Raw genomic sequence first — 54,169 nt, 5'->3', positions numbered from 1 at the left:
GGTGCACGGCTACGCGGTGGCCGGCGGCAGCGACATCGCGCTGTGCTGCGACCTGCTGACCATGGCCGACGACGCGCGGATCGGCTACATGCCCACGCGCGTGTGGGGCTGCCCGACCACCGCGATGTGGACCTACCGCCTCGGCGCCATGCGTGCCAAGCAGCTCATGTTCACCGGCGACACCATCACCGGCGTCCAGGCGGCCGAATGGGGGCTGGCCAATTTCTCGGTGCCCGCCGAGCGGCTCGAGGAGGCCACGATGCAGCTCGCACAGCGCATCGCCGGCGTGCCGGGCTCGCACCTCATGATGCACAAGCTGGTCGTCAACCAGGTCTGGCATTCGATGGGGCTGGAGCAAAGCCAGATGTTCGCAACCGTGTTCGACGGTATCACCCGCCACAACCCCGAGGGCATGTGGTTCAGGCGGCAGGCGGAGGCCGAGGGCTTCAAGAGCGCTGTGCAGTGGCGCGACAGCGGCCGGCCGATTCCGGAAGGCGACGAGGCGAGGGCGCGCATCGCCGAGCTCGAAGCGAAGCTCGCTGCCGCGCGGGCGGCGGTGCCGCCCGCGGGCTGATGCTGACGGCAGGCCGACGAGCCCGCCGGTCCTCGCCCCGAAGCCTCAAGGGGCGCAGGGGGCGCCTGCCGCCAGCTGCGAGCGCACGGCCATCAGGTCCGTGCTGTCGTCCGGGCTCTGTGCATTGCGGGTGAACTTGCAGCCGTACAGCGAGCTTGCAACCGCGGAGGGCGTGACCACGTCGTCGCCCGCGGGCTTGGCGGTGTTGTCCTGCTCCCAGGCGAGCATGGCCGCGAAGGCTTCTTCCTGTTCCTTGATCGTGAAGTCGCAGTGCGTGATGCCGCGGATGGCGCGCTGCACCAGCCACTGGCTGTTGCCCTTGGCCGCCACGCGCTGGTTGTAGATCTGCTCCATGCTGAAGGGCACGTACAGGTCGCCGAGCGTGTGCAGCGTGACCACAGGGATCTTGAACTCGCCGTTGACCTTGGGAATCCAGCGCAGCCCGTCGGTGCGCAGGCGATTGGCGTCGGGCGCGGCGGTGAGCTTCTGCGCGCTCGCATTGAGCTGGTCGGTGGCGGCGGTGTCGCCGTCGATCTTGTAGGTGAAGCGGTTGGTGTCCAGCGTGCTCTTGTTGAGGATGCCGTTGACCGTGCCGTCGCTGCCGAACACGCCCCAGACCGCCTGGAAGGAGCGGCCTTTGCCCAGCGCGAACTGGAAGAGCGGACGCGGGCCACCGGTCAGGTTCTGCAGCACCGAGGCGTAGGCCAGGCCGGTGGCGCCGTTGGGCACGACGTCCGAGTTCGTGAAGGTCGAGAAGAGCGTGGCGGTGACCTGCGCGCCGATGTCGGCCCACTTCGGCGTCGGATAGCTGGCGTTGCCGGCCAGTGCCTGCGCAGTCACTTGCGCGGCGGCGAAATAGTCGAACAGCTCGGTGTCGCCCACCACGCCGCACATCGGCACCGCGCCGTTGTACTTCACCTTGTGGTTGGCCGTGGCGTAGGCCTCGTCCTCGATGGCGGCCGCCGTGATGTGGCCGCCCATCGAGTGGCCGGTGATGAAGATCTTCGAAGGCGCTGCGAGCTCGCGGCCGTTGGCCTTGGCGATGGCGTTGAACTGCAGGGCGAGGGCGTTGGTGTCCTCCACGCCAGCGCGCACGTCGTAGTAGTTCTTGCTGTAGCTGGAGGCCGCCCAGGCGTAGCCGTTCTGGATCAGGTAGCGGCGGATCGTCGGCGTGCCGGCCTTCAGCAGGTTGCCTTCGCCGGCATAGCCGTGCGCGTACATCACGAGCTTGCCGTTCCAGTTGGCGGGCACCTCGACGTTGTACTGGGCGCCATCCAGCATGCCGGCCCAGCGGCTGGTGGTGCTGTTGTCGACGGTGTCGCTCGGGGCGGCCGCGAGCGCGGCGAATGTGGTGGCCGAGGGGTCTGCCGGCGCGAAGGAGTTGCGGCTGTCCTGCAGGCGGGTCTCTTCCGGCGCGGGGGCCGGTGCGGGGGGCGGAGGCGCCGGCGGGTTGGGGGCCGGAGCGGGAGCCGGGGCGGGGGCCGAGGGCAGGAAGGTGAATCCGTTCGAGCCGCCGCCTCCGCCGCCGCACGAGGCGACGGCGAGGCTGGCTGCCAGGGCGATGAGTGTCAGGCGCGCTGAATGCATGGGGTGTCTCTCTCCGTTTTTTTCAGGTTCTTGGAATAGGACCGGCGCGGCGCTGCACCCGCGATCGCGTAGAACGACCGTGCTATTTCGCTGGCCGGCGGCGCAGCGTAGAGGCGATGCCGAAGCCGCCCGTGGGGGATTTCCCGCAGCGGCTATCACTTGCGCGACAGCCGTGCAGGTCGTGTCGCCGTCAGCCCTCGCGACGCGTGACGAGCACCGTGGCTTCCAGGCCCTCGTAGGCCTCCGGGTCGCCGAACCAGCTGCCCGAGATGGGCGCCGCCAGCGCAGGGTCGCGCGCCACGCCCACGCGGATAAGCTGGCCGCTGCCCATGAGGTTGTTGGTGGGGTCGAAGGCCAGCCAGCCCACGCCCGGCAGGTAGGCCTGCAGCCAGGCGTGCGTGGTGCCGGCGCCGGTCATCGAGTCGGACTCTCCCTGCGTGCGCGCGGCGGTGTCGAGTGCCGCGTCGTAGAGATAGCCGGAGACGAAGCGCGTCGCAATGCCCAGGCGGCGCGTGGCTTCCATCATCAGCAGCGCGTAGTCGCGGCAGCTGCCGCTGCCCAGCGCCAGCGTCTCCAGCGGCGTCTGGGTGCCTTCCTCGTCGCGCGCCTTGTACTCGAAGCTCTGGCCGATGTGCGCGTTCATGCGCGTGAGCACCTCGCGCGTGCTGTTGGGCTTGTCGCTGCGCAGGAACTGGTGGGCCCAGCGGATCAGGGTGCCTTGCCCGTCGTCGTCGTGGTGCGGGCGCAGGTAGTGCTCGAGGTCGAGGCGCTCCTGCACCGAGTAGGCAAAAGGCAGGAACTCGGCCGACGGGTCGAGCGTCAACAGGTCGCGCTGCGAGGGCGGCACGTGCTCGATCGTGAAGGAGCACACGATGCGCAGCTCGGTGGCTTCGCCCAGCGGCTGCACCAGCGCGACGGAGTTGGAGTTGGGGTCCTGGATGAGCCGCGTGTTCGCCTCGGGGCTCACCTGCAGGTCGGTGGCCAGCACGCGCAGGTCGTGGCTGTCGCGCGGGCGGAACATCACGCGGTGCAGCCCGAAGCTGACCGGCTTGCTGTAGCGGTAGACGGTGGTGTGCCTGATGTCGTACTGGATGGCCATGCGCCGCATTCTCGTGCCTTCGCCCTGCAAAAGCGCGGCGCCGGACGCGCCATGCCGCAGAATCGGCACCCTCTCGCCCGCCCACTCCGTTCCATCGAGACATCGAGGAGATACCGCGCCGCCATGTACTCCGCCACCTTCATCTTCGCCAGCAAGCAATTCGACGACGAGTTCCACCGCCTCGACCAGACCATCGCCGCCGCCGCGAAGTCGCTGCCCGGCTACCTGGGCGAGGAAACCTGGGAAAACCCAGGAAACGGCCTGGTGTCGAACGTCTACTACTGGGACTCGCTCGAAAGCCTGCAGGCGCTGATCCGGCATCCCGCGCACCAGCAGGCCAAGGCCGCGCAGGCGAACTGGCTCGACGGCTACAAGGTCGTGATCTCCGAAGTGCTGCGCACGTATGGCGACAGCCGCATCGACCACATGCTGGCGCCGGCGGTGAAGGGCGCCAGCTAGGACGCGATTCAGAGCCTTTGGGTGCCGAGCGCCTTGGCCAGCGTGGCGGGCAGGGGCAGCGGCTCGGCATGCCACTGCGCGGCGAGCAGCTCGGCACACAGGGCCGCGAAGCTCAGGCCGCGCGAGCCCAGCGCCGTGCACGCCCAGAGGCCGGCGTCGACCGGGCCTGCGAGCGGGCGCCGGTCGCCCGAGGCGCATCGGACGCCGACCCATGCGTGACTCTCGGCGTCGGCCAACGCCTGGGCGGCAGACGGGTGCAGGCGTGCGAGGCGCTCTCGGTTCGCGGCGCTGTCTGCCGCGGTGGGTTCGAGGCTGGTGCTGTCACGGTCGAAGGTCGCACCGGCCAGCCACATCGGGGCTTCGTCGCGCTCGCCGGGGACGTGGGCGACCAGATGGCCGTCGCCGTTGATCGGCGTGTGGGGCAGCGGCGTGCTGTCGTCGGGCATCGGGCCGAAGGCGACCTGTCCGCGCACCGGCTGCAATGGCAGGGCGGGTGCGAAGCGGCCCGATTCGAAGCCGGCGCAGATGACCACGCGGTCCGCTTCGGCCAGCAACCCGCCCGAAGCATCGAACAGCCGCCAGCCGTCCGGATGCCGCTCCAGCCGTTCCACCCGGCAGCCGCCGCGGAACTCGACGCCGGGCTGGCGCAGCCAGGCTGCGATCAGCCGCCAAGGCTTCACCCAGGCCGCGCGCGCGTGCCAGATCGCGGGCGTGTCGGTGGTCAGGCCGGCTGCGGCCAGACGATCGGCATCGGCGGGCCAGGATTCGTTCGGCCCATGGCTGCTCCAGCCGGCGGGCACGCGCACATCGCCATCGGGCCGGCGTTCCAGCACGCCGGTGGCGCACCAGTCGCGGCCTTCCTCGAGCAGGCGCTCGAGTTCGATCCACGTCGCGCGGATGCCTGCCCGCGTGAGCCGCGAGAGCAGCGCGTCGTCGGGCGACACATGCGGTGCCAGCATGCCGACAGGCAACGACGACGCACCGGACGCGGGCCAGTCGGCCGCATCGAGCACCGTCACCTGCCAGCCGCGACGCGCAAGGCTGGCAGCCACGGCGGCGCCTGCCAGGCCCGCGCCGACGACGGCGCAGCGGCCCGGCGCATCGACGCGCTCGGGCACGGGCTCGCGGCGGCGCACGGTCCAGGCGGGGGCGAAGGTGCCGCACAGGCAGTCGCGCTTGGGCGGCAGGCCAGGGCGCTTCTCGATGACGAAGCCCTGCTGCGCCAGCGCGTCGCGAATCGCCCGCGCGATGGTCCAGGTGGCGATGCGCGTGCCCTGGCGGGCGAAGCGCGACACCGCCTTGAGCGTGTCCGGCGACCACATTTCAGGGTTCTGCCGGGGACTGAAGCCGTCTAGAAAGATGCTGTCGGCCTCGAAGCGCTGGGCACGCAGCATCGGCTGCACGTCGCCTACGCACAGCGTGAGCAGCACGCGGCCATCGTCGAAGGCCAGCCGATGGAAGCCGGGCAGCAGGCCGTTCCACTGCGCAGCCAGTTCGGCGGCCAGCGGAGCCAGCTCAGGATAGGCGCCCGCCGCGCGCAGCAGATCGGCGGCCGAGACCGGATGGGCCTCCACCGAAACGAAGTGCAGCAGCCGCGGGCGTGCCGGGTCGGCGCGCCACGCCTGCCAGGTCGTCAGGAAATTGAGGCCCAGGCCGAAGCCGGTTTCGAGAATCCGCCACTGGGGCTGTCCGCCCCAGGCCTGCGGCAGGCCACAGCCGCCGAGGAAGACGTGGCGCGACTGAGCCAGTGCGCCGGTTTCTGTGTGATAGATGTCGTCGAAGCGCTCGCTGCGGGGAACGCCGTCTGCGCGCCAGGTAACAGGCTCACCCCCAGGCTTCGCGCACTTCGTGTCGCTTCGCCCACCCCCTTCGAGGGGGCAACACCTGCAGCCCGGCGAAGCCGGTTCTGCGGTGTTTCCCGAGGAAGAGGTGGGCGGCAATCGCGGGGTGACTGTCAGGGGGCCGTGGGGGGGACGTAGCCTTGCGCCACGTCGGCGCCTTCGCCGAAGAAGTGCTTTTCCATCTGCCGAGCCAGGTACTGGCGGGCGCGCAGATCGGCCAGGTTCAGCCGGTTCTCGTTGACCAGCATGGTCTGCTGCTTGAGCCAGGCGGCCCAGGCTTCCTTGCTGACGCTTTCCCAGATCCGCTTGCCCAGTTCGCCGGGGTAGGGCGGGAAGTCGAGACCTTCGGCCTCTTTGCCGAGCTTGATGCACTGAACCATGCGTGCCATTTCTGTTGCCTTCTGAACGGGAAAAAGTGGGGATACGGGAAAAACCGGGGGGAGCCGGCGGCGGGCTGCTTAGTTGATTTGGCTATTTAGAACTGAAAACTTGGTCGTTCCAGTTTCTATATGTCGTATTGAGAATACGCAGCTTCATCGATATGCCTTTTAAGAGCAAGACACCATGAGCCTTCGCCGCGACTTTATCAAGCTTTCCCTGGGTGCCGGCGTGGCCGGTGCCATGGCCCTGTCGGCATTGCCGGCGCTCGCCCAAGGCGCGGCGGCTGCCAAGGGCCCCGTGACGCTGCTGAACGTGTCGTACGACCCGACCCGCGAGCTCTACGTGGACTACAACCAGGCCTTCGCCAAGTACTGGAAGGCCAAGACCGGCCAGGACGTGACGGTCAAGCAGTCGCATGGCGGCTCGGGCAAGCAGGCCCGCTCCATCATCGACGGCATCGACGCCGACGTGGCCACGCTGGCGCTGGGCGGCGACATCGACGCGCTGGTCTCGCACGGCGGCCTGGTCAAGGCCGACTGGCAGAAGCGCCTGCCGCACAACTCCGCTCCCTACACCTCGACCATCGTGTTCCTGGTGAAGAAGGGCAACCCCAAGGGCCTGAAGGACTGGGACGACCTGGTCAAGCCCGGCGTGCAGGTGATCACCCCCAACCCCAAGACCTCGGGCGGCGCCCGCTGGAACTACCTGGCCGCCTGGGAATTCGCCAAGCGCAAGTACGGCGGCGACGCGAAGGCCAAGGAATACATCGGCAACCTGTTCAAGAACGTGCCCGTGCTCGACACCGGCGCGCGCGGCGCGACCATCACCTTCGTGCAGCGCGGCGTGGGCGACGTGCTGCTGGCCTGGGAGAACGAAGCCTTCCTGGCGCTGAAGGAATTCGGCCCCGAGAAGTTCGAGATCGTGGTGCCGTCGATCTCCATCCTGGCCGAGCCCAGCGTGTCGGTGGTCGACAAGGTCGTTGACAAGAAGGGCACGCGCGAGGTGGCCGAGGAGTACCTGAAGTACCTGTACTCCGACGAAGGCCAGGACATCGCAGGGCGCAACTTCTACCGCCCGACCTCCGAGAAGGCCAAGGCCAAGTACGACAAGCAGTTCCCCAAGCTCACGCTGGTGACCATCGACCAGGCCTTCGGCGGCTGGGCGAAGGCCGACAAGGAGCACTTCGCCGACGGCGGCTCCTTCGACCAGATCTACACCACAAAACAGAAGTAACTGGCTCGCCCGCAGGCTGCGCGCACCGCGCGTCGCTTCGCCAACCCCTACCGGGGGTGGGCAGGCCGCTTCGGGCGGCCGTGCGCGGCGGCCCCCACGAATTCGCGCTTGTTTTCATCGAACTAAGGTTTTCCGTGTCCGTTCTCCTGATTGCCGGCAGCCCCACGGCCCCATCCCGCTCAACCGCCTTGCTCGACGCGGTGGGTGAGCGGCTGGCCCAGCGTCACGCGCGGATCGAGCGGCTCGCCGTTCGCGAACTGCCGGCGCAGGCGCTGCTCCTGGCCGAGTGGAACCACCCGGCCATCGAACGGGCGATCGCCCAGGTGGCGGCCGCCCGCGTGATCGTGGTGGCCACGCCGGTCTACAAGGCGGCCTACAGCGGCCTGCTCAAGGTCTTCCTCGATCTGCTCTCGCAGAACGCGCTGAAGGGCAAGACGGTGCTGCCGCTGGCCACCGGCGGCAGCCCGCACCACATGCTCGCGCTCGACTACGCGCTGCGGCCCGTGCTGCAGTCGCTGTCGGCGCGCCACATCCTGCCGGGCGTGTACGCCAGCGAATCGCAGATCGCGCTGACGCCCGAGAACGCCTACCAGGTGCACAACGACCTGGCCGAGCGACTCAACGAGGCCGTCGAGGTGCTTGCCACCGAAGGTCTCAAGCTCCCTGCCACGCACGGCTTCGAGCCGGTGCCGTTTTCCCGCGTGCGATGTAGCGTTTAGCGGGGCTCGCCCCCAGGCTGCGCGGCACTTCGTGCCGCTTCGCCAACCCCCTACCGGGGGCAACACCTGCGGCCCGGCAAAGCCGGTTCCGCGGTGTTCCACGAAAAGGCTTCCGGCACATCGCGTGTCGTGGGCCAGCCTTTGCCCGACGTTTTGCACCAAGGAATCCACGCATGAACCCCGTCGCAACCGAAGACTCCGTGCTCGACGTGCAGCCCCGCTCCTTCTGGCGCGGGCTGCGCGATCTACTGATCAGCGCCATCGTGGTCAGCGCCATCGCGCTGATCGTCAGCTTCATCTCCGCCGCCTCGGCGCATGCCCAAGGCAAGGGCGAGCTGCGCATCGGCTACCAGAAGTCGGCCAGCCTGTTCGTGCTGCAGAAGGCGCAGGGCACGCTCGAGAAGAAGCTCGCGCCGCTGGGCTTCGGCGTGAAGTGGGTCGAGTTCCCGGCCGGCCCGCAGCTGCTCGAAGGCCTGAATGTGGGCGCGGTCGACGTGGGCTACGTCGGCGAGGCGCCGCCCATCTTCGCGCAGGCCGCGGGCGCCAAGTTCGTCTACTTCGGCTACGACCCGGCCGCGCCGCGCGCCGAGGCCATCCTGGTCACGAAGGATTCGCCCATCAAGTCGGTCGCCGACCTGAAGGGCAGGAAGGTTGCGCTCAACAAGGGCAGCAACGTGCACTACCTGCTCGTGAAGCAGCTCGAGAAGAACGGCCTGAAGCTCTCCGACATCCAGCCCGTCTACCTCGCGCCCGCCGACGGCCGCGCCGCCTTCGAGAGCAGGAACGTCGATGCCTGGGTGATCTGGGACCCGTTCCAGGCCGCCGCCGAGAAAGCCACCGGCGCGCGCGTGCTGGCCGACGGCACACCCGAGGTGGTCAACAACTACCAGTACTACCTGGGCGAGCGCGGCTTCGTGAAGAACAACCCGAAGGTCATCGACGCGCTGTTCGCCGACTCGGTGGAGCAGGGCATCTGGCTCAAGAAGAACCTGCGCCAGGCGGCCGAGCTGATCGCTCCGCTGCAGGGCCTGCCGGTCGACGTGGTCGAGCTCGCGCTGCGCCGCTACGAGTTCAACGTGAAGCCGATCACGCCGGCCGTCGCGGCCGACCAGCAAAGGATCGCCGACACCTTCTTCGCGCTGAAGCTCATTCCCAAGCCCATCAAGGTCAGCGAAGCCGTGGTCACGGCGCAGCCCTGAGGCCTTCGACGCATCGATCGTTCCCGCACAACCATGACACGCACCTCCATTCCCCGCCGACGCCTGATCCAGGGCGCGGCCGCGGCCATCGCGCTGCCTTCCTCCTTCGCCGCGCTGGCGCAACAGTCGCCCGCGCGCCAGTTCCGCATCGGAAACCAGAAGGGCTATCTCACACTGCTCAAGGGCCGCGGCACGCTCGAAAAACGCCTCGCGCCCCTGGGCGTGAGCGTGAAGTGGACCGAGTTCACCGCCGGCCCCGTGCAGCTCGAGGCGCTGAACGTCGGCTCCATCGACTTCGGCGACGTGGGCGAGGCTCCGCCCATCTTCGCGCAGGCTGCCGGCGCACCGCTGGCCTACGTGGGTGCGACCGTGCCGCGTCCGCAGTCGGAGGCGGTGCTGGTCCCCAAGGGCTCCACGATCAAGACCGTGGCCGATCTCAAGGGCAGGAAGATCGCGCTCAACAAGGGCTCGAACGTCCACTACTTCATCGTCAAGCTGTTCGAGAAGCACGGCCTCGCGTTCGCCGACCTGAACATGGTCTACCTGCCGCCCGCCGATGCGCGCGCCGCCTTCGAGAAGGGCTCGGTCGACGCGTGGGTGATCTGGGACCCGTTCCTGGCCGCGGCCGAGAAGTCTCTCGACGCGCGCGTGCTGGCCGACGCCACCGGCGTGGTCGGCAACCGCGCCTACTACTTCTCCTCGCTGGACTACGTGGCGAAGAACGCCGACGTGCTGGCCATCGCGATCGAGGAGCTCAACAAGGTCGACGTCTGGGGTACCGCAAACAAGGGCGAACTGGCCGGCGAGCTGGCCACGCTCTGGGGCCTTCCGAAGCCGGTGGCCGAACTGTCGGTGAACCGCTCGGCCTACGGCACCGCGCCGATCACCAAGGCCATCCTGGGCGAGCAGCAGAAGATCGCCGACACCTTCTTCGAACTGAAGCTGATCCCGAAAAAGATCAACGTGCTCGAAGCGGCGGGCGCGGGAGTCGCATGATGCAGATCTTCTGGTTCCTCCCCACGCACGGCGACAGCCGCTATCTCGGCACCAGCGAGGGCGCCCGCCCCATCGACCTGGCCTACCTGCAGCAGATTGCCGGCGCGGCCGACAACCTCGGCTACGAGGGCGTGCTGATCCCGACGGGCCGCTCCTGCGAAGACCCGTGGGTCATCGCCTCCAGCCTGATCGGCGCGACCAGGAAGCTCAAGTTCCTGGTGGCGGTGCGCCCCGGGCTGCACCAGCCCAGCCTCGCGGCGCGCATGGCCGCGACCTTCGACCGGCTCTCGGGCGGGCGGCTGCTGGTGAACCTGGTGACGGGCGGCGACCAGGCGGAGCTCGAAGGCGACGGCGTGTATCTGGACCATGCCTCGCGCTACGAGCAGTCGGCCGAGTTCATCCGCATCTGGCGCGAGATCATCGCGCGCAGCCATGACGGGCAGTCTTTCGACTACGACGGCAAGCACCTGAGCGTGAAGGGCGCGAAGCTGCTCTACCCGCCGGTGCAGAAGCCGTATCCGCCGGTGTGGTTCGGCGGCTCTTCGGCACCTGCGCATGAGCTGGCGGCGGAGCAGGTCGACGCCTACCTCACCTGGGGCGAGCCGCCCGCCGAGGTGGCGAAGAAGATCGCCGACGTCCGGGCGCGCGCCGAGCGCAACGGGCGGAAGGTCGAGTTCGGCATCCGGCTGCACGTGATCGTGCGCGAGACGGAAGATGCCGCCTGGAAGGCCGCCGAGGAACTCATCAGCCGCGTGGACGACGAGACCGTGATCCGCGCCCAGACCGCCTTCGCGCGCATGGATTCCGAAGGGCAGCGCCGCATGGCCGCGCTGCATGCGGGCGGTGCCAAGCGCACCCGCGCCGATCTGGAAATCGCGCCGAACCTGTGGGCCGGCGTGGGCCTGGTGCGTGGCGGTGCCGGCACTGCGCTGGTGGGCGACCCGAAGACGGTCGCTGCGCGCATCGAGGAATACGCGGCCCTGGGCCTCGACAAGTTCATCCTGTCGGGCTACCCGCATCTCGAAGAGGCCTACCGCTTCGCCGAGCTGGTGTTCCCGCTGCTGTCGCGCAAGGCGAAGACGCAGCTGGCCGGCGGCTCGCTGAGCGGGCCCTTCGGCGAGGTCGTCGCCAATCTGGACGCGCCGTCGCGCCTTGTCTCGCAAAGTTGAAGGATCGCCATGACTGAACAGGTTCAGGAACTGCCGGCGGTCGTGCCGGCCGAGGAGGCGGGCGGCAGCGCGTTCAAGTCCTTCGCGGTCAACGTCGCGAAGCGGCTGGTGCCGTGGCTGGTGCCGGTGGGGCTCATCGTCTTCTGGCAGATCGCCTCGTCGCTGGGCTGGCTCAGCACGCGCGTGCTGCCGGCGCCCATCGACGTGGTGAAGGCTGCGTGGAACCTCACGGTGTCCGGCGAGCTGTGGACGCACGTGAAGGTCAGCGCGGGCCGCGCTCTGCTGGGGTTGGCCATCGGCGGCGGTGCAGGGCTGGCTCTGGGCCTGCTCACCGGGTCGGTGAAGTTCTTCGAGACGCTGCTCGACTCCACCATCCAGATGGTGCGCAACATCCCGGCGCTGGCGCTGATCCCGTTGGTGATCCTGTGGTTCGGCATCGACGAGTCGGCCAAGCTGTTCCTGATCTCGGTGTCGGTGTTCTTCCCGATCTACCTGAACACTTTCCACGGCATCCGCAACGTCGATCCGCAGCTCATCGAGATGGGCCGCACCTACGGGCTCTCGCGCTGGCAGCTCTACCGCGAGGTGATCCTGCCGGGCGCGCTGTCGTCGATCCTGGTGGGGCTGCGTTTCTCGCTGGGGCTGATGTGGGTGATCCTGATCGTGGCCGAGACCATCTCGGCGCAGGCCGGCATCGGCTACCTCACGATGAACGCCCGCGAGTTCCTGCAGACCGACATCGTGCTGGTGGGCATCCTGCTGTACGCACTGCTGGGCAAGCTGGCCGACCTGTTCGCGCGCGGCCTGGAGCAATGGTGGCTGCGCTGGCACCCCGGCTACCAGAAGAAGGCGAAGTGAGGGCAGGGACATGACACGGCATCCATCGATCTCCCGCCGCACGGCCATCGCCACGCTCGCCGCACTCGGCTCGGGCGCAGTGTTCGCCCAGGGTGTGGCCAGCCGGCCCGCCACGGTGCGCCTGGGCTACCAGAAGTCGTCGACGCTCATCGCTGTGCTGAAGGCGCAGGGTGTGCTCGAGAAGCAGCTCGCACCGCTGAACGTCACGCTCAGCTGGCACGAGTTCACCAGCGGCCTGCCGCTGCTGGAGGCGCTGAACCTCGACAACCTCGACATCAGCGCCGACGTGGCCGACACCGTGCCCGTGTTCGCCCAGGCGGCCGGCGCCGACCTGACCTTCCTCGCGCAGGAGGCGCCGTCGCCCTCGGCGCAGGCCATTGTCGTGCGCGAGGATTCGCCAATCAGGACCGTGGCCGACCTGAAAGGAAAGAAGGTCGGCTTCGCGAAGGCGGCCGGCGCGCACTACCTGCTGATCGCCGCGCTCGACAAGGCCGGCCTCTCGTTCAGGGACATCGAGCCTGCCTACCTCACGCCCGCCGACGGCCGTGCAGCCTTCGAGAAGGGCGCGATCGACGCCTGGGTGGTGTGGGACCCGTTCCTCGCCGCTGCCCAGCGCCAGTCGAAGGTGCGCGTGCTGGCCGACGGCGCGGGCATCGCCTCGTACCAGCGTTACTACCTCGCGAGCAGCAAGTTCGCGAAGGCGCGGCCGGACGTGCTGCGCGTGGTCTACGCCGAGCTCGAGAAGACCGGCAAGTGGGTCAAGCAGAACCCGAAGGAGGCGGCCGCGCTGCTGTCTCCCGTGTGGGGCCTGGACGCCGCGACCATCGAGCAGGCCAACGCCCGTCGCAGCTACGCGGTGCGGCCGGTGGTGCCCGAGGGGCTGGGCGAGCAGCAGCGCATCGCCGATGCCTTCCTTGCCGAGAAGCTGCTTCCCAGAAAGATCGATGCGCTCAACGTGGCGCTGTTCAAGCCAGGAGCCTGAAGACATCATGAGTGCCGTCCTGAAAGACATCCAGACCCGGCCCCAGCCGCAAGCCATCGCCGGCGGCGTGCGCCTGGAGGCGCGCAACCTGCACAAGCGCTACGGCGCGCGCGAGGTGCTGCGCAACACCCGCCTGACCATCGAGCCGGGCCAGTTCATCGCCATCGTCGGGCGCAGCGGCTGCGGCAAGAGCACGCTGCTGCGGCTCATCGCGGGCCTGGAGGAGCCGAGCTCCGGCGGGCTCTACACCGACGGCAAGGCCGTGAACGGCCTGCACGACGACACGCGGATCATGTTCCAGGAGGCGCGCCTCCTGCCGTGGCGGCGCGTGCTCGACAACGTGACGCTGGGCCTGCCCAACGACGCCAAGGCGCGCGGCAAGGAAGTGCTGGCGCAGGTCGGCCTGGCCGATCGCGAGAACGAATGGCCGGCTCGCCTGTCGGGCGGACAGCGCCAGCGCGTGGCCCTGGCGCGCGCGCTGGTGCACCACCCGCGCCTGCTGTTGCTCGACGAGCCGCTGGGCGCGCTCGATGCGCTCACGCGCATTGAGATGCATCGCCTGATCGAGAACCTCTGGCAGCGCCACCGCTTCACCGCACTGCTGGTGACGCACGACGTGCAGGAAGCCGTCGCGCTGGCCGACCGGGTGATCCTGATCGAGGACGGCCGCATCGCGCTCGACGAGAACATCGCGCTGGCCCGTCCGCGCTCGCAGGGCGACCCGGCATTCGCCGCGATCGAAAAACGAATCCTCGACAGGGTGCTGCAGAAGTCCGAAGAGACCGAAGCCGAGAGCACCGACGCCAGCTGGCTCGCAACTCCCGCGCACGCGTTGCGCTGGGCGATCTGACGAGCCTCTTCATCCATCAGCCCATTTGAAAGGCAGTCGCATGTCGCAGAACTGGAAATTCGAAACCCTGTCGGTCCACGCCGGCTATTCGCCCGACCCGACCACCCGCGCCGTGGCACCGCCCATCTACCAGACGGTGGCCTACGCCTTCGACAGCGCCCAGCACGGTGCCGACCTGTTTGACCTGAAGGTGCCGGGCAACATCTACACCCGCATCAACAACCCGACGCAGGACGTGCTGGAGCAGCGTGTGGCGGCGCTCGAAGGCGGCATCGCCGCGCTCGCGCTGGCCTCGGGGCAGGCGGCGGTGACCTACGCGATCCAGACCATTGCCGAGGCCGGCGACAACATCATCAGCAGCACAGCGCTCTACGGCGGCACCTACAACCTGTTCGCCCACACGCTGCCGCAGTTCGGCATCACCACGCGCTTCGCGGACCATCGCGACCCGTCCAGCTTCGAAAAGCTGTTCGACGAGCGGACCAAGGCGGTGTTCGTCGAGTCGCTGGGCAACCCCGCGGGCAACGTGACCGACATTGCGGCCATCGCCGAGATCGCGCACCGCAACGGCGTGCCGCTGATCGTCGACAACACGGTGCCTTCGCCGTACCTGAGCCGGCCCATCGAGCACGGCGCCGACATCGTGGTGCACTCGCTCACCAAGTACCTGGGCGGCCACGGCACCAGCATCGGCGGCGCGATCGTCGACTCGGGCAAGTTCCCGTGGGCCGAGCACAAGCAGCGCTTCAAGCGCCTGAACGAGCCCGACGTGAGCTACCACGGCGTGGTCTACACCGAGGCGCTGGGCCCGGCCGCCTACATCGGCCGCGCACGCGTGGTGCCGCTGCGCAACACGGGTGCGGCCATCTCGCCGTTCAATGCCTTCCAGATCCTGCAGGGCATCGAGACGCTCGCGCTGCGCGTCGACCGCATCAGCGACAACGCACTGCGCGTTGCGCAGCACCTGAAGACGCACAAGGCGGTGAAGTGGGTCAACTACGCAGCACTCGAAGACCACCCCGACCACGCGCTCGCGAAGAAATACCTGGGCGGCAAGGCCAGCGGCGTGCTGACCTTCGGCATCGGCTCGGGTCGCGAGGGCGGCGCCAGGTTCCTGGATGCGCTGAAGCTCTTCACGCGCCTCGTGAACATCGGCGACGTGCGCTCGCTGGCAACGCATCCGGCATCGACCACGCACAGGCAGCTTTCGCCCGAGGAGCTGGCCCGCGCCGGCGTGACCGAGGACACGGTGCGCCTTTCGGTCGGCATCGAGCACATCGACGACCTGCTGGCCGACCTCGACCAGGCGCTGGCGGCGGCATCGAACTGAATCAAAGCCTTCTCTTGAAGCCATGACCACACTGCAATCAATCCCCGAAGCCGCGCTGGACCAGCTGTTCCGCAAGGCCCGCACCGTGCACGCGTTCAAGCCCGTGCCCGTGACCGACGAAATCATCCACAAGCTCTACGACCTGCTCAAGTGGGGCCCGACCGCCTTCAACGCCCAGCCGGCGCGCTACGTGTTCGTGCGCAGCGAGGAGGCCAAGGCGAAACTGAAGCCGGCCGTGTCGGCGGGCAACACCGCGCAGACGCTGGCCGCAGGCGTCACGGTGATCGTGGCGCAGGACACGCGCTTCTACGAGCACCTGCCCAGCCAGTTTCCGGCCTATGACGCCAAGCCGCTCTTCGAGAAGAGCGCCGAGGCTGCGCAGGCCACGGCGTTCCGCAACAGCAGCCTGCAGGGCGCCTACCTGATCCTGGCCGCACGTGCGCTCGGGCTCGACGCGGGCCCCCAGTCGGGCTTCAACGCCGACCTGGTCGACAAGGCCTTCTTCCCGGACGGCCGCTACCGCGCGAACTTCCTCGTCAACCTGGGCGTGGCCGACCACGCAGGCACCTTCGAGCGCGGCCCCCGGCTTGCGTTCGACGACGTGGCCGAGATCGTCTGAGCGCCGTTCGCCGTGCTTTTCCTCAACGAATTCCCCAATCAACCTGAAAGAGAACCCATCATGTCCATCCAAGCCATCAACGTCCGCAACCAGTTCAAGGGCAAGGTCCGCGAGATCATCCGCGGCGACGTCGTCTCCGAAGTCGACGTCGAAACCGCCTGGGGCATCGTCACCTCGGTCATCACCACGCGTTCGGTCGACGAGCTGCAGCTGAAGGTGGGCTCCGACGTGGTCGCTCTCGTGAAGTCGACCGAGGTCTCGATCGCGAAGCTCTGACCGACGCTCGGGCATCCGCGACGACCCGGCGCTGTAATAGCGCCGGGTTTTTTCTTTTCTGGCGCCGGTGTTTTCAGCGGTTTACAGGGCGCGAATTCATCGACTGTGCTGAATTTTGGAAATCATCCAAATCTTTTAAAGACCTGAATCTCCTTTGAAGTCGTCGCCATAGCATGCGCCGCGAAGTCGTGTTCCGCAAATCGATGCGGCTCACGAATTCGTGAATACATTCAATCAAACACTTCAGGGAGGAACCGCATGCTCGTTGAAATTGACGAACATGGAATGATCAGCCACGCGCGGGTGAGACATGCCCGCAGTCTGCAGATCGAGCGAGGGAAGAGGGCTGGAGCGATTACCGGCATCGTGGTGCACCAGACGGACGCCGATACTTCGGCGTCTTCACTGAACAGCTACAAGCGGCCGAAGGCAAACGGGGCGCACTTTCTCATCGACAAGGACGGGACGATCTACCAGACGGCTGCGATTTATCAGAGGACGAATCACGTGGGGCCGTTGCAGGCAAGATGTCTGGTCATACCGACGTGCACGCTAAGTGACTTTCCAGAAAGGGTTGGGGCAACGGCAATGCATAGGATCGAGATGCGCAAGGCGCCAGCGAACCGCTATCCGAGCAACATGGAAGCCATAGGTATCGAAATGGTGGGGCGGGCGAGATTGCCGGAGGGGTTCAAGCCCGATTCCAGGCAGAAGAGAATGTCGTTGGAGCGGCTGCGGGGAGACGCTGGGGTCTTTCCAACTCCGACAGCTGCTCAGAACCAAGCGCTTTCATGGCTTGTTCACGTACTCCAGGGGTCGATGCACCTCGCAGCGAGCGAAGTGTTTCGTCACCCGGATGTCAGCAGAAAGAACATTACCGAGGCGCAAGGCGCGAACTGGACACTCCCCATACCCACACCATGACAAGAATCGGCATGCTTCTGGCGGCGTTGGTTGCGACTGCAGCAGGCGCCTTGACTCACGCGGCTGACAAGCGATACCCGCTTGATTCAGTAAAGAAGATCGAGGTCGTAGAGCCCTCCAATGGGTCTGTGTGGGAGAACAAGGATTTCCTGGATTGCTCCGATGTTGTCCTGACCGAAGATGATGTGCGATATGCGCTGCGGCACATACGCAGGGTCACGGAGAAGGCGTTTTTCAGCGAGAAGACGGAGAGGACTGGGTGTTCAGGCGGTGCTTCCGTCACATTCAGCAATGGAAAGATCATCGTTATCGGGGTCGAGCCCACGGGGAGGATCAACATCTTTGAAGCGGACGCGAAACTCGAGCCTACCGGTGCTCCTGAAAGCTACTACGAGTGCGGTCCATGCCGGACGCGCAAGATGATCCTTCTGCAGGACGCGTTCGATCGCGCCGATGAGCGCAGGCTGAAGAAACTGGTGGCGCAGGGACGAGTCTCTTCTGCCGAAGCGGAACTCCTGCTGCAGAAGGCGCGCTCAGCGCGCAAGGTGCCTTGATGCGCAAAGTCAACTGTCTCAGGGCCGGTGCCTTGATCGTGACGGCTGGAATATCTTCAACGCAGGCTGCTGATCCGCGTTACCCCATCGCCTACGTGCAGGCGGTGAAGATCACACTTCCTTCGCACCGAAGTGCATGGGAGAACAAAGATTTTCTGGACTGCAACGACGTCTTGCTGACAGAGGAGGATGTCCGCTATGCCTTGCGCCGTATGCGGAGAGTCTTGTGGAGGGGGTACGACCCCGAGAAAGTGGATACCACCGGATGTGAGGGGGAGGCGTTCGTTACGTTCAAGAACGGGCGGATACTTGCCATGGGTATTGAACCCACGGGACGAATCGCCACGGCGGAGTACGACGCCAAGATGAAGGTCGTTTCGGGTTCATCGAGCTTCTACGAATGCCGTCCTTGCCGAGACCGCAAGATGGCCCTTCTGAAAGACGCGCTGAACCGCGCGGATGAGCGAAGGCTAAAGAAGCTGGTCGCAGAAGGCCGACTCTCCGCCAGCGAGGCGGAGTTTCGGCTGAAGAGAGTGCGAGACGAGCGCGACAAGCCCTGACAGGCCAACCTGACCCGAGAACGCGCTACGGCGGGTTTTCTTTTGTCAGTTCTCCATGGGGGCGCTTAGTCGGCCCACGCATTTGAAACTGCAAACACCTTCCTTCCACCCCCGCCAGGCGCCTCGCAGAATCTTCCGGATCCCCCGAAAAAGGACCTCCGATGAGCGCCATTCTTTCTTCCGCAACTCCCGCGCAAGCCGCGCATCCGCACGAACTCGACATCGTCCGACAGGCCGGCCACATCGGCGCCGAGGTGCGCGGCGTGCGTCTCTCGGGCGCGCTGCAGCCCGAGGTGTTCGGTGCCATCAAGGCAGCGCTGCTGAAGCACAAGGTGCTCTTCTTCCGTGGCCAGCAGCATCTCGACGATGCCCAGCAGGAGGCCTTCGGTCGTCTGTGGGGCGAGCTGGTGCCGCACCCGACCGTGCCTTCCAAGGACGGCACCCAGTTGCTGGAGCTCGATTCCCGCCACGGCGGCCGCGCCAATTCGTGGCATACCGATGTGACCTTCGAGGTCGCCTATCCGCAGGTGTCGATCCTGCGGGCGGTGGTGATCCCGGCCTATGGCGGCGATACGGTCTGGGCCAACACGGTGGCGGCCTACGAGAGCCTGCCCGACGACCTGAAGGCCCTGGCTGATCGGCTGCGCGCCATTCACGGCAACGACTACGACTACGCCGCCGCGCGCGCGCCGGCCGATCTGGACGAGGAGGGCACGAAGCGATATCGCGATGTGTTCACCCGCCGCCTGCTCGAAGCCGAGCATCCCGTGGTGCGCGTGCACCCCGAGACCGGCGAACTCAGCCTCGTGCTTGGCCATTTCGTGAAGCGGCTGGCCGGGCACTCCACGCATGATTCCGCCCACCTGCTGAGCGTGCTCCAGAGCCACGTGCACCGCCTGGAGAACACGGTGCGCTGGCGCTGGGCCCAGGGCGACGTCGCCATCTGGGACAACCGGGCGACGCAGCACTACGCGATCAACGACTACGGCGACCAGCACCGCGTGGTGCGTCGCGTGACGATCGCGGGCGATGTGCCGTATGGCGTGGACGGCAGGAAGAGCGTGGACCTGACGGCGCCGGCCGTGCGTGCGGCCGAAGCTGCACGGGCTGCAGCCTGATCGCTCCTGAGCCGATCCTGACTTGACCCCGAATTGAACCTTTACAACGGCTGGTTGTTAGAAATCGACTTTTCAGTTGTTTGAGCTTCGGCGCCCGGCTCCTAAAGTGGTGGTTATCGCCACCAAGGCGTATCCAACGCACAACAGGAGCCTCACAGCATGTCAGTGGAAGTTGAAGAAGAAGTCATCGCCTTGCCCGAAGCACTCGAACAGGCGCGCGCCTCGGCCGCCGAGAGCAATCTGCCTTATGCCGGTGGCGTCAGGCCGCCGGTGGCCTGGGACCTGGTGCAGAAGGGCCAGGCCGTGCTGGTCGACGTGCGTTCCGGCGAAGAGCGCAAGTTCGTCGGCCACGTGCCCGGCAGCCAGCATGTGGCCTGGGCGACCGGCACGGCGCTCACGCGCAATCCGCGCTTCGTGCGCGAACTCGAGGCCAAGGTGGCGAAGGACGGCGGCAAGGACGCCGTCGTGCTGCTGCTGTGCCGCAGCGGCAAGCGTTCCGCGCTGGCGGCAGAGGCAGCAGCGAAGGCCGGCTTCACGAACGTCTTCAACGTGCTCGAAGGCTTCGAGGGCGAGATCGATGCGCAGCAGCATCGCGGCGGCTCCGACGGCTGGCGCTTCCACAGGCTGCCCTGGGTGCAGGACTGATCCTGCGGCCCGCAAGACACTTTTCCGGGAGGAACCACAGATGGCCCATTTCGAGGTGAGCGACATCGTTCGCGCACTGCATGGCGTGCGCAACGAATGGCGCGATTCGCAGCGGCGCTCGCGCGAGCCGGGGGCGCGCGAGTTTCCCTCGCGCGACGCGCTCGCGCAGATCGTCGAGTCGCTCAAGGGCGCGCTCTTTCCGATGCGGCTCGGGCCGCCGGACCTGCGCCACGAGAGCGAGGACTTCTATGTCGGCCACACGCTCGATTCGGCCCTGCAGGCGCTGCTGGTGCAGGCGCGGCTGGAGCTGAACTTCAACGCGCGCCACGAGCCGCGTCCTGCCAACGAGATCGACGATATCGCCACCGAGGCCGTGCGCCGCTTCGCGAATGCGCTGCCGGGCCTGCGCAGCCTGCTCGACAGCGACGTGCTCGCCGCCTACCAGGGGGACCCGGCCGCGCGGAGCGTCGACGAGGTGCTGCTGTGCTATCCGGGCGTGCTCGCGATGATCCACCACCGCCTCGCGCACGAGCTCTACGGGCTCGGGCTGCCGCTGCTGGCGCGCATCGTGGCCGAGCAGGCGCATGCGCAGACCGGCATCGACATCCACCCGGGCGCGAAGATCGACGCGGGCTTCTTCATCGACCACGGCACGGGCGTCGTGATCGGCGAGACGGCCGTCATCGGCAAGCGGGTGCGGCTCTACCAGGCCGTCACGCTGGGCGCCAAGCGCTTCCCGACCGACACCGACGGCAACCTGCAGAAGGGCCTTCCGCGGCACCCTGTGGTGGAGGACGACGTGGTCATCTACGCCGGCGCGACCATCCTCGGGCGCGTCACGCTCGGCAAGGGCGCCGTCATCGGCGGCAACGTGTGGATCACCGACGACGTGCCGCCGGGCGCGAGCGTAACGCAGGCCAGCCTGCAGAACGCGCCGAAGGCAGGTGGCGTATGAAGGCGTTCGTCGAAGACTTCGGCGTGACCATCCGCCAGCTGCGCGAGGACAAGGGCTGGTCGCAGGAGCAGCTGGCCGAGCGCTCCGATCTCAACCGCTCCTACGTAGGCGAGGTCGAGCGCGGCCGCGTCATCCCGTCGATCGTCACCGCGCAGAAGCTGGCCACGGCGCTGGGCATCAACATGGTCGGCCTGCTCATGCGCTGCGAGCAGCTCGAACAATCGCGCCTCGCGCGAAGAATCAACTTGGCGGCTATAGCCTGTTGAGGGAAAACCCGCGGCCGCCCGACACTGGCGGCCACTTTCTTCTCAACTCACGGAGCCCTGATTCATGAGCGCAACAGTTGGTGGTACCACCGCCCTTGGCGACATCGCCGCAAGACAGCTGGCCAATGCCACCAAGACAGTCCCCCAACTCGAGACCATCAGCCCGCGCTGGCTGACGCACCTGCTGCAGTGGGTGCCGGTGGAAGCGGGCATCTACCGCGTCAACAAGGTCAAGAACCCGGAAGCGATCAAGGTCACCTGCACCTCGCGCGAAGAAGAGAACCAGCTGCCGCGCACCTTCGTCGACTACGAGGAGAACCCGCGCGAGCACTACCTCAATGCCGTGAGCACGGTGCTCGACGTGCACACCCGCATCTCCGACCTCTACAGCAGCCCGCACGACCAGATCAAGGAGCAGCTGCGCCTGACGATCGAGACGATCAAGGAGAACCAGGAGAGCGAGCTCATCAACAACCCCGACTACGGCCTGCTTGCGCAGGTGAGCGAGGAGCAGCGCATCTTCCCGCTGACCGGCGCGCCCACGCCCGACGACCTCGACGAGCTGCTGACCAAGGTCTGGAAGGAGCCGGCCTTCTTCCTCACGCATCCGCTGGCCATCGCCGCATTCGGCCGCGAGGCCACGCGCCGCGGCACGCCGCCGCCGACGGTGAGCCTCTTCGGCTCGCAGTTCATCACCTGGCGCGGCATCCCGCTGATCCCGTCGAACAAGGTGCCGGTGGCCGACGGCAAGAGCAAGATCCTGCTGCTGCGCGTGGGCGACAAGCGCCAGGGCGTGGTGGGGCTGTTCCAGCCGGGGCTTTCGGGCGAGCAGGGCCCGGGCCTGTCGGTGCGCTTCATGGGCATCAACAACCACGCGATCGCGTCGTACCTGATCTCGCTTTACTGCTCGCTCGCAGTGCTGACCACCGACGCGCTGGCGGTGCTCGACGATGTCGAGATCGGCAAGTACCACGACTACGCCGACACCTACAAGTAAGCCGCTGTGAGCAGCACTCCATCGATCCCGGGCGAGGCGCCGTTCGACCCGGCGATCCTCGCGCGCATGGCCAGCGCCATGTTCTCCGCACTGCCGGGCACGCCGCCCGAATCGGTGCCCGGCGTGGCGAGCGGGCTGGTGCCGGGCGCGCAGTTCCCGGCCAACGTCGCGCCCGCAGGTTCGCCGCTGGCGAGCCCGGCGGGTTTCGGGCCCAGCGTGCCGGGCACGCCCTTCCCGCAAGGGCAGGTTCCGGGCGCGAACCTCGTGCCGGCATCGCCCACGCAGGTGCCTTCGCTCGCGAACCGTGCGCCGGCCCTGGTGCCGCACGCGGTGGCCGGCAACGGTGTGCCCGACAGCGTGCTCTCTGTGGCGCCGGCCTTCGAGCCGCGCTCGGGTGGCACGGTGCAGGGTGTGCCGCAGCTGAACGGGGCGGCGGCACCGCAAGCCGCGGCCTCGTCGTTCTACTTCCTGGACAACGGCTACGGGCATCCGTCGGCCGGCGCGACCCCCGTGGTCTCGCCCCCCCTCCCGCTTGCGGGAGATGGCTGGGGTGAGGGCCAGCGGACGACGCAAGGTGCGGGGCTGCCCCTCACCCCAACCCTCTCCCCAGAAGGGAGAGGGAGTGAGCCCCGGTTCTACTTCGTCGACGCGGTGCGCCTGCCCAGCGGCTTCGTCACCCCGGCGAAGCCCGACCCTCGAGGCCCCAACGCCGTGCCGCTGGCCGGCAGCGGGCAGCATCCGCCTTTCGACATCCACGCCGTGCGGCGCGACTTCCCGATCCTGCAGGAGCGCGTGAACGGCAAGCAGCTCGTCTGGTTCGACAACGCGGCCACCACGCACAAGCCGCAGTCGGTCATCGACCGCATCTCGTACTTCTACGAGCACGAGAACTCCAACATCCACCGCGCGGCGCACGAACTGGCTGCGCGGGCAACCGACGCCTACGAAGGCGCCCGCGAGCGCGTGCGCAGGTTCATCAATGCGCCCGAGGTGGAGGAGGTGATCTTCGTGCGCGGCACCACCGAGGCCATCAACCTTGTCGCCAAGAGCTGGGGCGGCCAGCACGTGGGCGAGGGCGACGAGATCGTCGTGTCGAACCTCGAGCACCACGCCAACATCGTGCCGTGGCAGCAGCTCGCGGCCGCCAAGGGGGCGAAGCTGCGCGTGATTCCGGTGGACGACTCGGGTCAGGTGCTGCTCGACGAATACCGCAAGCTGCTGAACGACCGCACGAAGATCGTCGCCGTCACGCAAGTCTCGAACGCACTGGGCACGGTGGTGCCGGTGAAGGAGATCGTCGAGCTGGCGCATCGTGCGGGCGCGAAGGCGCTGGTGGACGGCGCGCAGTCGGTCTCGCACATGCGCGTCGACGTGCAGGACATCGGCGCCGACTTCTTCGTCTTCTCCGGCCACAAGGTGTTCGGCCCGACCGGCATCGGCGTGGTGTGGGGCAAGCGCGAGGTGCTCGAAGACATGCCTCCGTGGCAGGGCGGCGGCAACATGATCGCCGACGTGACCTTCGAGAAGACGGTGTTCCAGCCGATCCCGAACAAGTTCGAGGCCGGCACCGGCAACATCGCCGACGCGGTGGGCCTGGGCGCCGCCATCGACTACGTCAACAAGATCGGCATCGAGAACATCGCGCGCTACGAGCACGACCTTCTGGTGTACGGCATGGCGCAGCTCGGCGCGATTCCGGGTGTGCGCCTGATCGGCACGGCGGCCGACAAGGCGAGCGTGATGTCCTTCGTGCTCGACGGCTACACCACCGAGGAGGTGGGGCAGGCGCTGAACGAGGAGGGCATCGCGGTGCGCACGGGCCACCATTGCGCGCAGCCGATCCTGCGCCGCTTCGGCGTGGAGACGACGGTGCGGCCTTCGCTGGCCTTCTACAACACCTTCGACGAGATCGACCGGCTGGTGGCGGTGGTGCGGCGGCTGACATCGCAGCGGCGCGCGGGCTGAACCCGGGTCAGTGCTGCGCGGCGAGGTGGCGGTCGAAGAAGGCCGTCATCACGGCGTTGAATGCCTCGTGGAAGGCGATGCGGTCGAAGCCGGACGCATCGCGGCAGATTTCCGATTTCGCCTGGATCTGCTCGGATGAGCACGGTGCGAGAAAGCCGAAATGCCCGGCTTTCCCGGCCACATGCCATTCGGGGGCCACGGGCAGGTTGCGGCGGACGGCGTCCACGCTCTCGGGCGTGACCCCATCGCCGCCGTAGGCCGACGCCCAGAGCGCGATCGGAATCCTCACATTCCTCAGGCCCTCGGCGTCGAACAGCGTGCTGAGCGGGTCGGCGATCACTGCGGCCTTGATGCGGGCGTCGTGTGCCAGCGGCGTGGCCAGCAGTTGCCGGAACCTCTGCCTCATCGATCCGCATTCCTCGCTTTCCGGCGCCTTTGCACAGGGGGACGAGGGCAGGGGCGGCAGCCTTTCGAAGTCCGGCTTCGCGCCCGCGAGCACCAGCCCGGTGTAGCCGCCGCGCGAGAAGCCGTAGAAGCCGATCCTGTCGGCCGCGATCCTGTCGTGGGAAGGCCAGCGCTGGAGCATGTGGTCGATCAGGCGCTTGATGTCCGTGGTGCGCGTCGCGAGTGCCGATATCTTGTCGTCCTGGCCGCCGCGGATCCGGAAGTTGTCGTCGGAATGACTGATGGCCGCGACGATGAAGCCGGCGTCGGCCAGCGCCTGCGCCGTGTCGTGGTGGCCCAGGAAGGAGCCGCCGTAGCCGTGCGAGATCACGATGAGCGGCAGCGGCGCGTTGCCCGGCGGGAACGGGCAGTCCCGCACGGCCTGGATCGTGGAGGGGCCCAGCCTGATCTCGCCCGCGGGGGCGGCGCAGGGCGTCCATACGCCGCCGCGGATCGCCGGGCCTTCCTGGTCGGCCGGGATTTCGATCGTCGCGAAGCCGGCGGCCTGGGCGAGCGCCGCAGACAGGCATGCGGCGGCGAGGCAGAGGGGGCGGAAAAGCTGTAGAAGGCGCATGCCGGCAGTGTGCGGCGCCCCGGCGCGGGCTGCTTAGCAGACTTTGCGGTCCTTGCAGGCCGCCGCGCTATGCTTGCGATTGTTAACATTGTTGCTTGCCATCGCATGTCCTTGCCTCAAGCTAGTTCTTCCGTGTCCCAGGCGGCCGACGAATCCTGCGACGTGCTGGTCGTCGGCGGCGGTCCCGCAGGTTCGACCATCGCCACGCTGCTGGCCCGCCAGGGCCGCAAGGTGGTGCTGCTGGAGAAGGCGCACCATCCGCGCTTTCACATCGGCGAATCGCTGCTGCCGGCGAACGTGGAGCTGTTCGACAAGCTGGGCGTGCGTGACCAGGTCGAGAAGATCGGCATGCCCAAGTTCGGCATCGAATTCGTCTCGCCCGAGCATGAGCACCGCAGCTACGTCGAGTTCGGCGAAGGCCTGGACAAGTCGCTCGACTCCGCCTGGCAGGTGCGCCGCTCCGAGCTCGACGAGCTCCTGTTCCGCAACGCGGCCGCCTGCGGGGCGCAGGCCATCGAAGGCTGCAAGGTGCGCGACGTGGCCTTCGATGCCGACGGCGCCACGGTCCAGGCCGAGATGGACGACGGTGCGCGCCGCAACTGGCGCGCCCGCTTCGTGGTCGATGCCACCGGCCGCGACACGCTGCTGGCCAACAAATTCCGCTGCAAGCAGAAGAACCCCGACCACAACAGCACCGCGCTGTTCGGCCACTTCACCAACGCAGAGCGGCTGGAGGGCAAGAAGGAAGGCAACATCAGCATCTGCTGGTTTCCGCACGGCTGGTTCTGGTTCATTCCGCTGGCCGACGGCACCACCAGCGTGGGCGCGGTCTGCTGGCCGTACTACCTGAAGTCGCGCGACAAGCCGCTCAAGGAGTTCTTCTACGACACCATCGCCACCTGCCCGGTGCTGGTCGATCGCCTGAAGAACGCCACGCTGGTCGACGACGCGGTGCACGCCACCGGCAACTTCTCGTACTCCAGCACGCACGCCACGGGCGACCGCTACCTGATGCTGGGCGATGCCTTCACCTTCATCGATCCGATGTTCTCCTCGGGCGTGTACCTCGCGATGCACAGCGCCTTCGACGGTGCGGAGCTGGTGGCGACCGCGCTCGACCAGCCGCAGCGCCTGGCCGCGGCGCGCAAGGGCTTCGAGGCGATGATGCGCAAGGGCCCGCGCGAATACTCGTGGTTCATCTACCGCGTGACCAACCCGACCATCCGCGACATGTTCATGCACCCGGGCAACCCCTTCAGGGTGAAGGAAGGCCTGATGACGCTGCTGGCCGGCGACATCTACCGCGGCACGCCGATGCGCGGCCCCGTCGGCATGTTCAAGGTGCTGTACTACCTCATCTCCATCGGCAACATGCGGCGCACCTGGGAAGGCTGGAAGCGCCACCGCTTCAACGTCCGCGACATGGGGATGCTGAAGGGCGAGACGATCCTCAAGGCGGACTGAGCGCCAGGGCCGCCGCGGCCAGCGCCACCGCGTGCGCAGTGCCCGGTGCGGGGCTGCTGAGCACGTCGATGCCCAGGTCGGCGAGCGCGTCGGCCACCGGCGCCATCGAGGCCTGGGCGAGCACGACGACGTCGGCCTCCGCCGATGCCGCGCGGATGGCGCTGGCAAGCGTCTCGATGTAGCGCGCGCTGTCTCCGGCCTCGAAATGCGGCCATGCGTCCTCGACGAACAGCAGGGCCGGCTGGACGGCGATCCCGGCGTCTTGCGCCGCCGAAAGAACAAGCGCCTCGGTCGGCGCCAGCGTGCTTTCGAGTGCCGCGGCGATCAGCACGCGCGGCCCGGTGCGAACGGCCCTGTCGGCCATGGCCCGATCGATGCGAAGGGCCCTGAAGGCATCGCCGGTGGGCGTGCGTTCGGCGATGGCGCCGATGGTCGAGCAGGTGCACACCACGACCTTCGCGCCTTTCGATGCGGCTTCGTGCATGGCCTCGTGAACGCGGTAGACGAGCCCGGCGTCGTCGACGCCCACGACGCGCGCATCGGCCAGCAACTCTTCGCGGACCACGTGGCGCACGCGCAAGCCAGGCTCGATCCGTCGCACCAGCCGCTCGAAGGTCGGCACATGGACCTGTGCCGTGTGCAGGAAGGCCAGTGCGTCCTTCATTGGCTCCTCAGGCTGCAGCCGCGGCAGCCTCGCGGGCGCGTCGAGCCTCGTAGGCCTTGAGGTGCACGTAGGCGGTGCGCAGCACGGTGGGCACCGTGGCATTGCCGGGCGCCGCGCGGCTCAGGAGGTCGCCGACGATGTGATCGGCTTCCACGGCGGCGCCGCGAGCCATGTCCTTGTACATCGATGCCGTCATCGGCGAGCCGGCGGCCGTGATGATGGCGCGCCCGCGCTGTACGGCGGGAGCGCGCGGCGCGAAGCCGTTGTGGGCGGCGATGGCGCAGCACTCGTCGAAGATCGACAGCGCCACGTCCTGGCCGCCGGCGGCCACGATGTCGCCGATGGAGGCGTGCATGAGGCTCGTGAGGCCGGCTGCCGAGGCGATGAAGACCCACTTCTCCCACATGTCCTGCGCGATGCTCTCGCTGGCCGTGGCGTCGAACTTCGCCCCGGCGAACTGCGCGGCGATGGCATCGACCCGCGCCGACCGGCCGCCCGCGCGCTCGCCGAAGCTCAGGCCGTGCATGTCGTTGAGATGGAGCACGCGGCCCTCGTCGTCGAGGGTGGCGGAGATCATGCACAGGCCGCCCAGCACGCGCTCGCTGCCGAAGCGCTCGGCGAGCCGGTCGATGTGGCTCATGCCGTTGAGCAGGGGGAGGATCACGGTGTCGGGGCCGACGGCCGGTGCGAACGAGTCCATCGTCGAGTCGAGGTCGTAGGCCTTGCTGCCGACCACGATCACGTCGTAGGGCCCGTCGATGCCGTCGGCCAGCATGTGCTTCGGCGAGGGCAGCTGCAGGTTGCCGAAGGGGCTCTGTATCACCAGCCCGGTCTTCGCGAGCTGCGCCGCGCGGCGCGGGCGCAGCAGGAAGGTGACGTCGCGTCCCGCCTCCAGCAGACGGCCGCCGAAATAACCACCGAGTGCGCCGGCACCCACCACGAGAAATCTCATCGCGCTTCGCTCCTGTATCCGACAGTGAAAAGATCGGCCGCGATGATGCCCGGGATCGCCCGTGCGTGCTTCAGGCCGCAGCCTTCTCCAGCAGACGGCCGCGGGCAAAGGGCGAGAGGCCGAGCGCGCTGGCGCGGCCCAGCACATGATCCGCGATCGCGTCGCCCAGCCCGGCCGAGTGCTTGAAGCCGTGGCCCGAGCAGGCCGAGACCACGAGCAGGCTGGGTATGCCGTCGAGTGCGTCGATCACGAAACGGCGGTCTGGCGTCACGGTGTACATGCAGGCGCGTGCCTTCACGGCCCGGCCTCCGATCTGCGGAAAGCGGCCGGCCACGCGCTCGCGGTACATGGCGGCGCTTTCTTCCGCGCTCACGCTGCGGTCGATGGTGGCGGGCGTGGTGGCGTCGACATACTGCTCGGTCGCGACCTTGAGCGCGGGCTGCGCCGGGTCGGAGGCCGGAAAGCCGTACATGTAGTCTTCCGGCCCGTCGCCGAACATCCAGATGAAGATGGGAAAGCGCCCCGGCGCGAAGTCGGCGGCGGCGCTGCCGGTGTCGAACCAGTGCATCACCTGCCGGTGCACGGAGAAGTCGGCCTGCCAGTCGGTGCGCGCCTGTGCGCCGAGGAAGGCGGGCAGCCAGGCGCCGGCCGCGACCACGACGCGGTCGGCCGTGAAGCTCGCGGTGGCGGTGCGCACGCGCAGCACGTCGCCGCTGCCTGTCGGCTCGACGACTTCGACTCGCTCGCCGGTGATCGTCCGTGCGCCCGATGCGCGCGCAACGTCGAGCTGCGCGCCGATGGCCTCCTCTGGCCGCACGAAGCCGGCCTCGTGCTCGAAGTAGCCGATCTCGTCGCCCTGCAGCCTGAACTGCGGAAAGCGCGCACGGATGGCGGCGGCGTCGAGCACCTCGTGCGCGATGCCGAATCGCTCGGCGCAGGCGATGGTGCGGCGCACGAAGTCGGACTTGCCGTGGTGCTCGGCCACGCGGTCGCGCGGCGCGAGGATCAGGCCGCCGGTCGTGGTCATGAGCGACTTGCCGGTGCGCGCCTCGAGCTCGCGCCAGATGGCATGCGAGCGCTGCACGAAGGGCACGTATTCGTCGCCTTCGCCCACGGCCAGCCGCGTGATGCGCGAGTCGCCGTGCGAGGAGCCCTGGTCGTGCGGCGGGGAGAACTGGTCGATGCCGAGCACGCGCGCGCCGCGTTGGGCGAGCTGGCAGAGGGTGGCGGCGCCGAGTGCGCCGAGGCCGACGACGATGACGTCGTGGTGGGAAGATGAATGGGTCACTGATGCGTCCTGCGCCTGGATGGAAGCCCGGATGGAAACGTAGCGAAACGGAACGTGTCATCTTGACGTCGTTCGGCCGCAAGCGGATGAACTTTTCCAGAAAAGGTCATGGGCGCTTCGCATAATCGGGCTCGTCATTCCGACCCTCTCAACCAAGGAGCACATTCATGGCCCAGACCCGCATCGCCGTCATCGTCGGCAGCCTGCGCAAGGATTCCTACAACCACAAGCTGGCCCTCGCCCTGGCGCACCTCGCGCCCTCGGACTTCACCTTCGAGAGCCTGCGCATCGACGACCTGCCCCTGTACAACCAGGACGACGACGGCAACCAGGCCGCGTCGGTGAAGCGCCTGAAGACCGAGATCGCGGCCGCCGACGGCCTGCTGTTCGTCACGCCCGAATACAACCGCTCCATTCCCGGCGTGCTGAAGAACGCCATCGACCATGCCTCGCGCCCCTACGGCCAGAGCGCCTGGGCCGGCAAGCCGGCCGGCGTGGTCGGCATCTCGGTCGGCGCCATCGGCACCGCGCTCGCGCAGCAGCACCTGCGCAACATCCTCGCCTACCTCGACGTTCCCACGCTGGGCGCGCCCGAAGTGTTCCTGCAGGCCAAGGACGACCTGTTCGACGACAAGGGCCACATCGGCAACGAAGGCTCGAAGAAGTTCCTGCAGGGCTGGATGGACAAGTACGTGGCCTGGATCAAGAGCCACTCGGCCTGATCGGCGCCTGTACCCTGCGAAAGCGAAAAAGCCGCCCGGCAGGGGCGGCTTTTTTCGTTGCGGGCGGCGGCGCCGGTCAGGCGGCGATCGCTGCGCTGCGCTGGTTGGCCGCTTCGGCCGTGGTCGCCAGGATGTCGGCGCGGGCGGCGGCCAGGGCCTTGTTGCGGGCCTCGTCGCCCATCGCCAGGCCTTCGGCGCGCACGAAGCGCACGTCGGTGATGCCGAAGAAGCCGAAGATCACCTTCAGGTAGCTCTCCTGGTGTTCCATCGCCTGGCCGCCTTCGCTGGCCGAGTACACGCCGCCGCGGCTCAGGGCCACGATGACGGTCTTGCCGCCGGCCAGGCCCACGGGACCCTTCTCGGTGTACTTGAAGGTGCGGCCGGCCTGCGCGAGGCGGTCGATCCAGGCCTTGAGCTGGGTCGGGATCGAGAAGTTGTAGAAGGGCGCGCCGATCACGACCACGTCGGCCGCGAGGAACTGGCTCACCAGCTTTTCGGACAGGTCGTTCTCGCGCTGCTGGGCCGGGGTGGGCTGGGCCTGCACGCCCGTCTTGATGCCCAGCGCGTCGGCGCCGAAGTGCGAGGGGGTGTCCACGGCCAGGTCGAGGTACTCGACGGCGGTGTCGGGATGGGAGGCACGCCATGCGGTCACGATTTCGGCCGAGAGCAGGCGCGAGGTCGAGTTGGTGCCGAGGATGCTGGAGTCGATGTGGAGCAGCTTCATTTCAATCGATCACTTTCTGTATGGCTGTCGGCGCTCAAGATGGCCGGCGGATGGAAGAATTCTATTTTTCGATCGAGTAATCGATAAGTAGCCAAAATATGGCTACATCGTTCCATCTGCAGGACAATGGCGGACATGCAAGACCTCAACGACATGGTTTTCTTCGCCGAAGTGGCCGAGCGCGGCGGCTTTGCGGCCGCCAGCCGGGCGCTGGGTATCCCCAAGTCGCGCCTCTCGCGCCGGGTGGCGGAGCTGGAGGAGCGCCTTGGCGTGCAGCTGATGCAGCGCAGCACGCGGCGGCTGTCGCTCACGCCGGCCGGCGAGATCTACCTGCGGCATGCTTCCGCCATGCGCGACGCGGCCCAGGCGGCGGCCGAGGCGGTGGCCCAGGTGCAGACCGAACCCAGCGGGCTGGTGCGGCTGAGCTGCCCGGTCACGATCGCCCACAGCGGCCTGGCGCAGCTCATGCCTGTGTTCATGGAGCGCTATCCGGCCGTACGCATCGACATGAAGGTGATCAACCGGCCGGTCGACCTGATCGAGGAGGGCATCGACATCGCCTTGCGCGTGCGCCCCGTCATCGAAGACAGCACCGTGCTGGTCGCCAAGACCTTCGGCTACAGCCGCGGCGTGCTGGTGGCGAGCCCGGGGCTGCTGAAGCGATATGGGCCGGTGCAGACGGTGGCCGACCTGGCCAAGCTGCCCACGGCGGCCATGTCGGTCAACGGGGAAGGGCGCGCCGACTGGCGGCTGGAGGGCCCGAACGGCGAGAGCGTCGTCCATTCGCACATGCCGCTGTACGTGGCGGACGACCTGGCCACGCTGCAATACGGCGCGCTGGGCGGTGTCGGCGCGACCATGCTTCCTGACTACATGTGCCGCGCCGACGTGGAGGCCGGCCGGCTGGTGAGGCTTCTGCCGGGTTGGGGCCCGCCGCCGGTGATCGCGCACATGGTGTTTCCGGCGCGGCGGGCGCTGGTGCCGGCGGTGCGGAAGCTGATCGATTTCCTGATGGAGCACCTGCAGAGCGCTGACATGCGGATGTTCTAGCGCGGGGCGGGAGCAGCGCGTTATGCGGAAAACGTCATATCCAAACAAGCAGATATTCGTTTGGCATTGAAGCAAGGGTTCGCACAATCCGGGACTCCCATCCAATCCAGGAGCGACCATGGCTACTCTGCGTCTAGGCGACACCGCCCCCAATTTCACCCAGGATTCGAGCGAAGGCCCCATCGACTTCTACCAATGGGCCGGTGACTCGTGGGTCGTGTTCTTCTCGCACCCCGCCGACTTCACCCCCGTGTGCACCACCGAGCTCGGCAAGACCGCGGCGCTGTCGGGCGAATTCGCCAAGCGCGGCGTGAAGCCCATCGCGCTGAGCGTGGACCCGGCCACCAAGCACAAGGAGTGGATCGGCGACATCAACGACACGCAGAACACCACGGTCAACTTCCCCATCATCGCGGACGCCGACCGCAAGGTGGCCGACCTGTACGACCTGATCCACCCGAACGCCTCGGCCACGGCCACCGTGCGCAGCGTGTTCATCATCGACCCGAAGAAGGTGATCCGCACCACCATCACCTACCCGGCGTCCACCGGCCGCAACTTCGACGAGATCCTGCGCGTCATCGACTCGCTGCAGCTCACCGACAGCCACAAGGTCGCCACGCCCGTGAACTGGAAGGACGGCGACGACGTGGTCATCATCCCGGCCATCCAGGACCCGGCCGAGCTGGCCGAGCGCTTCCCCAAGGGCTTCAAGGCCGTGCGCCCGTACCTGCGCATCACGCCGCAGCCGAACAAGTAAAGCGGGCGAGAAAGGCAACGCCGTCATGCAGACCCGCGTCGTGATCGTGCCTGGTTGGCGCGACTCCGGGCCCGGCCACTGGCAGAGCCTGTGGGAGGAGCGCATCCCGGGCGCTGCGCGCGTGGTGCAGGACGACTGGGCTTCGCCCAAGCGCGAGGCGTGGGTGAGCACGCTGGCCAGGCTGGTGCTGGAGAGCGATGGCCCGGTGGTGATCGCCGCGCACAGCCTCGGCTGCATCGCCACGGCTCACCTGCCGGCAGAGGCCGCGGCCCGCATCCAGGGGGCGCTGCTGGTGGCACCCGCCGACCCCGAGCGCCGCGCCGTGCTCTCCGATTTCGCACCCGTGCCATATGCCGCGCTGCCGTACCGCAGCATCGTGGTGGCCAGCAGCAACGATCCGTACTGTCCGATCCGCCTGGCGGGCGCTTATTCGCGCGCCTGGGGCAGCGAGTTCGTCCGGATGCAGAATGCGGGCCACATCAACATCGATTCGGGGCACGGGGAGTGGCCGCTGGGCCTTGCCTTGCTCCAGTCGCTGACCGACGAGCCCGCCGCATGGTCGGCGGGGCGTGAATTTTCAGAAAACCTGGCAACTACATGACTTCCAGAATCAAGACCTTCGTCGCCGTGCTCGCGCTGGCGTCCTCCGCACTCGCCGGCAGCACCGCCTTCGCCCAGGGCACGGGGCTGCTGAATGCTTCCTACGACGTGGCGCGCGAGTTCTACAAGGACTACAACGCGGCCTTCGTGGCGCACTACAAGAAGGCGACCGGCAAGGACGTGAAGATCGACCAGTCGCACGGCGGCTCCAGCGCGCAGGCCCGCGCGGTGGCAGACGGCCTCGACGCCGACGTGGTGACGATGAACACCTCCACCGACATCGACTTCCTGGCCAATGCCGGCGTGGTCGCGAAGGACTGGAACAAGAAATTCCCCGAGAACGCAGCGCCGACCACGTCGACCATGCTGTTCCTCGTGCGCAACGGCAACCCGAAGGGCATCAAGGACTGGGACGACCTGGTCAAGCCCGGCGTGCAGGTCGTGATCGTCAACCCCAAGACCGGCGGCAACGGCCGCTACGCCTACCTGGCCGCCTGGGGCTACGTCAAGAAGAAGGGCGGCACCGACGCCCAGGCCGCCGAGTTCGTCGGCAAGCTGTTCAAGAACGTGCCGGTGCTGGCACGCGGCGGCCGTGATGCCACCACCGCCTTCCTGCAGCGCAACATCGGCGACGCGCTGATCACCTTCGAATCGGAAGTGGTCTCCATCGACCGCGAATTCGGCACCGGCAAGGTCGATTCGGTCTACCCCTCGATCAGCATCGTGGCCGAGAACCCGGTGGCCGTGGTCGAGCGCACCGTCGCCAAGAAGGGCACCGGCGAGCTCGCCAAGGCGTACCTCGACTGGCTGTATTCCGAGGAAGCGCAGGAAATCGCCGCCAAGCACGCGCTGCGTCCGCGCTCGCAGGCGGTGCTAAAGAAGTACGCATCGACCTTCAAGCCGCTGCAGCTCTTCACGGTGCAGGAACTGTTCGGCAGCCTCGGCGAAGCGCAGAAGGTGCACTTCAACGACGGCGGCCAGTTCGACAAGCTGTACACGCCCGGCGGAAAGTGAAGCACACCCCCAGTCTTCGCGCACTACGTGTCGCTTCGCCAACCCCCTTGCAGGGGGCAGCACCAGCGGCCCGGCAAAGCCGGTTCCGCGGTGTTCCACGAAGTGACCAGCGCTTCAACAACGGACCGTTCTCATCATGAGTGGTGTGACTTCTTCGGCGCTCCCGACCGCGGGAGCGCCTTTTTCGCGTGCCAACCGGGCAGGGGGCGCCAAGCGCGTGCTGCCCGGTTTCCACATCACGCTGGGCTTCTCGATCCTCTACCTGAGCCTGATCGTGCTGATCCCGCTGTCGGCGCTGGTCTTCAAGACCTTCACGCTGAGCTGGGAGCAGTTCTGGACGGCAGTGACCGCGCCGCGCGTGATGGCCTCGTACCGGCTGACCTTCGGCGCCTCGCTGCTCGCCGCCATGGTGAACGCGGTGTTCGGCCTGCTGGTGGCCTGGGTGCTGGTGCGCTACAAGTTTCCGGGCAAGCGCATCGTCGATGCGCTGGTCGACCTGCCGTTTGCGCTGCCCACGGCCGTGGCCGGCATCTCGCTGACGGCGCTGCTGGCCGGCAACGGCTGGATCGGCCAGCTGCTCGAGCCGCACGGCATCAAGCTGGCCTTCACGCCGGCGGGCGTGGTGATCGCGCTGATCTTCATCGGGCTGCCCTTCGTGGTTCGCACGGTGCAGCCGGTGCTGGAAGACGCCGAGAAGGAGCTGGAGGAAGCAGCCACCTCGCTGGGCGCGACACGGCTGCAGACCTTCACCAAGGTGATCTTCCCGTCCATCGCGCCGGCGCTGCTGACGGGCTTTGCCATGGCCTTCGCGCGGGCCATCGGCGAGTACGGCTCGGTGATCTTCATCGCCGGCAACATGCCGATGATCTCGGAGATCACGCCGCTCATCATCATCGGCAAGCTGGAGCAGTACGACTACGCGGGTGCCACCGCCGTCGCGCTGGTGATGCTGGTCATTTCCTTCCTGCTGCTGCTGGTCATCAACGGCCTGCAGGCCTGGCAGCGTCGCCGTTCGGGGAGCTGACATGAGTGCCCCTTCCAAAGTCGTTCGCCGCGCGCAGGCCGGCACCACCGAAGCCGCCTGGGTGCGCTGGCTGCTGATCGGCATCGCGCTCGGCTTCATGTTCCTGTTCCTGGTGCTGCCGCTGGCCGCCGTGGCGACCGAGGCCCTGCGCAAGGGCGTCACCGCGTACATCGATGCGCTGAAGGAACCCGACGCCTGGAGCGCCATCCGCCTGACGCTGATCACGGCCGCCATCGCGGTGCCGATGAACCTGGTGTTCGGCGTGGCCGGCGCCTGGGCCATCGCCAAGTTCGAGTTCCGCGGCAAGGCGCTGCTGACCACGCTGGTCGACCTGCCGTTCGCGGTGTCGCCGGTGGTGGCGGGCCTGATCTACGTGCTGGTTTTCGGTGCGCAGGGCTGGCTGGGCCCATGGCTTGCCGAGCACGACATCAAGATCATCTTCGCCGTGCCCGGCATCGTGCTGGCGACCGTGTTCGTGACCTTCCCGTTCATCGCGCGCGAACTCGTGCCGCTGATGCAGGCGCAGGGTACCGACGAGGAGCAGGCCGCCATCGTGCTGGGCGCGACCGGCTGGCAGACCTTCTGGCGCGTGACGCTGCCCAACATCAAGTGGGGCCTGCTGTACGGCGTGATCCTGTGCAACGCGCGCGCCATGGGCGAGTTCGGCGCGGTGTCGGTGGTGTCGGGCCACATCCGCGGCCAGACCAACACCATGCCGCTGCACGTGGAAGTGCTCTACAACGAATACCAGTCGGTGGCCGCCTTCGCTGTGGCTTCGCTGCTGGCGATCCTGGCGCTGGTCACGCTGGTGATCAAGTCGGTGATCGAATGGCGCCACGAGCGCGAGATGAAGGCCATTGCCGAGCTGCCCCCGGAACGGCCCCCTGAAGCCACGGCGGCCTGAGCCCTGAGAGAGAAGAAATCATGAGCATCGAAATCCGCAACATCAGCAAGCAGTTCGGCGACTTCCGCGCGCTGCGCGACGTGAGCCTCGACGTCGATTCGGGCGAGCTGGTCGCTCTGCTCGGCCCTTCGGGCTGCGGCAAGACCACGCTGCTGCGCATCATCGCGGGGCTGGAGACGGCCGACACGGGCAGCATCCTGTTCTCGGGCGAGGACACCACCGACGTGCACGTGCGCGAGCGGCAGGTGGGCTTCGTGTTCCAGCACTACGCGCTGTTCCGCCATATGACCGTGTTCGAGAACGTGGCCTTCGGCCTGCGCGTGAAGCCGCGCAAGGAGCGCCCGAGCGACGCGCAGATCAAGGCCAAGGTGACCGACCTGCTCAAGCTGGTGCAGCTCGACTGGCTGGCCGACCGCTATCCCTCGCAGCTCTCCGGCGGCCAGCGCCAGCGCATCGCGCTGGCCCGTGCGCTGGCGGTGGAGCCGAAGGTGCTGCTGCTGGACGAACCCTTCGGCGCGCTCGACGCCAAGGTGCGCAAGGAACTGCGGCGCTGGCTGCGCCGGCTGCACGACGAGCTGCACGTCACCTCCATCTTCGTCACGCACGACCAGGAAGAGGCGCTCGAGGTGGCCGACCGCGTGGTGGTCATCAACAAGGGGCAGATCGAACAGGTGGGCTCGCCGCAGGAGGTGTGGGACCAGCCCGCGAGCCCGTTCGTCTACGGCTTCCTGGGCGACGTGAACCTGTTCCACGGCCGCGCCGACAACGGCGCGGTGCAGCTCCAGGGCATGCGCCTCGAATCTCCGGAACACAGCGGCGCGCGCGACGCCAAGGCGCGTGCATACGTGCGTCCGCATGACATCGACGTGACACCCTACGCGAGCGGCGCCTCGGGCATCGTCGCCACGCTGTCGCGCGCGATCGTCGTCGGACCCATCGCGCGGCTGGAACTTGAGCCCACGGAATCGAATCCAGATAATCCGGGCTCCGGAACCATCATCGAAGCGCAACTCCCTGCGCAACAGTTCCGCGATCTGGGCTTGAAGGAGGGCGACACCGTCGTCGCCAATCCGCGCAAGGCCAGAGTGTTCGTAGAAGAAGATTGGGTATCTCCTTGATCGATTGGTACTTCGGCGCGCCGCGCCGCGCGTTCGGCTTGATCTGCCTTGCCTGTGTCCTGATGCTGGCCTTCGGGCTCTACCTGCAGCACGTGGTCGGGCTCGAACCTTGTCCGATGTGCATCGTGCAGCGTTACGCGCTGGTGCTGGTGGCGCTGTTCACCGGGCTGGCCGGGGTGTTCCGCAACGTGGGGCTGCGGGTCGTGGGCGGTGTGCTGGCGCTGCTGGCCGCGCTGGGCGGTGCCTATACGGCGGCCTCGCAGAGCTGGCTGCAGTGGTATCCGCCCGAAGTCGTGAGCTGCGGCCGCGATCTCTACGGGATGATCGAGACCTTTCCGCTGAAGCGCGCGCTGCCGATGATCTTCCGCGGCGGTGGCGACTGTTCGAAGGTCGACTGGTCGCTGTTCGGACTGACGCTGGCGAACTGGTCGTTCATCGCGTTCGTGGTTCTGTCGCTGCTGCTGATCACGCTGCTGGTGCGTTCGCGTCGCGCACGCTGAGCGTCTTCTTCAGGCCTCCGGAAGCCGCCCCTTGGAGGGCGGCTTTTTCACGCCGCGAGGCTCAGTTGAACCAGCCTTGGCCTGAGAAGCCGCAGGCCATTTCTTCCAGCAGGCTGCGCCAGTACCAGCGGCTCGCGCAGCTCTCGACCAAAGCGGTATTCACGGGCTGAGCCCTTTCGGGCTTGGCGGCGGGGGCGACAAGGCTCAGCAGGTCTTCCCGGGCCGACACTTCTTCCGCCTTGAGCTTCGACGCAGGCGCTCCGACGCTGGCGATGACGCCCGCCGTCTGCAGCGCGTCGCTGTCCTGCGGCATGTGTGCCGCGCTCGCTGCGCCGCTGAAAGCCAGCAGCGTTGCAATTGCACCACCCAGAGCTGCATTGCGCAGCAGCGTTTTCGACTGTTTGAATTTCATGGTCGTTTCCCTTAATTGAATGTGTCGGAAAAAAGATGCCCCGGCCGCGAAAAAAAGGATATTCGCGGACCATGGCATCTGCTGTGTCGGGCGGCGTGCAATGCACCACCCGATTGCGAATGTAGGAGTCCAATTCGCGGGCACACAGTGCATAAAGTCACGAGCGCGCTGGAGGCCCGCACCACTGTGCGCTCGCTTGTAAGAGGATGGTGTCAATGCACCGCGCGGGGCTTTAAAAGTTCTTCAGCAAAGGCGGCTAGGATCATGCGAAAACCGCGGAGCTTTCCTGGAACTTCTTTATCGGTGCTGAATTCTTCCAGTAAAACAATCGGCTCCCGGCGCCTTCCCATTCCTTTTCTTTTGCATGCCCAATAATCCGCCCCGGCGATCGCGCAAATACCTCATCGGCATCGCCGTTTTGATCGTGCTGCTCGTCATTGCCTCTTCATGGCTTCGACCGGCGAAGAAGAACGAATACCTCACTGCGACGGTGCAGCGCTCCGACCTCGAGAACGCGGTGCTCGCCACGGGCGTGCTGCAGGCGCTCAAGCAGGTCGAGGTGGGTGCGCAGGTGAGCGGCCAGCTCAAGTCGCTCAAGGTGGTGCTCGGGCAAACGGTGAAGAAGGGCGACTGGCTCGCCGAGATCGACCCCGTCATCTCGCAGAACACCCTGGCGCAGGAGCAGGCCAGGCTCGACAACCTGCTGGCGCAGAAGCTGGCCAAGGAGGTGCGCGTCAAGCAGGCCCAGCTCACCTGGACGCGCCAGCAGGAAATGCTCGCGCAGGACGCGGCCGCGAAGCAGGACATGGAAAGCGCCGACGCCGAATTGCGCGCATTGCGTGCCGACGCGGTGTCGCTCGAGGCGCAGATCCGCCAGCAGAAGCTGGCCGTGGCCTCGGCGCAGCAGAACCTCTCGTACACGCGCATCGTCGCGCCCATCGACGGCGACGTCGTCTCCATCAACACGCTCGAAGGCCAGACCGTGGTCGCCGCCTTCCAGGTGCCCACGCTGATGAAGCTGGCCGACCTCTCGACCATGACCGTGAAGGCGCAGGTGTCCGAGGCCGACGTGGTGCGCGTGAAGCCTGGCCAGCCGGTGTACTTCACCATCCTCGGCGACCCGGACAAGCGCTACCACGGCACGCTGCGCGCGGTGCAGCCTTCGCCCGAGAAGATCAACAACGCCGTCTTCTTCAATGCGCTGTTCGACGTGCCCAACCCCGACCGCACGCTGCGCGTGGACATGACGGCGCAGGTGGCCATCCTTCTGGGCGAGGCCAAGCAGGCGCTGACGGTGCCGCTCACGGCGCTGGGTGCGCGCGACAAGGACGGCCGCCAGGAGGTGCGCGTGCTCAAGGCCGACCAGACCGTGGAAACGCGCAAGGTGCGCGTCGGCATCTCCAACAACTTCCAGGCGCAGGTGCTCGAAGGGCTGAAGGAGGGCGACAACGTCATCACCGGCGACGCCTCTGCCGTGCTGGAGCGCGGCGAGGGCGGCGGGGGCGGTGACGGCGGCGGCCGGGGCAAGCCTCAATGACGCAGCCGCTGCTCAGCCTGCGCGGCATCGGCCGCAGCTTTCCCTCGGGTGAGCAGGAGGTGCAGGTGCTGAAGGACGTGAACCTCGACATCGGAAGCGGCGAGATGCTGGCCATCGTCGGCGCCTCGGGCTCCGGCAAGTCGACGCTGATGAACATCCTCGGCTGCCTCGATCGGCCGAGCACAGGCACCTACACCGTCTCGGGCCAGGACGTGGGCACGCTCGACAGCGACGCGCTGGCCGAACTGCGCCGAGAGCACTTCGGTTTCATCTTCCAGCGCTACCACCTGATGCAGCACCTGACGGCCACCGGCAACGTCGAGGTGCCCGCCGTCTACGCCGGCACCGACGGCCAGGCGCGCGACTCGCGCGCGCGCCAGTTGCTCGCGCGGCTGGGCCTGGGCGACCGCACCGAACACCGGCCAAGCCAGCTCTCGGGCGGCCAGCAGCAGCGCGTGAGCATCGCGCGCGCGCTCATGAACGGCGGACAGGTGATCCTGGCGGACGAGCCGACCGGTGCGCTCGACAGCCGCAGCGGACAGGAGGTGATCGGCATCCTGCGCGAGCTGCATGCGCAGGGCCACACGATCATCATCGTGACGCACGACATGCAGGTGGCGAGCTGCACCGAGCGCATCATCGAGATCGCCGACGGCGTGATCGTGGGCGATCGGCCCAATGTGCCGACGGTGGCGGCGCCAGCTCAAGCGGCTGCGCAAGCAGACGTCGCGGCCCCCAAGGCGATGGCGAAGCCCCGGTTGGGCATCGCCCGCTTCAGCACCGGCTGGGCCCGCTTCGCCGAAGCATTCCGCATGGCCTGGCGTTCGATGATGGCGCACCGCATGCGCACGGCGCTCACCATGCTGGGCATCGTCATCGGCATCACCTCGGTGGTGTCGATCGTGGCTATCGGGGAGGGCGCCAAGCGCTACGTGCTGTCGGACATCCGCGCCATAGGCACCAATACGCTCGACGTGTACCCGGGCCGCGACTTCGGCGACGACAAGGCCACGAGCATCCGCACGCTCATACCTTCCGACCTCGACGCCATCGCGGCCCAGCCCTACGTGCACAGCGTCACGCCCGTGACTTCGCGCAGCCTGCGGCTGCGCTACCGCAGCGTCGACATCAACGGCACGGTGAACGGCGTGAGCGACAGCTTCTTCCGCGTGCGCGACATGCAGATGGCCAGCGGCGCGGCCTTCACAGCCTCCGACGTACGCCACCAGTCGCAGGTGGTGGTGATCGACCAGAACACCCGGCGCAAGCTGTTTGCCGACGGCACCGAGCCGGTGGGCAAGATCATCCTGGTGGGCAGCCTGCCATGCACGGTGATCGGCGTGGCCCAGGAGAAGAAGACGGTGTTCGGCGACGGCAACAAGTCGCTCAACATCTGGCTGCCCTACAGCACGGGCGCGAGCCGGCTCTTCGGGCAGCAGCACTTCGACAACATCACGGTGCGCATCCGCGATGACCAGCCGACCAAGGCGGCGGAAGACAGCATCGTCAAGCTGCTCACGATGCGCCACGGCACCAAGGACTTCTTCACCTTCAACATGGACAGCATCGTCAAGACGGCGGAGCGCACCAGCCAGTCGCTCACGCTGCTGCTGTCGCTCATCGCGGTGATCTCGCTGGTGGTGGGCGGCATCGGCGTGATGAACATCATGCTGGTGTCGGTGACCGAGCGCACGCGTGAGATCGGCATCCGCATGGCGGTGGGCGCGCGCCAGAGCGACGTGCTGCAGCAGTTCCTGACCGAGGCGGTGCTCGTGTGCCTGGTGGGCGGCCTGGTCGGCGTGACGCTCTCTTACGGCATCAGCTTTCTGTTCTCGCTCTTCGTCAAGCAGTGGCAAATGATCTTTTCAATGGGCGCCGTGGTCTCGGCATTCCTGTGCGCGTCGCTGATCGGCGTGCTGTTCGGCTATCTGCCGGCGCGCAACGCGGCGCGGCTGGACCCCATCGAGGCGCTGGCTCGTGAGTAGTGCTCGTCTTTCCTCTGCCTTGATGGGTGTCGCGGTGCTCGCCCTGGGCGGCTGCACGCTGTTCCAGCCCGAGCCGCGCGCGCAGCGGCCGCTCGAAGTTCCGCAGCGTTGGCAGCAGCCGATTTCGCCAGCGGCCACCGGTGCCATGGTTGTGCAGTCTGCCGACTGGTGGACGGCTTTCGGCGATCGTCAGCTCGACCGGCTCATCGACGACGCGCTTCGCACCAACAACAACCTGGCGGCGGCTGGCATCCGCGTCCGGCGCGCGCAGCTTCAGGCGGGTTTGGCGAACACGAACCTCACGCCCGACGTGCTGGGCCAGGCCAGCACCAGCCGAAGCTACGACCTGAAGCGCGGCGGCGTGGCCGGCTCGGCCTCGAGTTCAGCGGTGACGCTGAGCTACGAACTCGACCTGTGGGGCCGTCTCTCGGCACTGCGCAGCGCTGCCGACTGGGAACTCAAGGCGACCGAGTCCGACCGCGAGGCCGCGGCGCTGTCACTGGTCGGCACCACGGCGGGCCTCTATTGGCAGATCGGCTACCTGAACCAGCGCATCGAACTGAGCGAGGCGGGCATGGAAGACGGCCGCCGCATCCTCGCGCTGGCACGCGTGAAGTACGCGGCCGGCGCGGTGTCGGGACTGGACGTTGCGCAGGCCGGCCAGAACCTCGCGACCCAGGAAGCGGCCCACACCCAGCTGCTGCAGCAGCGGGTGGAGGCGCGCAACGCGCTGGCGATCCTGTTCGACCCGCTGCCCGAGCCGATGGCCCCGGAGCCTGCGCGGCTGCCCGACATCGCGTTGCCCGCCATCGATGCCGGCGTGCCCGCGAGCCTGCTGGGCCGTCGCCCCGACCTTCGCGCCGCCGAGCAGCGCCTGCGCGGCGCGCTCGCGAACGTCGATGCCACGCGCACCGGTTTCTATCCCGCGCTGAGCCTGACGGGCGTACTGGGCACCTCGAGCACCGCGCTCGGCGAACTGCTGAAGAACCCGGTGGCCACGCTGGGTGCGGGGCTGACGCTGCCTTTCCTGCAATGGAACACGGCTCGGCTGACGGTAGCGGTGTCGCAGACGCAGTACGAAGAAGCAGTGGCGGGCTTCAGGCAGTCGCTCTACACGGCGCTTTCCGAGGTCGAGAACGCGCTGTCGTCACGCACCCAACTTCGCGCAGAAAGCGAAAGCCTGGCGCTTGCGCTGCAGGAGGCGCAACGCGCCGAGCGACTGTCGGAGGTGCGCTATCGCGCCGGCGCGACCGCGCTGCAGCCGGTGCTCGATGCCAAGGACAGGCGCCGTGCCGCGGAGGTGTCGCTGGCGCAGAACCGGCTGAACCAGCTCAACGCGACGATGACGCTCTACAAGGCGCTGGGCGGGGCAGCGACGGGGTCGTGACGAGACCGGACCCCCTCTCCCTGAGGGCGAGGGAACAGGACATCGATCAGTCCTGGAACGGCGGCTTCTTCGCCAGCTTGCGGAACAGAAGCAAAGGCAGGCGCAGCACGAACTCGACCATCAGCCGCGCGTGCATCCAGGTCAGCAGCACGTTGTCGCGGCCGTAGCGGAAATGCGAGACGCCGCCTTCCTCGGCCGTCAGGTACTTCACCGGCGCGTCGATGTTGACGGGCTTCACGCCGCGCCATGCCAGCCGCACGACAGCCTCGGTGTCGAAGTCGAAGCGTCGCATCCAGGGCTGGCGCTCCATCACCGCGATCAGGTCGGCCACCGGGTACACGCGAAAGCCGTAGAGCGAATCGCCGACGCCCGCGAACAGGGTCTCGAGCTGCGTCCAGCCGTTCGACACGCGCCGCCCGCGCACGCGCAGCAGCGGTGCGCTGGCGTCGAACACCGGGCGGCCGAGCACCATGGTCTCGGGGCGCCGCAGCGAGGCCTGCATGAAGGCGGGAATCAGGTCGGCCGGGTGCTGGCCGTCGGAGTCCATCGTGAGCGCGTGGGTGAAGCCCGCCTCCTTGGCGGCGCGCAGGCCGTGCAGCACGGCGGAGCCCTTGCCCTGGTTCTGCGGCAGAACCCACACGCGCAGGCCCGGGTCGCTCTCGGCCATCTGCTGCAGGCGCTCACCGGTGCCGTCGTCGCTGCCGTCGATCACCACCCACACCGGGTTCCACTGCGCGCGTGCGGCGGCGACCGTGGAGAACAGCCGCTCGCCGGTGTTGTAGCTGGGGATCAGGACAAGGTGTGTGCGCGAGGCGTCTGGCATTCGGGGGACGCGTCGGTGGCGCGCTGCTCCATGTTTTGTCGGAAGTATTGTTCGAGTTCGGCCTGCAGTACGTCGCTGTCCTGCGTGGGCGCGAAGCGCTTGCCCAGGCGCAGCGTGAAGACGATGGGCAGCGGCGGCACGCGCCACAGCGGCCAGCCCTTGGCGAGGTAGGGCGAGTCGGTGTCGATGAACACCGTTTGAATGGGCGCCTGCGCCAGCTTGGCGATCAGCGTGGTGCCGGGGCGGAAGGGGTTGAGCGGCGGCGTCACCGTGCGCGTGCCCTCGGGGAAGATCACCAGCTGCCCGCCGTTGCGCAGATCGTTCACCGCCAGGCGCACCATCGTGCGCGCCGACTTGTTGCTGATGTAGCGCGCCAGCCGGGCGCCGGCGCCCAGGAAGATGTTGCCCATCAGGTCGGCCTTCATGATGCAGGCGCTGCGCGGCAGCCGCGCCACCAGCAGCAGGGCGTCGAGCATGGTCGGGTGGTTGGCCACGAAGATCACGCCGGGCTCCTTGCTCATCGGGTCGAGGCAGGTGGCATCGATGCGCATCATGCCGGTCACCGAGGCCAGCCACCAGAACATGCGGTAGGCGAAGGCGATGGTCATGCGGCCCAGGGCGCGCGCGGGCGCCGCCGGCATCACCGGATGGATGAGCATCGCGAAGATGTTCCAGACCAGCGAGATCACGCCGAGGAACAGCAGCAGCGCATAGAGCATCAGCGCGAGCGGGATCGATGCGAGAAATCTCAGCACGCGGGTCATTGATCGGTCAATCGAGCGGAACGGCCGGGCGAAAGCCGGTCAGGCCCGCAACTGCCCCGCGGCGACGGCATGGGCCTCGATCTCGACCAGCAGGTCGCTGCGGCAGATGTCCGCCTCGAGGTACACGGCGTGACGGGCCATCGGCGCGTCGGAACCCAGCGTTTCCTCGATGATGGCGCGCACCCTGGCGGTGTCCGACGGATGCCGCACGTAGACCACCGAATCGAGCGCGGAGAGAGAGAACTTCGCGCTGCAGCGCGCGTTGGCCGCCTCGACCACTGCCTGCAGGTTGCGCAGCGTTTCCCGCGTCTGCTCCTGCACGTCGCCGTGGTGCACGGTCTCGTGTCCCACGATGCTGGCGGTGCCCGAAATGAAGAGGGCGATGCTGCCGCCACCGATGTCGGCCAGCGCGGCGCGCGAGAAGGTCGGCGAACGCGGACCGTAGGTTTCGGGATAGCGGTAGGCCGAGACCTGCCGCGGGTTCTCGACCGGCAGCGGCGCGCACTGGCCGGCCAGGAATCGGATCGAGAGCGCGCCCTGGTGGATGCCCAGTGCGCAGGCGGCCGGTGCGCCCTCGAAGGCGGCGCGTCCGGCTTCGAGGAAGGCTTCCTGCCGGCCCAGGTTGAACTGGCGGTAGCGCTCCAGGCCACCGCCGTCGGCGTTGATCTGCGGCAGGTAGTTCCAGATGCGCTGCAGGTGCGGCGTGCCGGCCTGGTCGAGCGTCTTGAACAGGTCGCGGTAGGCGCGGTGCGCGAGTTCGGCCAGGCCCTGCTTCTCGGCGGACTCGTCGAGATCGATGGCGCCGAGCAGCCAGTGCCCGTCGGTGCGCCAGCGAGCGATGCCGGTGGTGCCCGACTCGATCTGCGCGCCGCTGGCGTGCCACACGTCGGCCATCGCGCCGCCGTCCGAGAGCACGCGCGCATTGACCGTGGGCATCCAGGCCACGCCGTGGGGCGTGCCGTAGCCGAGGGCTGCGAAAGGGGCCTCGCCGTCGTCCGCGAGCGCCAGGCTGGCTGCCAGCGACATGCGCTCGACGCGCAGATGAGGCTCGTGGCGCTGCGGTAAGGGGGCGTGCTGCGACGGGTTGTCGGGATTCCCGGGCCCGACGGAAGGCGATGGCGTCATTAAACAATTATCACCAAAAGCCCCGGCCCGAATTCCGGGGGGCGGAGCCGGCGTTGTGTGCGCCGGACAGTAAACTCGGGGCTGCTCGGATTGACACAGAAACACAGGACAGCGAGATAGAAAGCCATGGCCGGACACAGCAAATGGGCGAACATTCAGCACCGCAAGGGCCGCCAGGACGAGAAGCGGGGCAAGCTCTGGACCCGCGCCATCAGAGAAATCACGGTGGCCGCCCGCGCCGGCGGCGCCGACCTGAGCGGCAATCCCCGGCTGCGGCTGGCGGTTGAAAAGGCCAAGGCGGTCAACCTGCCCATTGACACCATCAAGCGCAACATCGACAAGGCCACCGGCAACCTCGAAGGCGTCAATTACGAAGAGATTCGTTACGAAGGGTACGGCATCGGCGGCGCGGCGATCATCGTCGACACCATGACCGACAACCGGGTGCGCACCGTGGCCGAAGTTCGTCACGCGTTCTCCAAGCACGGCGGCAACATGGGCACCGAAGGCTCGGTGGCCTTCCAGTTCAAGCACTGCGGCCAGATCATCTTCGCCCCGGGCACGAGCGAGGACAAGGTGATGGAAGTGGCGCTCGAGGCAGGCGCGGAAGACGTCGTCACCGACGACGACGGCGCCATCGAGGTGATCACCTCCGTGGCCGACTTCGAGGCCGTGAAGAACGCGCTCGAAGCCGCCGGCCTGAAGCCCGACGCTGCCGAAGTCACCATGCGCGCCGAGAACATGGTCGAGGTCACCGGCGAAGACGCCGCAAGAATGCAGAAGCTGCTCGACGTACTCGAAGACCTGGACGACGTGCAGGACCTCTATCACAACGCCTCGCTGTCCGAGTGAACACGAGCGCCCGATGCATGTTTGTTGAATCACAGCGAGAAATGAAGGCCCGCGAATGAAGGTACTGGTAATTGGGGGAGGGGGCCGCGAACACGCTCTCGCATGGCGCCTGGCGCAGGCCTCCCGGGTGAGCCGCGTGTACGTGGCGCCGGGCAACGGCGGCACCGCGAGCGACGAGCGCTACGACTGCATCGACATCACCGAGCCCGCCGCGCTGCGCGAGTGGGCCCTGAAGGAAAAGATCGCGCTGACCGTGGTCGGCCCCGAGGCCCCGCTGGCAGCGGGCGTCGTCGACGAGTTCCGCGCGCACGGGCTTCGCATCTTCGGCCCCACGCAGGCTGCCGCGCAGCTCGAAAGCTCGAAGGCCTTCTCGAAGGCCTTCATGAAGCGCCACAAGATCCCCACGGCGGAGTACGAGGCCTTCACCGACGCCGCAGCCGCGCATGCCTACATCGACGCCAAGGGCGCTCCCATCGTCGTCAAGGCCGACGGCCTGGCAGCCGGCAAGGGCGTGGTGGTCGCCATGACGGCGCAGGAAGCGCACGAGGCGGTCGACTTCATGCTGGTCGACAACAAGTTCGGCGTCTCGCACAACGAAGGCGGCGCGCGCGTCGTCATCGAGGAGTTCCTGCAGGGCGAGGAAGCCAGCTTCATCGTGCTGTGCGACGGCAAGAACGTGACCGCGCTGGCCACCAGCCAGGACCACAAGCGCCTGCTCGACAACGACGAAGGCCCCAACACCGGCGGCATGGGTGCGTATTCGCCCGCGCCGGTGGTCACGGCCGAGGTGCATGCGCGCGCCATGCGCGAGATCATCCTGCCGACCATCCGCGGCATGGAGAAGGACGGCATCCCGTACACCGGCTTCCTGTACGCCGGCCTCATGATCGACGCTGCCGGCCACCCGAAGACGCTCGAGTTCAACTGCCGCATGGGCGACCCCGAGACGCAGCCGATCATGATGCGGCTCAAGTCCGACCTGTTCGAGGTCTTCTGGCACGCCACCGACGGCACGCTCGACCAGGTCGAGCTGCAGTGGGACCGCCGCGTGGCGCTGGGCGTGGTCATGGCTGCGCACGGCTACCCGCTTTCGCCGCGCAAGGGAGACCGCATCACCGGCATTCCGGCCGAAGCGCCCGACGCCGTGGTGTTCCACGCCGGCACCACGCTCGACAACGGTGAGCTCAAGACCAGCGGCGGCCGCGTGCTGTGCGTGACGGTCCTCGCCGACAGCGTGAAGCAGGCGCAGCAGCGGGCCTACGAGGTCGCCGCGCGCGTCAAGTTCGATGGGGCGCAATACCGCAAGGACATCGGGTTCCGCGCGGTTCATGCGCGCAACCCCCACGGCTCCTGATGCAGCAAACCAACCCGGCGGCAGTCGGCGAGTACCTGCGCGGGCTGCAGCAGTCGATCGTCGCTGCGGTCGAAAGGGCCGACGGCGGCACCTGCGTGCGCGATGCCTGGCAGAAGGCGCCCGACGAGCCGCTGCAGGGCAGCGGCCTGACCTGCATCCTCGAAGGCGGCGAGCTCTTCGAGCGTGCGGGTTGCGGCTTCTCGCAGGTGCGCGGCCCGAAGCTGCCGCCTTCGGCCACGCAGAACCGTCCTGAGCTGGCGGGTGCGCCTTTCGAGGCGATGGGTGTGTCGCTGGTGTTCCATCCGCGCAATCCGTACGTGCCGATCGTCCACATGAACGTGCGCATGCTCGCCGCTCTTCCCGAAGGCCGGGAGCCGGTCTGCTGGTTTGGCGGCGGCATGGACCTCACGCCCTGCTACGGCTTCGAGGAAGACGCGGTGCACTTCCACACCGTGTGCCGCGATTCGCTCGCCGCATTCGGCGACGACAAGTACCCACGCTTCAAAACCTGGTGCGACGAGTATTTCTTCCTCAAGCACCGCGGCGAGCAGCGCGGCGTCGGCGGCATCTTCTTCGACGATTTCTCCGAAGGCGGCTTCGAGAACGGCTTCGCGATGATCCGCTCGGTGGGCGACGGCTTCCTGCAGGCCTACCTGCCGATCGTCGAGCGCCGCCGCGGCACGCCGTACACCGAGCGCGAGCGCAACTTCCAGCTCTACCGGCGCGGGCGGTATGTGGAATTCAACCTCGTTTGGGACCGCGGCACGCACTTCGGCCTCCAGTCGGGCGGGCGCACGGAATCGATCCTTCTGTCGATGCCGCCGCTGGCGAGTTGGTCCTACCAGCAGCAGCCCGAGCCGGGCAGTCCCGAAGCCGCGCTCTACAGCGACTTCATCGTCCGACGAGACTGGATATGACCCAAAGGCCCGCCTTGCAGCGCGCGATACCGGTGCTCCCGGTTTCGCGAAGCTGCTGCCGATTTCTCGCGTGCGAGCAATGAAGGCACGGCGTATCGGCGTCTTCGGCGGCGCATTCGATCCGCCGCACAACGCCCACGTGGCGCTGGCAGAGGCCGCGCTGGCGCAGCTCCATCTCAATGAACTGCACGTGATTCCCACCGGCCAGGCCTGGCACAAGAGCCGCGAGCTGACGCCCAAGGAAGACCGGCTCGCCATGACCCGGCTGGCCTTCGGCGAACTGCAGGGCACGGTCGTGGTCGACAGCCGCGAGGTGCTGCGCGACGGCCCCACCTACACGCTCGACACCCTGCATGAACTGCAGCGCGAGCAGCCCGCTGCGCAACTGGTGCTCATCATGGGCGCGGACCAGGCGGCCGCGCTTCCGACCTGGCACGGCTGGCAGGATATACTCGGCATTGCTACTGTTTCTGTAGCGTATCGCGCACTATCGACGGGTAACCCTGCCCGTTTTGATCCGAAAACATTGCCCGGCCTTCCGGCTGGCGCGCGTTTCGAAGCGCTCGAATTGCCTCCCATGGATATCAGCGCCACCGAGATCCGGCGGCGCTCGGCGCTCGGCGTGGACATTTCCTCGCTGGTTCCGCCCACGGTTGCACGCTATATTGACCAACACCACCTCTACCGCTCTGCCTGATGACCACTGAAGCCGCCGCAAAGAAAAATATCCAGAAACTCCAGCGAGCCATCATCGATGGCCTCGAAGACGTCAAGGCGCAGGACATCCAGGTATTCGACACCGAGCATCTCTCGCCACTGTTCGAGCGCGTGATCGTCGCATCGGGCACTTCCAACCGCCAGACCAAGGCGCTGGCCGCGAGCGTGCGCGATGCAGTGCGCGAAGCCGGTTTCGCCAAGCCGCGCGTGGAGGGTGAGGACAACGGCGAGTGGATCATCGTGGACTGCGGTTCGGCCGTCGCGCACATCATGCAGCCCGCCATCCGCCAGTACTACCACCTCGAAGAGATCTGGGGCGACAAGCCTGTGCGTGCCAAGCTCGGCGGCACCAAGCCGGCGGCAGCCACGGGCGCCAAGGCCGGTGCCGAGGAGAAGAAGCCCGCCAAGGAACCGACGCTGCGCCGCTCCAGTGCCGCCAAGACCGCGATCCGCGCGGCCGAGCAGGAAGCCAAGGCTGCGAAGGCGCCGGCCAAGAAGACCGCTGCCAAGAAGGCACCCGCCAGGAAGACCACCACCGCGCGCGTGCCGGTCCAGGTCGTGGGCAAGCCCGCTGCCAAGAAGCCTGCGGCCAAGAAGCCTGCGGCCAAGAAGACGACGGCTGCCAGGAAGGCGCCAGCCCGCCGCGCATGAAGCTGCTGGTGGTCGCCGTCGGGCAGCGCATGCCCGATTGGGCTCAGACTGCCTGGGACGACTACGCCAAGCGCTTTCCGCCCGAACTCAAGCTCGAGCTGCGCGCGGTCAAGACCGAGCCGCGCGGCTCCAAGACGCTCGAAACCCTCTATGCCGCCGAACGCGAGCGCATCGAGGGCGCCATTGCACGCGGCATGCGCATCGTGGTGCTCGACGAGCGCGGCACGGCGCTGACCACCAAGGCGCTCGCGGCGCGGCTGCAGGCCTGGCAGGGCGAGGGTGACGACGTCGCCCTGGTCATCGGCGGGCCCGACGGGCTGGACCCGGCCTTCAAGGCAGCGGCCCACGAGCGCATCCGGCTGTCCGACCTGACACTGCCGCACGCGATGGCGCGCGTGTTGCTGGTCGAGCAGCTGTATCGGGCGTGGTCGGTCAACGCGGGCCATCCTTACCACCGCGAATGACGAACGCCGACGGGCAGGTCGCATTGCTCGAGGAACGAGGCCACCTGCTGGTGCCGGCGCCGTTGCCGCCCGCGATGCTCGATGCTGCGGCGAAGTCGCTCGATCAATGGCTGGGGCAGGCGGCGGGCAGTCGCAATCTGCTGGCTCATCCGCCATGCCGCGAAATGGCCATCCAGCTGAAGGCGCGGCTATGCCGCAAGGGCCTGCTCGATGCGTCGTCGGTGGCCGTCCAATGCACGCTCTTCGACAAGACGCCCGAAAGGAACTGGCTGGTCGCGCTGCACCAGGACACGTCCATCCCGGCTTCGGCCGACGGCATGCCCGCCGTCATCAAGGAGGGCGAGCCCTATGTGCAGCCGCCGATCGACCTGCTGCAGTCGCTTCTCGCCGTACGCGTGCACCTGGACGACTGCGGTGCCGACGCCGGCCCGCTGCGCGTCGTGCCGGGCAGCCACCGTGCGGGCCGGCTCGACCCCGATGAAGCGCAGGCCCTGCGCGCCGCCCATGGCGATACCGTCTGCACGGCGGCGCGGGGTGACGCGCTGCTGATGCGTCCCTTGCTGCTGCATGCCTCGTCGCGGGCGAAGTCGCCGGCACGCCGCCGCGTCCTTCACTTTCTTTTCGGACCTCCGGGCCTGCCGCATGGGCTGGCCTGGAACCACATGGTGGCCGGCGATCCGCCGAGTCCACGGGAGACCTGAACCTTGCCGGATTTCATCTACCTTGCCTCGCAGAGCCCGCGTCGGGCCCAGTTGCTCGGCCAGCTCGGCGTTCGCCATGAATTGCTGCTGGCCGATGCCGACGAGGATGCCGAATCGCTCGAAGCCCTGCTGCCCAACGAGGCTCCGGCCACCTATGTGCAGCGCGTGACCGGCCTGAAGCTCGACGCCGCCGTCGCCCGCATGCGCAGGCGCGGCCTGCCCGAGGCGCCGGTGCTCTGCGCCGACACCACGGTAGCCCTCGGCCGGACCATCCTCGGCAAGCCGGAAGACGAAAAGGACGCCGCGCGCATGCTGCGGATGCTCTCGGGCACCACCCACCGCGTGCTGACCGCGGTGGCGCTGCACCACGGCAAGAAGAGCCACGCCGCACTCAGCGTGTCGCGGGTGCGCTTCGCCGAGATCACGAAGCAGCAGATCGCCCGCTATGCGGAAAGCGGCGAGCCGCTGGGCAAGGCCGGCGCGTACGCCATCCAGGGGGCGGCGGCGGCGTTCGTCGAGCACATCAGCGGCTCCTATTCGGGCATCATGGGCCTCCCCATGTTCGAGACCGCACAACTCCTGCGGCAGGCGGGGATGCTCAAGTGAACACGCCATGACACTCAAGACCGCATTCTTTTTCAGGGCCGCCGCTGAACCGGCTTGGCCGGGCCGCCGGCGGCGCGCCCCGGCAGGAGGGTGGGCGAAGCGACACGAAGTGTGCGCAGCCTGGGGGGCGAGCCTATGAGCCAGGACATCCTCATCAACTGGTCTCCGCAGGAGACCCGCGTGGCGCTGATCGAGCACGGCGCGGTGCAGGAGCTGCACGTCGAACGCACGCTGGAACGCGGGCTGGTCGGCAACATCTACCTGGGCAAGGTGTCGCGCGTGCTGCCGGGCATGCAGTCGGCCTTCATCGACATCGGGCTGGAGCGCACCGCCTTCCTGCACGTGGCCGACATCGTGGCGCCGTTCACGCCGGGTTCGCGCCCCAGCGCGCCGGCACCCGAGCGCGACCACCGCAACGGCGGGCCGATGGTGCCCATCGAGAAGCAGGTGTTCGAGGGACAGTCGCTGCTGGTGCAGGTCATCAAGGACCCGATCGGCACCAAGGGTGCGCGGCTTTCCACGCAGATCAGCATCGCCGGTCGGCTGCTGGTGTTCCTGCCGCAGGACAACCACATCGGCGTGTCGCAGAAGATCCCCTCTGACCAGCGCGAATCGCTGCGCAACCGGATGCTCGCGCTCATCGAGGCCGCCGCGGCGGCCGACAGCGGCGGCGTGGTGCCGGCCAACACGGGCGGCTTCATCCTGCGCACCAACGGCGAAGACTCCAGCGACGCGGAGCTCGCGGAAGACATCGCCTACCTGCGCAAGACCTGGTCGCGCATCCGCGACGCCTCGATGCGCATGCCGCCGATGTCGCTGCTGCACCAGGACCTGAGCCTGCTGCAGCGCGTGCTGCGCGACATGACCGGCGAGGAAACGCAGACCATCCGCATCGACTCGCGCGAGCAGTTCGAGCTGCTGCTGAAGTTCGGCCTCGAATACATGCCCAAGGCCGCGGGCAAGCTGCAGCACTACAAGGGCGAGCGGCCGATCTTCGACCTGTATTCGGTCGACGAGGAAATCGCGAAGGCACTGGGCCGGCGGGTCGACCTGAAGTCGGGCGGCTACCTCGTCGTCGACCAGACCGAGGCGCTGACCACGGTGGACGTGAACACCGGCGGCTTCGTCGGCGCGCGCAACTTCGACGACACCATCTTCAAGACGAACCTCGAAGCGGCGCAGGCCATCGCGCGGCAGCTGCGGCTGCGCAACCTGGGCGGGATCATCATCGTCGACTTCATCGACATGGGCCGTGACGACCACCGCGAGCAGGTGTTGGCCGAGTTCCGCAAGCAGCTTGCGCGCGACCGCGTGAAGACCACCGCCGGCGGCTTCTCGCAGCTCGGACTGGTGGAGATGACGCGCAAGCGCACGCGCGAATCGCTGGCGCACATGCTGTGCGAGCCCTGCATCGCCTGCGGCGGGCAGGGCATCGTGAAGACCGCACGCAGCGTGGCCTACGACGTGATGCGCGAGATCCTGCGTGAGGCGCGCCAGTTCACGCCGCGCGAGTTCCGCATCGTCTCGTCGCCGCAGGTGATCGAACTCTTCCTCGACGAGGAGAGCCAGCACCTTGCGGGCCTGAGCGACTTCATCGGCAAGCCGATATCGCTGCAGTCGGAGCCGGCGATCGGGCAGGGGCAGTACGACATCGTGCTGCTCTGAGGCAGCACCGGTCGGTCAAAGCGTCGGGTCCTGTCCCGGCGGGGCGGTGCGTACGGCCAGCGTCTGCAGCCGCGCGTAGAGGCCATCGAGCGCCATGAGCTGCTCGTGGCTGCCCTGCTCGGCGATGCGGCCCTGTTCCATCACGATGATCCGGTCGGCGTGCTGGATGGTCGAGAGGCGGTGGGCCACGATCAGCGTGGTGCGGTTCTGCATCAGGCGCTGGAGGGCGTCCTGCACCAGCCGTTCGGATT

General features: G+C 67.6%; 58 protein-coding genes (2 of these 58 running past the window's edge). 44 read left to right on the top strand and 14 right to left on the bottom strand.

The genetic code is table 11. The annotated features are described in order from the left end of the window. Positions 1–574 carry the 3' portion of a crotonase/enoyl-CoA hydratase family protein gene (locus tag ACTJLF_RS02285; protein ID WP_440882411.1) on the top strand. 380 nt of this gene lie to the left of the window's left edge, so the window shows 574 of its 954 coding nt (coding positions 381–954); its start codon lies off the left edge, out of view; it ends in the stop codon at positions 572–574. A gap of 45 nt (positions 575–619) precedes the next feature. On the opposite strand, the gene ACTJLF_RS02280 is transcribed toward ACTJLF_RS02285, so the two are convergent. Together ACTJLF_RS02280 and ACTJLF_RS02275 are read right to left on the bottom strand one after the other, a co-directional pair. Then, the gene (locus ACTJLF_RS02280) at positions 620–2,161 is read right to left on the bottom strand and encodes an alpha/beta hydrolase family protein (protein WP_440882410.1); all 1,542 of its coding nucleotides are present in this window, start codon (positions 2,159–2,161) and stop codon (positions 620–622) included. 190 nt (positions 2,162–2,351) lie between these two features. Further along, positions 2,352–3,260 carry a transglutaminase family protein gene (locus tag ACTJLF_RS02275; protein ID WP_440882409.1) on the bottom strand — a complete coding sequence of 303 codons (909 nt, stop codon included), beginning with the start codon at positions 3,258–3,260 and terminating at the stop codon, positions 2,352–2,354. Positions 3,261–3,383: 123 nt separating this feature from the next. Between ACTJLF_RS02275 and ACTJLF_RS02270 the strand changes: the two genes are divergently transcribed. Further along, a complete protein-coding gene (locus tag ACTJLF_RS02270) occupies positions 3,384–3,719 on the top strand; it encodes an antibiotic biosynthesis monooxygenase family protein (protein WP_019652910.1) in 336 nt (111 codons plus the stop codon). A gap of 8 nt (positions 3,720–3,727) precedes the next feature. Here the strand turns inward: ACTJLF_RS02270 and mnmC are convergent, their stop codons facing one another. Continuing rightward, positions 3,728–5,659 (bottom strand): FAD-dependent 5-carboxymethylaminomethyl-2-thiouridine(34) oxidoreductase MnmC, encoded by a 1,932-nt coding sequence (gene mnmC, locus ACTJLF_RS02265; protein ID WP_440882408.1) that lies wholly within the window; start codon positions 5,657–5,659, stop codon positions 3,728–3,730. Between the two features lie 14 nt (positions 5,660–5,673). Further along, positions 5,674–5,949 (bottom strand): oxidative damage protection protein, encoded by a 276-nt coding sequence (locus ACTJLF_RS02260; RefSeq protein WP_019652908.1) that lies wholly within the window; start codon positions 5,947–5,949, stop codon positions 5,674–5,676. A 175-nt stretch (positions 5,950–6,124) separates the two neighbouring features. Between ACTJLF_RS02260 and ACTJLF_RS02255 the strand changes: the two genes are divergently transcribed. The 20 genes from ACTJLF_RS02255 (at position 6,125) to ACTJLF_RS02160 (ending at position 24,156) form a co-directional block, all read left to right on the top strand. Beyond that, on the top strand, positions 6,125–7,174 hold the full coding sequence (locus ACTJLF_RS02255; protein WP_019652907.1) for a sulfate ABC transporter substrate-binding protein: 1,050 nt from the start codon (positions 6,125–6,127) through the stop codon (positions 7,172–7,174). A 134-nt stretch (positions 7,175–7,308) separates the two neighbouring features. After that, positions 7,309–7,893 carry an NADPH-dependent FMN reductase gene (gene ssuE / locus ACTJLF_RS02250; RefSeq protein ID WP_019652906.1) on the top strand — a complete coding sequence of 195 codons (585 nt, stop codon included), beginning with the start codon at positions 7,309–7,311 and terminating at the stop codon, positions 7,891–7,893. A 173-nt stretch (positions 7,894–8,066) separates the two neighbouring features. Beyond that, positions 8,067–9,092 (top strand): sulfonate ABC transporter substrate-binding protein, encoded by a 1,026-nt coding sequence (locus ACTJLF_RS02245; RefSeq protein ID WP_354420833.1) that lies wholly within the window; start codon positions 8,067–8,069, stop codon positions 9,090–9,092. 33 nt (positions 9,093–9,125) lie between these two features. Then, on the top strand, positions 9,126–10,088 hold the full coding sequence (locus ACTJLF_RS02240; protein ID WP_440882407.1) for a sulfonate ABC transporter substrate-binding protein: 963 nt from the start codon (positions 9,126–9,128) through the stop codon (positions 10,086–10,088). Continuing rightward, positions 10,088–11,257 (top strand): FMNH2-dependent alkanesulfonate monooxygenase, encoded by a 1,170-nt coding sequence (ssuD, locus tag ACTJLF_RS02235; RefSeq protein ID WP_440882430.1) that lies wholly within the window; start codon positions 10,088–10,090, stop codon positions 11,255–11,257. The genes ACTJLF_RS02240 and ssuD overlap by 1 nt, the downstream gene beginning before the upstream one ends. Positions 11,258–11,266: 9 nt before the next feature. Continuing rightward, positions 11,267–12,115: an aliphatic sulfonate ABC transporter permease SsuC gene (gene ssuC / locus ACTJLF_RS02230; RefSeq protein WP_019652903.1), complete on the top strand. Its 849-nt coding sequence runs from the start codon at positions 11,267–11,269 to the stop codon at positions 12,113–12,115. 10 nt (positions 12,116–12,125) lie between these two features. After that, positions 12,126–13,097 carry an aliphatic sulfonate ABC transporter substrate-binding protein gene (locus ACTJLF_RS02225; RefSeq protein WP_126181660.1) on the top strand — a complete coding sequence of 324 codons (972 nt, stop codon included), beginning with the start codon at positions 12,126–12,128 and terminating at the stop codon, positions 13,095–13,097. A gap of 7 nt (positions 13,098–13,104) precedes the next feature. After that, the gene (locus ACTJLF_RS02220; protein WP_019652901.1) at positions 13,105–13,947 is read left to right on the top strand and encodes an ATP-binding cassette domain-containing protein; all 843 of its coding nucleotides are present in this window, start codon (positions 13,105–13,107) and stop codon (positions 13,945–13,947) included. Between the two features lie 40 nt (positions 13,948–13,987). Beyond that, positions 13,988–15,277, top strand: a complete 1,290-nt coding sequence (locus ACTJLF_RS02215; RefSeq protein ID WP_019652900.1) for an O-acetylhomoserine aminocarboxypropyltransferase/cysteine synthase family protein — start codon at positions 13,988–13,990, stop codon at positions 15,275–15,277. Positions 15,278–15,299: 22 nt separating this feature from the next. Further along, on the top strand, positions 15,300–15,896 hold the full coding sequence (locus ACTJLF_RS02210) for a malonic semialdehyde reductase (RefSeq protein ID WP_019652899.1): 597 nt from the start codon (positions 15,300–15,302) through the stop codon (positions 15,894–15,896). A gap of 60 nt (positions 15,897–15,956) precedes the next feature. Beyond that, a complete protein-coding gene (locus tag ACTJLF_RS02205; protein WP_007829250.1) occupies positions 15,957–16,172 on the top strand; it encodes a TOBE domain-containing protein in 216 nt (71 codons plus the stop codon). Between the two features lie 258 nt (positions 16,173–16,430). Then, positions 16,431–17,096: a peptidoglycan recognition protein family protein gene (locus tag ACTJLF_RS02200; RefSeq protein WP_440882406.1), complete on the top strand. Its 666-nt coding sequence runs from the start codon at positions 16,431–16,433 to the stop codon at positions 17,094–17,096. Continuing rightward, positions 17,093–17,650: a hypothetical protein gene (locus ACTJLF_RS02195; RefSeq protein WP_440882405.1), complete on the top strand. Its 558-nt coding sequence runs from the start codon at positions 17,093–17,095 to the stop codon at positions 17,648–17,650. The genes ACTJLF_RS02200 and ACTJLF_RS02195 overlap by 4 nt, the downstream gene beginning before the upstream one ends. Next, complete coding sequence (locus ACTJLF_RS02190) at positions 17,650–18,210, top strand: hypothetical protein (protein WP_440882404.1); 561 nt, start codon at positions 17,650–17,652, stop codon at positions 18,208–18,210. The genes ACTJLF_RS02195 and ACTJLF_RS02190 overlap by 1 nt, the downstream gene beginning before the upstream one ends. A gap of 161 nt (positions 18,211–18,371) precedes the next feature. Continuing rightward, entirely contained in the window at positions 18,372–19,328 is a 957-nt protein-coding gene (locus tag ACTJLF_RS02185; protein WP_440882403.1) for a TauD/TfdA dioxygenase family protein, read from the top strand. Positions 19,329–19,487: 159 nt separating this feature from the next. Then, on the top strand, positions 19,488–19,973 hold the full coding sequence (locus ACTJLF_RS02180) for a rhodanese-like domain-containing protein (protein ID WP_019652895.1): 486 nt from the start codon (positions 19,488–19,490) through the stop codon (positions 19,971–19,973). Between the two features lie 40 nt (positions 19,974–20,013). Continuing rightward, positions 20,014–20,928 carry a serine O-acetyltransferase EpsC gene (gene epsC, locus ACTJLF_RS02175; protein ID WP_019652894.1) on the top strand — a complete coding sequence of 305 codons (915 nt, stop codon included), beginning with the start codon at positions 20,014–20,016 and terminating at the stop codon, positions 20,926–20,928. Then, positions 20,925–21,194 (top strand): helix-turn-helix domain-containing protein, encoded by a 270-nt coding sequence (locus ACTJLF_RS02170; RefSeq protein ID WP_019652893.1) that lies wholly within the window; start codon positions 20,925–20,927, stop codon positions 21,192–21,194. Before epsC ends, ACTJLF_RS02170 begins: the two co-directional genes overlap by 4 nt. Positions 21,195–21,258: 64 nt before the next feature. Continuing rightward, on the top strand, positions 21,259–22,191 hold the full coding sequence (locus ACTJLF_RS02165; protein WP_019652892.1) for a family 2A encapsulin nanocompartment shell protein: 933 nt from the start codon (positions 21,259–21,261) through the stop codon (positions 22,189–22,191). Between the two features lie 66 nt (positions 22,192–22,257). Beyond that, positions 22,258–24,156, top strand: a complete 1,899-nt coding sequence (locus ACTJLF_RS02160; protein WP_440882429.1) for a family 2A encapsulin nanocompartment cargo protein cysteine desulfurase — start codon at positions 22,258–22,260, stop codon at positions 24,154–24,156. 7 nt (positions 24,157–24,163) lie between these two features. Here ACTJLF_RS02160 and ACTJLF_RS02155 read toward each other — a convergent pair whose 3' ends face one another. Next, entirely contained in the window at positions 24,164–25,174 is a 1,011-nt protein-coding gene (locus tag ACTJLF_RS02155) for an alpha/beta hydrolase family protein (RefSeq protein ID WP_440882402.1), read from the bottom strand. A 105-nt stretch (positions 25,175–25,279) separates the two neighbouring features. On the opposite strand from ACTJLF_RS02155, the gene ACTJLF_RS02150 reads away from it, so the two are divergent. Then, a complete protein-coding gene (locus ACTJLF_RS02150) occupies positions 25,280–26,638 on the top strand; it encodes an NAD(P)/FAD-dependent oxidoreductase (protein WP_416489103.1) in 1,359 nt (452 codons plus the stop codon). Here ACTJLF_RS02150 and ACTJLF_RS02145 read toward each other — a convergent pair. From ACTJLF_RS02145 to solA, 3 genes are all read right to left on the bottom strand, one after another. Next, a complete protein-coding gene (locus ACTJLF_RS02145) occupies positions 26,625–27,302 on the bottom strand; it encodes an Asp/Glu/hydantoin racemase (protein WP_440882401.1) in 678 nt (225 codons plus the stop codon). The genes ACTJLF_RS02150 and ACTJLF_RS02145 overlap by 14 nt on opposite strands. A 7-nt stretch (positions 27,303–27,309) precedes the next feature. Beyond that, the gene (gene panE, locus ACTJLF_RS02140) at positions 27,310–28,254 is read right to left on the bottom strand and encodes a 2-dehydropantoate 2-reductase (protein WP_440882400.1); all 945 of its coding nucleotides are present in this window, start codon (positions 28,252–28,254) and stop codon (positions 27,310–27,312) included. A gap of 70 nt (positions 28,255–28,324) precedes the next feature. Continuing rightward, positions 28,325–29,542 carry an N-methyl-L-tryptophan oxidase gene (gene solA / locus ACTJLF_RS02135; protein ID WP_440882399.1) on the bottom strand — a complete coding sequence of 406 codons (1,218 nt, stop codon included), beginning with the start codon at positions 29,540–29,542 and terminating at the stop codon, positions 28,325–28,327. Between the two features lie 167 nt (positions 29,543–29,709). On the opposite strand from solA, the gene ACTJLF_RS02130 reads away from it, so the two are divergent. Further along, the gene (locus tag ACTJLF_RS02130) at positions 29,710–30,264 is read left to right on the top strand and encodes an NADPH-dependent FMN reductase (protein ID WP_019652885.1); all 555 of its coding nucleotides are present in this window, start codon (positions 29,710–29,712) and stop codon (positions 30,262–30,264) included. A 76-nt stretch (positions 30,265–30,340) separates the two neighbouring features. Here the strand turns inward: ACTJLF_RS02130 and ACTJLF_RS02125 are convergent, their stop codons facing one another. Then, positions 30,341–30,988: an FMN-dependent NADH-azoreductase gene (locus tag ACTJLF_RS02125; RefSeq protein WP_019652884.1), complete on the bottom strand. Its 648-nt coding sequence runs from the start codon at positions 30,986–30,988 to the stop codon at positions 30,341–30,343. 135 nt (positions 30,989–31,123) lie between these two features. Here ACTJLF_RS02125 and ACTJLF_RS02120 point away from each other — a divergent pair, with 135 nt between their 5' ends. From ACTJLF_RS02120 to ACTJLF_RS02085, 8 genes are all read left to right on the top strand, one after another. Further along, positions 31,124–32,038: a LysR family transcriptional regulator gene (locus ACTJLF_RS02120; RefSeq protein WP_026346206.1), complete on the top strand. Its 915-nt coding sequence runs from the start codon at positions 31,124–31,126 to the stop codon at positions 32,036–32,038. 118 nt (positions 32,039–32,156) lie between these two features. Further along, a complete protein-coding gene (locus tag ACTJLF_RS02115; RefSeq protein WP_019652882.1) occupies positions 32,157–32,798 on the top strand; it encodes a peroxiredoxin in 642 nt (213 codons plus the stop codon). Between the two features lie 25 nt (positions 32,799–32,823). Further along, entirely contained in the window at positions 32,824–33,399 is a 576-nt protein-coding gene (locus ACTJLF_RS02110; RefSeq protein WP_440882398.1) for an RBBP9/YdeN family alpha/beta hydrolase, read from the top strand. Further along, positions 33,396–34,412: a sulfate ABC transporter substrate-binding protein gene (locus tag ACTJLF_RS02105; RefSeq protein WP_126181671.1), complete on the top strand. Its 1,017-nt coding sequence runs from the start codon at positions 33,396–33,398 to the stop codon at positions 34,410–34,412. Before ACTJLF_RS02110 ends, ACTJLF_RS02105 begins: the two co-directional genes overlap by 4 nt. 136 nt (positions 34,413–34,548) lie before the next feature. Continuing rightward, positions 34,549–35,436 (top strand): sulfate ABC transporter permease subunit CysT, encoded by an 888-nt coding sequence (cysT, locus tag ACTJLF_RS02100; RefSeq protein ID WP_132750892.1) that lies wholly within the window; start codon positions 34,549–34,551, stop codon positions 35,434–35,436. A gap of 1 nt (position 35,437) precedes the next feature. Next, entirely contained in the window at positions 35,438–36,340 is a 903-nt protein-coding gene (gene cysW, locus ACTJLF_RS02095) for a sulfate ABC transporter permease subunit CysW (RefSeq protein WP_019652878.1), read from the top strand. Positions 36,341–36,360: 20 nt separating this feature from the next. Beyond that, on the top strand, positions 36,361–37,458 hold the full coding sequence (locus tag ACTJLF_RS02090; protein WP_126181674.1) for a sulfate/molybdate ABC transporter ATP-binding protein: 1,098 nt from the start codon (positions 36,361–36,363) through the stop codon (positions 37,456–37,458). After that, positions 37,455–37,958, top strand: a complete 504-nt coding sequence (locus tag ACTJLF_RS02085) for a disulfide bond formation protein B (RefSeq protein WP_019652876.1) — start codon at positions 37,455–37,457, stop codon at positions 37,956–37,958. Before ACTJLF_RS02090 ends, ACTJLF_RS02085 begins: the two co-directional genes overlap by 4 nt. Before the next feature lie 61 nt (positions 37,959–38,019). Here ACTJLF_RS02085 and ACTJLF_RS02080 read toward each other — a convergent pair whose 3' ends face one another. Continuing rightward, positions 38,020–38,370 carry a hypothetical protein gene (locus tag ACTJLF_RS02080; protein WP_132799038.1) on the bottom strand — a complete coding sequence of 117 codons (351 nt, stop codon included), beginning with the start codon at positions 38,368–38,370 and terminating at the stop codon, positions 38,020–38,022. Between the two features lie 364 nt (positions 38,371–38,734). Between ACTJLF_RS02080 and macA the strand changes: the two genes are divergently transcribed. The 3 genes from macA to ACTJLF_RS02065 are packed head-to-tail and all read left to right on the top strand — an operon-like array spanning position 38,735 to position 43,279. Further along, complete coding sequence (gene macA / locus ACTJLF_RS02075; RefSeq protein ID WP_019652874.1) at positions 38,735–39,907, top strand: macrolide transporter subunit MacA; 1,173 nt, start codon at positions 38,735–38,737, stop codon at positions 39,905–39,907. Then, positions 39,904–41,892 (top strand): macrolide ABC transporter ATP-binding protein/permease MacB, encoded by a 1,989-nt coding sequence (gene macB / locus ACTJLF_RS02070; RefSeq protein WP_440882397.1) that lies wholly within the window; start codon positions 39,904–39,906, stop codon positions 41,890–41,892. Before macA ends, macB begins: the two co-directional genes overlap by 4 nt. Positions 41,893–41,914: 22 nt before the next feature. Beyond that, a complete protein-coding gene (locus tag ACTJLF_RS02065) occupies positions 41,915–43,279 on the top strand; it encodes an efflux transporter outer membrane subunit (RefSeq protein WP_440882428.1) in 1,365 nt (454 codons plus the stop codon). A 46-nt stretch (positions 43,280–43,325) separates the two neighbouring features. Here the strand turns inward: ACTJLF_RS02065 and ACTJLF_RS02060 are convergent, their stop codons facing one another. The 3 genes from ACTJLF_RS02060 to ACTJLF_RS02050 are packed head-to-tail and all read right to left on the bottom strand — an operon-like array spanning position 43,326 to position 45,892. Then, the gene (locus ACTJLF_RS02060) at positions 43,326–44,102 is read right to left on the bottom strand and encodes a glycosyltransferase family 2 protein (RefSeq protein ID WP_132799030.1); all 777 of its coding nucleotides are present in this window, start codon (positions 44,100–44,102) and stop codon (positions 43,326–43,328) included. Next, a complete protein-coding gene (locus tag ACTJLF_RS02055; RefSeq protein ID WP_019652870.1) occupies positions 44,069–44,866 on the bottom strand; it encodes a lysophospholipid acyltransferase family protein in 798 nt (265 codons plus the stop codon). The genes ACTJLF_RS02060 and ACTJLF_RS02055 overlap by 34 nt, the downstream gene beginning before the upstream one ends. A gap of 39 nt (positions 44,867–44,905) precedes the next feature. Continuing rightward, positions 44,906–45,892, bottom strand: coding sequence for a Rid family hydrolase (locus ACTJLF_RS02050; RefSeq protein WP_440882396.1), 987 nt, complete (start codon positions 45,890–45,892; stop codon positions 44,906–44,908). Positions 45,893–46,117: 225 nt separating this feature from the next. Between ACTJLF_RS02050 and ACTJLF_RS02045 the strand changes: the two genes are divergently transcribed. The 9 genes from ACTJLF_RS02045 to rng all read left to right on the top strand — a co-directional run bounded on the left by ACTJLF_RS02045 (position 46,118) and on the right by rng (position 53,918). Beyond that, positions 46,118–46,843, top strand: a complete 726-nt coding sequence (locus ACTJLF_RS02045; RefSeq protein WP_440882395.1) for a YebC/PmpR family DNA-binding transcriptional regulator — start codon at positions 46,118–46,120, stop codon at positions 46,841–46,843. A 55-nt stretch (positions 46,844–46,898) separates the two neighbouring features. Then, entirely contained in the window at positions 46,899–48,197 is a 1,299-nt protein-coding gene (gene purD / locus ACTJLF_RS02040; RefSeq protein ID WP_019652867.1) for a phosphoribosylamine--glycine ligase, read from the top strand. Then, the gene (gene hemF, locus ACTJLF_RS02035; protein WP_132750899.1) at positions 48,197–49,114 is read left to right on the top strand and encodes an oxygen-dependent coproporphyrinogen oxidase; all 918 of its coding nucleotides are present in this window, start codon (positions 48,197–48,199) and stop codon (positions 49,112–49,114) included. The genes purD and hemF overlap by 1 nt, the downstream gene beginning before the upstream one ends. Before the next feature lie 79 nt (positions 49,115–49,193). Then, positions 49,194–49,811: a nicotinate-nucleotide adenylyltransferase gene (gene nadD / locus ACTJLF_RS02030; protein WP_440882394.1), complete on the top strand. Its 618-nt coding sequence runs from the start codon at positions 49,194–49,196 to the stop codon at positions 49,809–49,811. Continuing rightward, complete coding sequence (gene rsfS / locus ACTJLF_RS02025) at positions 49,811–50,482, top strand: ribosome silencing factor (RefSeq protein ID WP_184603159.1); 672 nt, start codon at positions 49,811–49,813, stop codon at positions 50,480–50,482. Before nadD ends, rsfS begins: the two co-directional genes overlap by 1 nt. After that, entirely contained in the window at positions 50,479–50,946 is a 468-nt protein-coding gene (gene rlmH / locus ACTJLF_RS02020) for a 23S rRNA (pseudouridine(1915)-N(3))-methyltransferase RlmH (RefSeq protein WP_126181685.1), read from the top strand. Before rsfS ends, rlmH begins: the two co-directional genes overlap by 4 nt. Next, on the top strand, positions 50,943–51,647 hold the full coding sequence (locus tag ACTJLF_RS02015; RefSeq protein ID WP_440882393.1) for a phytanoyl-CoA dioxygenase family protein: 705 nt from the start codon (positions 50,943–50,945) through the stop codon (positions 51,645–51,647). Before rlmH ends, ACTJLF_RS02015 begins: the two co-directional genes overlap by 4 nt. Positions 51,648–51,650: 3 nt before the next feature. Next, complete coding sequence (locus ACTJLF_RS02010; RefSeq protein ID WP_145759245.1) at positions 51,651–52,253, top strand: Maf family protein; 603 nt, start codon at positions 51,651–51,653, stop codon at positions 52,251–52,253. 135 nt (positions 52,254–52,388) lie between these two features. Continuing rightward, entirely contained in the window at positions 52,389–53,918 is a 1,530-nt protein-coding gene (rng, locus tag ACTJLF_RS02005) for a ribonuclease G (RefSeq protein WP_019652860.1), read from the top strand. Positions 53,919–53,933: 15 nt separating this feature from the next. Here the strand turns inward: rng and msbA are convergent, their stop codons facing one another. Continuing rightward, positions 53,934–54,169, bottom strand: the 3' portion of a protein-coding gene (gene msbA / locus ACTJLF_RS02000) for a lipid A export permease/ATP-binding protein MsbA (protein ID WP_132799018.1). The gene runs 1,549 nt beyond the window's last position; the window shows 236 of its 1,785 coding nt (coding positions 1,550–1,785); its start codon lies off the right edge, out of view — the gene reads right to left on this strand; the stop codon is at positions 53,934–53,936.

It is taken from the genome of Variovorax sp. 22077 (genome assembly GCF_052044195.1).
Classification (GTDB): Bacteria; Pseudomonadota; Gammaproteobacteria; order Burkholderiales; family Burkholderiaceae_C; genus Variovorax; species Variovorax atrisoli.
The sequence above is the reverse complement of the archived record's forward strand: the minus strand, read 5'-3'. Positions and strand labels throughout refer to the sequence as shown.

Excerpts from the sequence above, each read along its gene's own strand:
- ACTJLF_RS02200 (WP_440882406.1), top strand. The coding sequence starts at position 16,431 with ATGCTCGTTGAAATTGACGAACATGGAATGATCAGCCACGCGCGGGTG.
- purD (WP_019652867.1), top strand. The coding sequence starts at position 46,899 with ATGAAGGTACTGGTAATTGGGGGAGGGGGCCGCGAACACGCTCTCGCA.
- ACTJLF_RS02120 (WP_026346206.1), top strand. The coding sequence starts at position 31,124 with ATGCAAGACCTCAACGACATGGTTTTCTTCGCCGAAGTGGCCGAGCGC.
- ACTJLF_RS02150 (WP_416489103.1), top strand. The coding sequence starts at position 25,280 with ATGTCCTTGCCTCAAGCTAGTTCTTCCGTGTCCCAGGCGGCCGACGAA.
- ACTJLF_RS02280 (WP_440882410.1), bottom strand. The coding sequence starts at position 2,161 with ATGCATTCAGCGCGCCTGACACTCATCGCCCTGGCAGCCAGCCTCGCC.
- epsC (WP_019652894.1), top strand. The coding sequence starts at position 20,014 with ATGGCCCATTTCGAGGTGAGCGACATCGTTCGCGCACTGCATGGCGTG.
- ACTJLF_RS02245 (WP_354420833.1), top strand. The coding sequence starts at position 8,067 with ATGAACCCCGTCGCAACCGAAGACTCCGTGCTCGACGTGCAGCCCCGC.
- ACTJLF_RS02180 (WP_019652895.1), top strand. The coding sequence starts at position 19,488 with ATGTCAGTGGAAGTTGAAGAAGAAGTCATCGCCTTGCCCGAAGCACTC.
- cysT (WP_132750892.1), top strand. The coding sequence starts at position 34,549 with ATGAGTGGTGTGACTTCTTCGGCGCTCCCGACCGCGGGAGCGCCTTTT.
- ACTJLF_RS02225 (WP_126181660.1), top strand. The coding sequence starts at position 12,126 with ATGACACGGCATCCATCGATCTCCCGCCGCACGGCCATCGCCACGCTC.
- ACTJLF_RS02210 (WP_019652899.1), top strand. The coding sequence starts at position 15,300 with ATGACCACACTGCAATCAATCCCCGAAGCCGCGCTGGACCAGCTGTTC.
- ACTJLF_RS02015 (WP_440882393.1), top strand. The coding sequence starts at position 50,943 with ATGACGAACGCCGACGGGCAGGTCGCATTGCTCGAGGAACGAGGCCAC.
- ACTJLF_RS02110 (WP_440882398.1), top strand. The coding sequence starts at position 32,824 with ATGCAGACCCGCGTCGTGATCGTGCCTGGTTGGCGCGACTCCGGGCCC.
- ACTJLF_RS02215 (WP_019652900.1), top strand. The coding sequence starts at position 13,988 with ATGTCGCAGAACTGGAAATTCGAAACCCTGTCGGTCCACGCCGGCTAT.
- ssuC (WP_019652903.1), top strand. The coding sequence starts at position 11,267 with ATGACTGAACAGGTTCAGGAACTGCCGGCGGTCGTGCCGGCCGAGGAG.
- ACTJLF_RS02105 (WP_126181671.1), top strand. The coding sequence starts at position 33,396 with ATGACTTCCAGAATCAAGACCTTCGTCGCCGTGCTCGCGCTGGCGTCC.
- ACTJLF_RS02205 (WP_007829250.1), top strand. The coding sequence starts at position 15,957 with ATGTCCATCCAAGCCATCAACGTCCGCAACCAGTTCAAGGGCAAGGTC.
- ACTJLF_RS02050 (WP_440882396.1), bottom strand. The coding sequence starts at position 45,892 with ATGTCGCTGGCAGCCAGCCTGGCGCTCGCGGACGACGGCGAGGCCCCT.
- ACTJLF_RS02155 (WP_440882402.1), bottom strand. The coding sequence starts at position 25,174 with ATGCGCCTTCTACAGCTTTTCCGCCCCCTCTGCCTCGCCGCCGCATGC.
- macB (WP_440882397.1), top strand. The coding sequence starts at position 39,904 with ATGACGCAGCCGCTGCTCAGCCTGCGCGGCATCGGCCGCAGCTTTCCC.
- ACTJLF_RS02255 (WP_019652907.1), top strand. The coding sequence starts at position 6,125 with ATGAGCCTTCGCCGCGACTTTATCAAGCTTTCCCTGGGTGCCGGCGTG.
- ACTJLF_RS02055 (WP_019652870.1), bottom strand. The coding sequence starts at position 44,866 with ATGACCCGCGTGCTGAGATTTCTCGCATCGATCCCGCTCGCGCTGATG.
- macA (WP_019652874.1), top strand. The coding sequence starts at position 38,735 with ATGCCCAATAATCCGCCCCGGCGATCGCGCAAATACCTCATCGGCATC.
- ACTJLF_RS02260 (WP_019652908.1), bottom strand. The coding sequence starts at position 5,949 with ATGGCACGCATGGTTCAGTGCATCAAGCTCGGCAAAGAGGCCGAAGGT.
- rlmH (WP_126181685.1), top strand. The coding sequence starts at position 50,479 with ATGAAGCTGCTGGTGGTCGCCGTCGGGCAGCGCATGCCCGATTGGGCT.
- ACTJLF_RS02270 (WP_019652910.1), top strand. The coding sequence starts at position 3,384 with ATGTACTCCGCCACCTTCATCTTCGCCAGCAAGCAATTCGACGACGAG.
- ACTJLF_RS02220 (WP_019652901.1), top strand. The coding sequence starts at position 13,105 with ATGAGTGCCGTCCTGAAAGACATCCAGACCCGGCCCCAGCCGCAAGCC.
- ACTJLF_RS02125 (WP_019652884.1), bottom strand. The coding sequence starts at position 30,988 with ATGAAGCTGCTCCACATCGACTCCAGCATCCTCGGCACCAACTCGACC.
- ACTJLF_RS02065 (WP_440882428.1), top strand. The coding sequence starts at position 41,915 with ATGGGTGTCGCGGTGCTCGCCCTGGGCGGCTGCACGCTGTTCCAGCCC.
- ACTJLF_RS02185 (WP_440882403.1), top strand. The coding sequence starts at position 18,372 with ATGAGCGCCATTCTTTCTTCCGCAACTCCCGCGCAAGCCGCGCATCCG.
- ACTJLF_RS02190 (WP_440882404.1), top strand. The coding sequence starts at position 17,650 with ATGCGCAAAGTCAACTGTCTCAGGGCCGGTGCCTTGATCGTGACGGCT.
- hemF (WP_132750899.1), top strand. The coding sequence starts at position 48,197 with ATGCAGCAAACCAACCCGGCGGCAGTCGGCGAGTACCTGCGCGGGCTG.
- panE (WP_440882400.1), bottom strand. The coding sequence starts at position 28,254 with ATGAGATTTCTCGTGGTGGGTGCCGGCGCACTCGGTGGTTATTTCGGC.
- rng (WP_019652860.1), top strand. The coding sequence starts at position 52,389 with ATGAGCCAGGACATCCTCATCAACTGGTCTCCGCAGGAGACCCGCGTG.
- ACTJLF_RS02090 (WP_126181674.1), top strand. The coding sequence starts at position 36,361 with ATGAGCATCGAAATCCGCAACATCAGCAAGCAGTTCGGCGACTTCCGC.
- rsfS (WP_184603159.1), top strand. The coding sequence starts at position 49,811 with ATGACCACTGAAGCCGCCGCAAAGAAAAATATCCAGAAACTCCAGCGA.
- ACTJLF_RS02240 (WP_440882407.1), top strand. The coding sequence starts at position 9,126 with ATGACACGCACCTCCATTCCCCGCCGACGCCTGATCCAGGGCGCGGCC.
- ACTJLF_RS02160 (WP_440882429.1), top strand. The coding sequence starts at position 22,258 with ATGGCCAGCGCCATGTTCTCCGCACTGCCGGGCACGCCGCCCGAATCG.
- ACTJLF_RS02080 (WP_132799038.1), bottom strand. The coding sequence starts at position 38,370 with ATGAAATTCAAACAGTCGAAAACGCTGCTGCGCAATGCAGCTCTGGGT.
- ACTJLF_RS02045 (WP_440882395.1), top strand. The coding sequence starts at position 46,118 with ATGGCCGGACACAGCAAATGGGCGAACATTCAGCACCGCAAGGGCCGC.
- nadD (WP_440882394.1), top strand. The coding sequence starts at position 49,194 with ATGAAGGCACGGCGTATCGGCGTCTTCGGCGGCGCATTCGATCCGCCG.
- ACTJLF_RS02145 (WP_440882401.1), bottom strand. The coding sequence starts at position 27,302 with ATGAAGGACGCACTGGCCTTCCTGCACACGGCACAGGTCCATGTGCCG.
- ACTJLF_RS02130 (WP_019652885.1), top strand. The coding sequence starts at position 29,710 with ATGGCCCAGACCCGCATCGCCGTCATCGTCGGCAGCCTGCGCAAGGAT.
- ACTJLF_RS02115 (WP_019652882.1), top strand. The coding sequence starts at position 32,157 with ATGGCTACTCTGCGTCTAGGCGACACCGCCCCCAATTTCACCCAGGAT.
- cysW (WP_019652878.1), top strand. The coding sequence starts at position 35,438 with ATGAGTGCCCCTTCCAAAGTCGTTCGCCGCGCGCAGGCCGGCACCACC.
- ACTJLF_RS02165 (WP_019652892.1), top strand. The coding sequence starts at position 21,259 with ATGAGCGCAACAGTTGGTGGTACCACCGCCCTTGGCGACATCGCCGCA.
- ACTJLF_RS02275 (WP_440882409.1), bottom strand. The coding sequence starts at position 3,260 with ATGGCCATCCAGTACGACATCAGGCACACCACCGTCTACCGCTACAGC.
- ssuD (WP_440882430.1), top strand. The coding sequence starts at position 10,088 with ATGCAGATCTTCTGGTTCCTCCCCACGCACGGCGACAGCCGCTATCTC.
- ACTJLF_RS02195 (WP_440882405.1), top strand. The coding sequence starts at position 17,093 with ATGACAAGAATCGGCATGCTTCTGGCGGCGTTGGTTGCGACTGCAGCA.
- ACTJLF_RS02170 (WP_019652893.1), top strand. The coding sequence starts at position 20,925 with ATGAAGGCGTTCGTCGAAGACTTCGGCGTGACCATCCGCCAGCTGCGC.
- ACTJLF_RS02060 (WP_132799030.1), bottom strand. The coding sequence starts at position 44,102 with ATGCCAGACGCCTCGCGCACACACCTTGTCCTGATCCCCAGCTACAAC.